This is a genomic window from Paractinoplanes durhamensis, assembly GCF_016862175.1.
GTDB lineage: Bacteria > Actinomycetota > Actinomycetes > Mycobacteriales > Micromonosporaceae > Actinoplanes > Actinoplanes durhamensis.
The window spans coordinates 1-57,671 of record NZ_BOML01000062.1 but is presented as its reverse complement, the minus strand read 5'-3'; the positions used below and the strand labels follow the sequence as shown (position 1 = coordinate 57,671).

At 71.2% G+C, this 57,671-nt stretch carries 48 protein-coding genes (1 of these 48 running past the window's edge); 27 read left to right on the top strand and 21 right to left on the bottom strand.

The genetic code is table 11. The features are described from left to right. The 6 genes from Adu01nite_RS38575 to Adu01nite_RS38550 form a co-directional block, all read left to right on the top strand. On the top strand, positions 1 to 1,527 hold the 3' portion of the coding sequence (locus tag Adu01nite_RS38575; protein ID WP_203734278.1) for an ABC transporter ATP-binding protein. 405 nt of this gene lie to the left of the window's left edge; the window shows 1,527 of its 1,932 coding nt (coding positions 406–1,932); the start codon falls outside the window, past its left edge; its stop codon occupies positions 1,525 to 1,527. A 31-nt stretch (positions 1,528 to 1,558) separates the two neighbouring features. Beyond that, complete coding sequence (locus Adu01nite_RS38570) at positions 1,559 to 1,855, top strand: gamma-glutamyltransferase (RefSeq protein WP_239133029.1); 297 nt, start codon at positions 1,559 to 1,561, stop codon at positions 1,853 to 1,855. Between the two features lie 62 nt (positions 1,856 to 1,917). Beyond that, positions 1,918 to 3,684, top strand: coding sequence for a gamma-glutamyltransferase family protein (locus tag Adu01nite_RS38565; protein ID WP_203734277.1), 1,767 nt, complete (start codon positions 1,918 to 1,920; stop codon positions 3,682 to 3,684). Positions 3,685 to 3,737: 53 nt separating this feature from the next. After that, a complete protein-coding gene (gene ggt / locus Adu01nite_RS38560; RefSeq protein ID WP_203734276.1) occupies positions 3,738 to 5,519 on the top strand; it encodes a gamma-glutamyltransferase in 1,782 nt (593 codons plus the stop codon). 151 nt (positions 5,520 to 5,670) lie between these two features. Beyond that, entirely contained in the window at positions 5,671 to 12,222 is a 6,552-nt protein-coding gene (locus Adu01nite_RS38555; RefSeq protein WP_203734275.1) for an RHS repeat domain-containing protein, read from the top strand. A gap of 32 nt (positions 12,223 to 12,254) precedes the next feature. Continuing rightward, positions 12,255 to 12,764: a DUF1877 family protein gene (locus Adu01nite_RS38550; protein WP_203734274.1), complete on the top strand. Its 510-nt coding sequence runs from the start codon at positions 12,255 to 12,257 to the stop codon at positions 12,762 to 12,764. A gap of 50 nt (positions 12,765 to 12,814) precedes the next feature. On the opposite strand, the gene Adu01nite_RS38545 is transcribed toward Adu01nite_RS38550, so the two are convergent. The 8 genes from Adu01nite_RS38545 to Adu01nite_RS38510 all read right to left on the bottom strand — a co-directional run bounded on the left by Adu01nite_RS38545 (position 12,815) and on the right by Adu01nite_RS38510 (position 21,105). Further along, complete coding sequence (locus tag Adu01nite_RS38545; RefSeq protein WP_203734273.1) at positions 12,815 to 13,393, bottom strand: 3'-5' exonuclease; 579 nt, start codon at positions 13,391 to 13,393, stop codon at positions 12,815 to 12,817. A gap of 59 nt (positions 13,394 to 13,452) precedes the next feature. Beyond that, on the bottom strand, positions 13,453 to 14,934 hold the full coding sequence (locus tag Adu01nite_RS38540) for a family 43 glycosylhydrolase (RefSeq protein ID WP_239133028.1): 1,482 nt from the start codon (positions 14,932 to 14,934) through the stop codon (positions 13,453 to 13,455). 11 nt (positions 14,935 to 14,945) lie between these two features. Continuing rightward, positions 14,946 to 15,929, bottom strand: coding sequence for an arabinan endo-1,5-alpha-L-arabinosidase (locus Adu01nite_RS38535; RefSeq protein ID WP_203734272.1), 984 nt, complete (start codon positions 15,927 to 15,929; stop codon positions 14,946 to 14,948). A 112-nt stretch (positions 15,930 to 16,041) separates the two neighbouring features. Continuing rightward, positions 16,042 to 18,162, bottom strand: a complete 2,121-nt coding sequence (locus Adu01nite_RS38530; protein ID WP_203734271.1) for a sensor histidine kinase — start codon at positions 18,160 to 18,162, stop codon at positions 16,042 to 16,044. 35 nt (positions 18,163 to 18,197) lie between these two features. Further along, on the bottom strand, positions 18,198 to 18,875 hold the full coding sequence (gene trmB, locus Adu01nite_RS38525) for a tRNA (guanosine(46)-N7)-methyltransferase TrmB (protein ID WP_203734270.1): 678 nt from the start codon (positions 18,873 to 18,875) through the stop codon (positions 18,198 to 18,200). 55 nt (positions 18,876 to 18,930) lie between these two features. Continuing rightward, complete coding sequence (locus Adu01nite_RS38520) at positions 18,931 to 19,320, bottom strand: hypothetical protein (protein ID WP_203734269.1); 390 nt, start codon at positions 19,318 to 19,320, stop codon at positions 18,931 to 18,933. Positions 19,321 to 19,404: 84 nt separating this feature from the next. Beyond that, a complete protein-coding gene (locus Adu01nite_RS38515; RefSeq protein WP_239133027.1) occupies positions 19,405 to 20,343 on the bottom strand; it encodes a TolB family protein in 939 nt (312 codons plus the stop codon). A 96-nt stretch (positions 20,344 to 20,439) separates the two neighbouring features. Further along, positions 20,440 to 21,105, bottom strand: a complete 666-nt coding sequence (locus Adu01nite_RS38510) for a MerR family transcriptional regulator (RefSeq protein WP_203734267.1) — start codon at positions 21,103 to 21,105, stop codon at positions 20,440 to 20,442. Between the two features lie 96 nt (positions 21,106 to 21,201). On the opposite strand from Adu01nite_RS38510, the gene Adu01nite_RS38505 reads away from it, so the two are divergent. Further along, positions 21,202 to 21,696 carry a DUF4188 domain-containing protein gene (locus tag Adu01nite_RS38505; RefSeq protein ID WP_203734266.1) on the top strand — a complete coding sequence of 165 codons (495 nt, stop codon included), beginning with the start codon at positions 21,202 to 21,204 and terminating at the stop codon, positions 21,694 to 21,696. Positions 21,697 to 21,762: 66 nt separating this feature from the next. Here the strand turns inward: Adu01nite_RS38505 and Adu01nite_RS38500 are convergent, their stop codons facing one another. Beyond that, positions 21,763 to 22,368, bottom strand: a complete 606-nt coding sequence (locus Adu01nite_RS38500; RefSeq protein WP_203734336.1) for a hypothetical protein — start codon at positions 22,366 to 22,368, stop codon at positions 21,763 to 21,765. Between the two features lie 106 nt (positions 22,369 to 22,474). After that, positions 22,475 to 23,896 carry an MFS transporter gene (locus tag Adu01nite_RS38495; protein WP_203734265.1) on the bottom strand — a complete coding sequence of 474 codons (1,422 nt, stop codon included), beginning with the start codon at positions 23,894 to 23,896 and terminating at the stop codon, positions 22,475 to 22,477. Between the two features lie 85 nt (positions 23,897 to 23,981). On the opposite strand from Adu01nite_RS38495, the gene Adu01nite_RS38490 reads away from it, so the two are divergent. After that, positions 23,982 to 24,938 carry an Lrp/AsnC family transcriptional regulator gene (locus tag Adu01nite_RS38490; protein ID WP_203734264.1) on the top strand — a complete coding sequence of 319 codons (957 nt, stop codon included), beginning with the start codon at positions 23,982 to 23,984 and terminating at the stop codon, positions 24,936 to 24,938. A gap of 5 nt (positions 24,939 to 24,943) precedes the next feature. Here Adu01nite_RS38490 and Adu01nite_RS38485 read toward each other — a convergent pair whose 3' ends face one another. Beyond that, positions 24,944 to 25,822, bottom strand: coding sequence for a fructosamine kinase family protein (locus tag Adu01nite_RS38485; protein WP_203734263.1), 879 nt, complete (start codon positions 25,820 to 25,822; stop codon positions 24,944 to 24,946). Between Adu01nite_RS38485 and Adu01nite_RS38480 the strand changes: the two genes are divergently transcribed. The 4 genes from Adu01nite_RS38480 to Adu01nite_RS38465 all read left to right on the top strand — a co-directional run bounded on the left by Adu01nite_RS38480 (position 25,821) and on the right by Adu01nite_RS38465 (position 28,517). Then, a complete protein-coding gene (locus tag Adu01nite_RS38480; protein ID WP_203734262.1) occupies positions 25,821 to 26,066 on the top strand; it encodes a hypothetical protein in 246 nt (81 codons plus the stop codon). The two genes, Adu01nite_RS38485 and Adu01nite_RS38480, sit on opposite strands and share 2 nt — an antisense overlap. A gap of 50 nt (positions 26,067 to 26,116) precedes the next feature. Continuing rightward, a complete protein-coding gene (locus Adu01nite_RS38475; protein WP_239133026.1) occupies positions 26,117 to 26,728 on the top strand; it encodes an RNA polymerase sigma factor in 612 nt (203 codons plus the stop codon). Between the two features lie 3 nt (positions 26,729 to 26,731). Continuing rightward, a complete protein-coding gene (locus Adu01nite_RS38470; protein ID WP_203734260.1) occupies positions 26,732 to 27,694 on the top strand; it encodes a CU044_5270 family protein in 963 nt (320 codons plus the stop codon). A gap of 76 nt (positions 27,695 to 27,770) precedes the next feature. Continuing rightward, positions 27,771 to 28,517, top strand: coding sequence for an alpha/beta hydrolase (locus Adu01nite_RS38465; RefSeq protein WP_203734259.1), 747 nt, complete (start codon positions 27,771 to 27,773; stop codon positions 28,515 to 28,517). Between the two features lie 3 nt (positions 28,518 to 28,520). Here the strand turns inward: Adu01nite_RS38465 and Adu01nite_RS38460 are convergent, their stop codons facing one another. Further along, entirely contained in the window at positions 28,521 to 29,426 is a 906-nt protein-coding gene (locus Adu01nite_RS38460) for a proteasome assembly chaperone family protein (RefSeq protein WP_203734258.1), read from the bottom strand. Positions 29,427 to 29,645: 219 nt separating this feature from the next. Between Adu01nite_RS38460 and Adu01nite_RS38455 the strand changes: the two genes are divergently transcribed. Beyond that, a complete protein-coding gene (locus Adu01nite_RS38455) occupies positions 29,646 to 30,320 on the top strand; it encodes an EcsC family protein (RefSeq protein WP_239133025.1) in 675 nt (224 codons plus the stop codon). Positions 30,321 to 30,403: 83 nt separating this feature from the next. Further along, positions 30,404 to 30,988: a hypothetical protein gene (locus tag Adu01nite_RS38450; protein ID WP_203734257.1), complete on the top strand. Its 585-nt coding sequence runs from the start codon at positions 30,404 to 30,406 to the stop codon at positions 30,986 to 30,988. A 57-nt stretch (positions 30,989 to 31,045) separates the two neighbouring features. On the opposite strand, the gene Adu01nite_RS38445 is transcribed toward Adu01nite_RS38450, so the two are convergent. From Adu01nite_RS38445 to Adu01nite_RS38425, 5 genes are all read right to left on the bottom strand, one after another. Then, positions 31,046 to 31,885, bottom strand: a complete 840-nt coding sequence (locus Adu01nite_RS38445) for an NAD-dependent epimerase/dehydratase family protein (protein ID WP_203734256.1) — start codon at positions 31,883 to 31,885, stop codon at positions 31,046 to 31,048. Continuing rightward, entirely contained in the window at positions 31,882 to 32,934 is a 1,053-nt protein-coding gene (locus Adu01nite_RS38440; protein ID WP_203734255.1) for a cytochrome P450 family protein, read from the bottom strand. Before Adu01nite_RS38440 ends, Adu01nite_RS38445 begins: the two co-directional genes overlap by 4 nt. A 182-nt stretch (positions 32,935 to 33,116) precedes the next feature. Continuing rightward, positions 33,117 to 34,535, bottom strand: coding sequence for a class I adenylate-forming enzyme family protein (locus Adu01nite_RS38435; protein WP_203734254.1), 1,419 nt, complete (start codon positions 34,533 to 34,535; stop codon positions 33,117 to 33,119). Then, entirely contained in the window at positions 34,535 to 35,257 is a 723-nt protein-coding gene (locus Adu01nite_RS38430; protein WP_203734253.1) for a glycosyltransferase, read from the bottom strand. Before Adu01nite_RS38430 ends, Adu01nite_RS38435 begins: the two co-directional genes overlap by 1 nt. Further along, positions 35,254 to 36,249 (bottom strand): 3-oxoacyl-ACP synthase III family protein, encoded by a 996-nt coding sequence (locus tag Adu01nite_RS38425; RefSeq protein WP_203734252.1) that lies wholly within the window; start codon positions 36,247 to 36,249, stop codon positions 35,254 to 35,256. Before Adu01nite_RS38425 ends, Adu01nite_RS38430 begins: the two co-directional genes overlap by 4 nt. A 107-nt stretch (positions 36,250 to 36,356) precedes the next feature. On the opposite strand from Adu01nite_RS38425, the gene Adu01nite_RS38420 reads away from it, so the two are divergent. After that, positions 36,357 to 37,931, top strand: coding sequence for a Na+/H+ antiporter (locus Adu01nite_RS38420; RefSeq protein WP_203734251.1), 1,575 nt, complete (start codon positions 36,357 to 36,359; stop codon positions 37,929 to 37,931). Continuing rightward, positions 37,928 to 38,191: a UBP-type zinc finger domain-containing protein gene (locus tag Adu01nite_RS38415; protein ID WP_203734250.1), complete on the top strand. Its 264-nt coding sequence runs from the start codon at positions 37,928 to 37,930 to the stop codon at positions 38,189 to 38,191. Before Adu01nite_RS38420 ends, Adu01nite_RS38415 begins: the two co-directional genes overlap by 4 nt. A gap of 57 nt (positions 38,192 to 38,248) precedes the next feature. Here the strand turns inward: Adu01nite_RS38415 and Adu01nite_RS38410 are convergent, their stop codons facing one another. Next, a complete protein-coding gene (locus tag Adu01nite_RS38410; protein WP_203734249.1) occupies positions 38,249 to 38,890 on the bottom strand; it encodes a DUF4360 domain-containing protein in 642 nt (213 codons plus the stop codon). A 422-nt stretch (positions 38,891 to 39,312) separates the two neighbouring features. Between Adu01nite_RS38410 and glgX the strand changes: the two genes are divergently transcribed. The 7 genes from glgX (at position 39,313) to Adu01nite_RS38375 (ending at position 50,883) form a co-directional block, all read left to right on the top strand. Beyond that, on the top strand, positions 39,313 to 41,424 hold the full coding sequence (gene glgX, locus Adu01nite_RS38405; RefSeq protein ID WP_203734248.1) for a glycogen debranching protein GlgX: 2,112 nt from the start codon (positions 39,313 to 39,315) through the stop codon (positions 41,422 to 41,424). Then, the gene (treY, locus tag Adu01nite_RS38400; RefSeq protein WP_203734247.1) at positions 41,424 to 43,739 is read left to right on the top strand and encodes a malto-oligosyltrehalose synthase; all 2,316 of its coding nucleotides are present in this window, start codon (positions 41,424 to 41,426) and stop codon (positions 43,737 to 43,739) included. Before glgX ends, treY begins: the two co-directional genes overlap by 1 nt. Further along, positions 43,736 to 45,469 carry a malto-oligosyltrehalose trehalohydrolase gene (gene treZ / locus Adu01nite_RS38395; protein ID WP_203734246.1) on the top strand — a complete coding sequence of 578 codons (1,734 nt, stop codon included), beginning with the start codon at positions 43,736 to 43,738 and terminating at the stop codon, positions 45,467 to 45,469. The genes treY and treZ overlap by 4 nt, the downstream gene beginning before the upstream one ends. Positions 45,470 to 45,502: 33 nt before the next feature. After that, positions 45,503 to 46,600 carry a transporter substrate-binding domain-containing protein gene (locus Adu01nite_RS38390; RefSeq protein ID WP_203734245.1) on the top strand — a complete coding sequence of 366 codons (1,098 nt, stop codon included), beginning with the start codon at positions 45,503 to 45,505 and terminating at the stop codon, positions 46,598 to 46,600. After that, positions 46,597 to 47,619, top strand: coding sequence for a hypothetical protein (locus Adu01nite_RS38385; RefSeq protein WP_203734244.1), 1,023 nt, complete (start codon positions 46,597 to 46,599; stop codon positions 47,617 to 47,619). The genes Adu01nite_RS38390 and Adu01nite_RS38385 overlap by 4 nt, the downstream gene beginning before the upstream one ends. A gap of 69 nt (positions 47,620 to 47,688) precedes the next feature. After that, entirely contained in the window at positions 47,689 to 48,411 is a 723-nt protein-coding gene (locus Adu01nite_RS38380) for a PP2C family protein-serine/threonine phosphatase (protein ID WP_203734243.1), read from the top strand. A gap of 165 nt (positions 48,412 to 48,576) precedes the next feature. Then, positions 48,577 to 50,883, top strand: a complete 2,307-nt coding sequence (locus Adu01nite_RS38375; RefSeq protein ID WP_203734242.1) for a putative bifunctional diguanylate cyclase/phosphodiesterase — start codon at positions 48,577 to 48,579, stop codon at positions 50,881 to 50,883. On the opposite strand, the gene Adu01nite_RS38370 is transcribed toward Adu01nite_RS38375, so the two are convergent. From Adu01nite_RS38370 to Adu01nite_RS38365, 3 genes are all read right to left on the bottom strand, one after another. Continuing rightward, entirely contained in the window at positions 50,880 to 51,392 is a 513-nt protein-coding gene (locus tag Adu01nite_RS38370; RefSeq protein WP_275414754.1) for an NAD(+)/NADH kinase, read from the bottom strand. The genes Adu01nite_RS38375 and Adu01nite_RS38370 overlap by 4 nt on opposite strands. 29 nt (positions 51,393 to 51,421) lie before the next feature. Further along, on the bottom strand, positions 51,422 to 51,547 hold the full coding sequence (locus tag Adu01nite_RS48655) for a hypothetical protein (protein WP_275414753.1): 126 nt from the start codon (positions 51,545 to 51,547) through the stop codon (positions 51,422 to 51,424). 189 nt (positions 51,548 to 51,736) lie between these two features. Continuing rightward, positions 51,737 to 54,340, bottom strand: coding sequence for an ATP-dependent RNA helicase (locus tag Adu01nite_RS38365; RefSeq protein WP_203734241.1), 2,604 nt, complete (start codon positions 54,338 to 54,340; stop codon positions 51,737 to 51,739). Between the two features lie 149 nt (positions 54,341 to 54,489). Between Adu01nite_RS38365 and uraD the strand changes: the two genes are divergently transcribed. Genes uraD through Adu01nite_RS38345 form a run of 4 tightly spaced genes read left to right on the top strand, consistent with a single transcriptional unit; the run spans position 54,490 to position 57,562 of the window. Then, positions 54,490 to 54,999 (top strand): 2-oxo-4-hydroxy-4-carboxy-5-ureidoimidazoline decarboxylase, encoded by a 510-nt coding sequence (gene uraD / locus Adu01nite_RS38360; protein WP_203734240.1) that lies wholly within the window; start codon positions 54,490 to 54,492, stop codon positions 54,997 to 54,999. Beyond that, positions 54,986 to 55,348: a hydroxyisourate hydrolase gene (uraH, locus tag Adu01nite_RS38355; protein WP_203734239.1), complete on the top strand. Its 363-nt coding sequence runs from the start codon at positions 54,986 to 54,988 to the stop codon at positions 55,346 to 55,348. The genes uraD and uraH overlap by 14 nt, the downstream gene beginning before the upstream one ends. Before the next feature lie 4 nt (positions 55,349 to 55,352). Further along, positions 55,353 to 56,213, top strand: coding sequence for a factor-independent urate hydroxylase (pucL, locus tag Adu01nite_RS38350; protein ID WP_203734238.1), 861 nt, complete (start codon positions 55,353 to 55,355; stop codon positions 56,211 to 56,213). Continuing rightward, positions 56,210 to 57,562, top strand: a complete 1,353-nt coding sequence (locus Adu01nite_RS38345) for an 8-oxoguanine deaminase (RefSeq protein ID WP_203734237.1) — start codon at positions 56,210 to 56,212, stop codon at positions 57,560 to 57,562. Before pucL ends, Adu01nite_RS38345 begins: the two co-directional genes overlap by 4 nt. Positions 57,563 to 57,671: the final 109 nt, after the last annotated feature.

Below are 57,671 nucleotides of genomic sequence, written 5' to 3'. Positions count from 1 at the left end.
GCCACCGCGGTGCGGATGCGCAAGACCGGCGTGCTCGCCGCCTCCGCCACCCGTGACCTGCGGATCCGCATCTTCGCGCACCTGCAGCGGATGTCGCTGGACTACTACACCCGGGAGAAGGCCGGGGTCACCATGACCCGGATGACCTCCGACGTGGAGTCGCTGCAGAGCCTGCTGCAGGACGGCTTCGCCCAGTTCCTCATCCAGGGGCTGACCATGGTGGTGGTCACCGGGGTGCTGTTCCACTACAACCCCGAACTGGCGATCATCACGTTGGTCCTGGTGGTGCCGCCGCTCACGGCCGCGTCGCTGTGGTTCCGGCACGCGGCCGACCGCGGCTACAACCGCCAGCGCGACACCATCGCCGCGATGTTCGCCGACCTCGCCGAGAGCCTCAACGGGGTACGCGTGGTGACCGCGCACAACCGGCAGGAGCGCAACGTGGTCGCGCACCGCTCGGTGGTCGGCGCCTACCGCGACGCCAACGACTGGACCGGGCGGATCAACGCGATCTACGGCCCGGGAACGTCGGTGATCGGGTTGATCGCGATGGCGGTCATGCTGCTGCTCGGCGGCCGGATGGTGCTGCGCGGGACGCTGACGATCGGCGAGCTGACCGCGTTCGTCCTCTACATCAACTCGTTCTTCCAGCCGGTGCAGCAACTGGTCCAGCTCTACACGCAGTACCAGCAGGCCAAGGCGGCAGTCGGGAAGATCCGCGGCCTCCTGTCGACGCCGCCTTCGGTGGGGCAGGCTTTGTCGGCCGTCGAGCTGCCGCCGGTGCACGGGGAGATCGTTTTCGACGACATCAGCTTCGGATATTTGCCCACGCGACCCGTCTTGTCGCATTTATCCCTGCGAATCGCACCGGGTGAGACGGTCGCCTGCGTCGGGCCGACCGGCGCCGGCAAATCGACCCTCGCCAAACTGGTGACCCGTTTCTACGACCCGACCGAGGGCGCCATCCTGATCGATGGCCACGACCTCCGTGACGTCACCTTGGAGTCGCTGCGGCGGCAGATCGGCGTCGTCCCGCAGGAGCCGTTCCTGTTCGCCGGCACCCTGCGCGACAACATCGCCTTCGCCCGGCCGGATGCCACCGATGACGAGGTCTGGGCGGCGGTCGACTCGGTCGGGCTGCGCGAACTGGTCGAACGCTCGCCCGACGGCCTCGACACCGCGTTGCACGAGCGCGGCCAGTCGGTCTCCTCCGGCGAGCGGCAACTGCTGGCGCTGGCCCGGGCGTTCCTGGCCGAGCCGCGGGTGGTCGTGCTCGACGAGGCCACGTCCAGCCTCGACCTGCGCTCCGAGCTGCGGGTGGAGGCGGCCCTGGACGCCCTGCTCGACGGCCGCACCGCCATCCTCGTCGCGCACCGGCTCTCCACCGCGATGCGCGCCGACCGGATCATCGTGGTCGACGACCTCGGCATCGTCGAGTCCGGCTCGCACGACGAGCTCGTGCTGGCCGGGGGTCGCTATGCCGCGATGTTCGAGACGTGGGCGGCCGCCTCTGATAGGCAAGGGTAAAATCTACCCTTTTGCCTACTTCGGAGGTTCAATGCGGATCTTGCCGGTTGTTGTCGTAGCCATCCTGGCCGCGACCCCCGCCGCTGCGGCGGCGATGGCGGCGCCCCGGGCCTCGCAGCGCAACACCGACGGCATCCAGGCCGAGCCGGCCTTCCACACCGCCTACGGCCCGGCCCTGAGCGCCCTGGGCCACACGTTCGGCCCGGACGTTCCCGAGCTGGGCGCGGCCACCGCCGTCGAGGTCAACGGCTACGGCGGCTTCGTCGCCTCGGCCGAACCGACCCGTCGCGGCGGCGGCACCGCCGGAGTCGTCACGGTTAATCGCTGACGCGGGCCGGTCCTTCTGGTAGGCAGGAATCGACAGCTACCTCTGCCCACATTGGAGGATCGATGCGGATCTTTCCGGTCCTAGCAGTAGCTTCTCTCGCCACCACGTTGATCGCGGCTCCCGCCTCCGCCGCGCCCACGCTCGGCCCGACCGCGTATGGGCGCGGCGGTGGGATCGCCACCGTCGACGCGACCGCGACCGCCGCCGGCCTCGACGTGTTGCGCCACGGCGGCAACGCGATCGACGCGGCGGTCGCGGCCGCGGCCACCCTCGGTGTCACCGAACCGTTCGTGGCCGGCCCGGCCAGCGGCGGTTTCCTCGTCTACTACGACGCCAAGCGGCACACGGTGTCCACCATCGACGGCCGGGAGGCCGGGCCCGCCACCATGACGCCGACCTACTTCATCGACCCGGCCGACGGCCTGCCCTACGACTTCCAGGAAGCCCGGGTCAGCGGCCTCTCCACCGGGGTGCCCGGCGCGCTCGCCACCTGGGACACCGCGCTGCGGCAGTGGGGCACCCGCTCGCTGGCCTCGCTGCTGTGGCCGGCCGCCGCGGTGGCCGACCGCGGGTTCCCGGTCGACGCGCAGTTCCGCCAGCAGATCAACGACAACCTCGCGGCGTTCGGCCAGTTCGACTCGACCAAGGCGCTCTACCTGCCCGGCGGTGCCCCGCCCGCGCTCGGCTCGACCCAGCGCAACCCGGACCTGGCCGCCACCTACCGGCAGATCGCCGCGCAGGGGATCGGCGCGTTCTACCGCGGCCCGATCGGCGCCGACCTGGTCAAGACCGTGCAGCACCCGCCGGTGTCGGCGAACCCGGTCGGCACGTGGGCGTACCCCATCCGGCCCGGTGTTCTGACCACCGATGACCTGGCCGCCTATCGGGTGCGCCGGCCCGCGCCGACCGTCGCCGACTTCCGTGGCCTGTCGGTCTACGGCATGTCCACCCCGTCCAGCGGCGGCACCGCGGTCAGCGAGGTGCTCAACATCCTGGAGAAGGCGAACCCGGCCGACGTCACCCAGGTGCTGCACACCTACCTGGAGGCCTCGGCGCTCGCGTTCGCCGACCGCGGCCGCTACGTCGGGGCGTACACCTCGCCGGATGTTCTTCGGAAGCTCGCCTCGGACCGCTGGGCCGCGCAGCGCGCCTGCCAGATCTCGCCGGTCAGGGCCCTGGCGAAGCCGGTCGCTCCCGGCGACATCACCGCCTCCGGCTGCACCCCGGCCGCCGCCACCCTCACCCCGGACAACGGCCTGAGCACGACCAACATCACCGTCTCCGACCGGTGGGGCAACGTGGTCGAGTGGACCTTCACCCTCGAACAGTTCGGCGGCAACGGCATCGTGGTGCCCGGCCGTGGCTTCATGCTCAACAACGAGCTGACCGACTTCAACTTCGCGCCCACCCAGGGCACCGCACCCGACCCGAACCTGCCCGGCCCGGGCAAGCGGCCGCGCAGCTCGATGTCGCCGACCATCGTCCTCAAGGACGGTAAGCCGTTCCTGGCGGCCGGCTCGCCGGGCGGCGCGTCGATCATCACCACCGTCCTGCAGATCCTGATCAACCGCCTGGTCCTGGGCATGCCGCTGCCCGACGCCCTGGCCGCGCCGCGCGGATCGCAGCGCAACACCGCCGGCATCCAGGCCGAACCGGCGTTCCACACCACCTACGGCCCGGCGCTGACCGCCCTGGGCCATACGTTCGGCCCGGACGTGGCCGAGATCGGCGCCGCGACCGCGATGGAGTTCACGCCGCACGGCGGTGTGATCGCCGTGGCCGAACCGACGCGGCGAGGCGGGGGAGCTGCCGCCGTGCTGCGGGAGTGAACATCTGGTAGGCAGAGATTGACAGCTACCTCTGCCTACACCTCGGAGGATCTATGCGGATCTTGCCGGTCCTAGCAGTAGCGTCCCTATCCACCACCTTGATCGCGGCACCCGCCGCGGCCTCGACCACCACCCTCGGGCCGACGGCGTACGGATACGGCGGTGCGGTCGCGACCGTCGACCCCACCGCTACCGCCGTCGGCCTCGACGTGCTGCGCCGCGGCGGCAACGCGGTCGACGCGGCCATCGCCACCGCCGCCACCCTCGGGGTCACCGAGCCGTTCTCGGCCGGCATCGGGGGTGGCGGCTTCTTCGTCTACTACGACGCCAAGCACCGTCGGGTGTCCACCATCGACGGCCGCGAGGCCGGCCCGGCCACCATGACGTCCACCTACTTCATCGACCCGGCCGACGGCCTGCCCTACGACTTCCCGGAAGCCCGGGTCAGCGGCCTCTCGGCCGGCGTGCCCGGCACGGTCGCCACCTGGGAGACCGCCGCCAATTCGTGGGGCACCCAGTCGCTCGCGAAACTGCTCAAGCCGGCCGCCGCGGTCGCCGACCGGGGCTTCGCGGTCGACGCGATCTTCCGCCAGCAGGTCGCCGACAACGCGGCCGCGTTCGGCCAGTTCGACGCGACCAGCGCGATCTACCTGCCCGGCGGGCAGCCGCCCGCGGTCGGCTCGACCCAGCGCAACCCGGATCTGGCCGACACCTACCGGCTGATCGCCCGCACGGGTGCCGACGGCTTCTACCGCGGCGGGGTCGCCGCCGACATCGTCCGGACCGTGCAGCACCCGCCGGTGTCCACCCACCCGATCGGCACCTGGGCCTACCCGATCCGCCCCGGCGCGCTGACGTTGCAGGACCTGGCGCGGTACGAGGCGCCCCGCCGCGCGCCGACCCGCTCCGACTTCCGCGGCCTGTCCATCTACGGCATGTCCACCCCGTCCAGTGGGGGCACCGCGGTCGCCGAGGCGCTGAACATCCTGGAGCAGAGCGGGTTGTCGGCCGCCGACCGGACCAAGGTGCTGCACTACTACCTGGAGGCGTCGGCCCTGTCCTTCGCCGACCGCGGCCGCTATGTCGGCGCGTACACCCCGAAGCCGGTCCTGGAGAAGCTGGCCTCCGACCGGTGGGCGCGGCAGCGCGCCTGCCAGATCTCGCCGTCCGCGGCGCTGACCAAGCCGGTCCCGCCCGGCGACATCAACGCCCAGGGCTGCACGCCGGCCTCGGTCGGCGGACCCACCGAGCAGGGCCAGGCGACGACCAACCTGACCGTCGCCGACAAGTGGGGCAACGTGGTGGAGTACACCTTCACCATCGAACAGATCGGCGGCAACGCCATGGTCGTGCCCGGCCGCGGCTTCCTGCTGAACAACGAGCTCACCGACTTCAACTTCACCAACACCCAGGCGCCCGCCGCCGACCCCAACCTGCCCGGCCCCGGCAAGCGCCCGCGCAGCTCGATGTCCCCGACCATCGTCCTCAAGGACGGCAAGCCGTTCCTCGCCCTCGGCTCGCCGGGCGGCTCGACGATCATCACCACCGTCCTGCAGGTCCTGGTCAACCGCCTGATCCTCGGCCAGTCCCTGCCGGACGCGATGGCCGCGCCGCGCGCCTCCCAGCGCAACAGTGCCGGCATCCAGGCCGAGCCGGCCTTCCACACCACCTACGGCCCGGCGCTGACCGCGCTGGGCCACACCTTCGGCCCGGACGCCGCCGAGCTGGGCGCCGCCACCGCCGTCGAATTCACCGGCCACGGCGGTTTCGTCGCCTCCGCCGAGCCGGTCCGCCGCGGCGGTGGCACGGCCGGCGTGGTCCACCCGAACCGTTGATTCGGCGCCCCGGACGCAGCCGCGTCCGGGGCATCGAAGACGGTCGCGATCGCAGTAATATGTGGCCGCCGGTTCAAGATCGACCGGCTTCATTTCGTGCCTGCGGCGCTCCTCCGCGCCGTCGGCGCGGTTCACGGGGGAGGGCTGCTGCATGCTGTCCAAACACTGGCGACGCGTCGCCGGCGCCGCATTGGCGCTGGTGATAGCGCCGTCCTTGATATCCATGGTGGCGGTCGAACCGGCCGCCGCCGCACCGTCGGTACCCAAACCGACCCAGCCCAAGCGGGTCGCGCTCGGCGCCGCGAAAGCCGCCAAGAAGGCCGCCGCCCGGCCGGCCTACGCCAAGTTCAGCGCTACCGGCCACGAGAAGCTGCCGGGCGCGCAGGACACCACCGTCAGCCTCGCGGCCACCGCCGCGACCCGCACCCGGGCCGGCTCCTCGCCGGTCTCGGTGTCCCGGGCGGCCGCCGGCGCCACCCCCGACCAGGTCAAGGTCAGCACCGTCGACCAGGCGGTCGCGCAGAAGGCCGGCGTCCGCGGAGTGATGTTCACCGTGCGGGCCGCGGCCGGTGCCGGCGCGGTCGGCGTCGACGTCGACCCGTCGACCTTCCGCAACGCGTACGGCGGCGGCTACGCGTCCCGGCTGCGGCTGGTGCAGCTGCCCGCCTGCGCGCTGGACACCCCGGAACTGGCCAAGTGCCAGGTCCAGACCCCGGTGTCGACCGCCCTCGCCACGCCGCTGTCGGCCAAGGTCAGCCTGACCGCGGCGGCCACCGTGCTGGCCGCCACCGCCGACGCGAGCGGCACGTCCGGCGACTACACCGCGACCAGCCTGTCGCCCGGCGGTTCGTGGTCGGTCACCGGCAACACCGGCGCGTTCGGCTACAGCTACCCGATCGCGGTCCCGCCGCCGATCAGCGGCGCGGCGCCGGGCATCACGCTCTCCTACAACTCGGCCAGCCAGGACGCCCGCACCCTCGGCACCAACAACCAGTCCTCGTGGCTGGGCGACGGCTGGTCCTCGGGGGAAAACTTCATCGAGCGCAGCTTCGAGCCGTGCAAGGACGTCAAGGACTCCGGCGCCCCCGAGCACGACGCCGACGTGTGCTGGGGCAGCGGCCAGCGTTTCACGATGTCGCTGAACGGCGCGTCGAGCGCGCTCGTCTACGACGACGACGCCAAGACCCTGCGACCGGCCAACGACGACTCGACCACCAAGATCGAGAAGCTGACCGGTGCGACAAACGGCACCAAGAACGGCGAGTACTTCAAGGTCACCGAGAACGGCGTCCAGTTCTTCTTCGGGCTCAACCACCTGCCCGGCTGGACCACCGGCGCCGAGGAGACCAAGTCGGCGTACACGATGCCGGTCTACCAGGCGCACGCGGGCGTCGCCGACTGCCCGGACGGCGACTTCGCCGACACCGCCTGCACCCTGGGCTACCGGTTCAACCTCGACTACGTCGTCGACCTGCACAACAACGCCACGGCGTACTACTACGCGCCGGAGACGAACTACTACGGCCCCAACATGAAGAACAAGGCGGTTTCGTACGTCCGGGGCGGCACCCTCAAGCGCATCGACTACGGCATGACCGCGTCGACCGTCTACGCCGCCACCGCGCCCGAGCAGATCGTCTTCAACACCGCCGAGCGCTGCGTCAGCGACTGCACGTTCAGCGAGGCGCACCCCGAGTTCTACCCGGACGTGCCGACCGACCTGAGCTGCGACGCGACCGGCGACTGCACCAACCACGCGCCCAGCTTCTGGTCGCGCCGCAAGCTCACCTCGATCGTCACCCAGGTCCAGGTGGCCGGCGCCACCAAGCAGGTCGACCGCTACGACCTCACCCAGACCTTCCCGGACAACGGTGACCACGCGCCGACCCTGTGGCTGGACTCGATCCAGCACACCGGCCTCGACCGGCTCGGCGGTGCCGCCGCCGACAGCCCGACCGCCGCGGTGACGTTCAACCCGGTCCAGCTGGCCAACCGGGTCGGCACCCTGGCCGGCCTGCCGAAGATGTACTACCAGCGGATCCAGAACGTGGTGTCCGAGTCCGGCGCCGAGTCGGTGGTGGAATACAGCACGCCGGACTGCTCGGACGTGCCGGCCGACCCGTCCACCAACACCACCGGCTGCTTCCCGATCTTCTGGACGCCGGAGGCGCAGCCCGCGCCGCTGCTCGACTGGTTCTACACGCACCCGGTCACCAAGGTGACCACGATCGACAAGTACAACAACTACCAGGACGGCTCGCAGCCGTCGCTGGTCACCGAGTACGCCTACAAGGGCAAGCCGGGCTGGCACTACGACGACAACGAGGTCGTCAAGGCGAAGTACCGCACCTGGGGCCAGTTCCGCGGCTACCCGGAGGTGGACGTCACCACCGGCGACACCTCGGTCTTCCACTACACCGACGGCAACGAGGTCCACGACCAGAAGACGCTGTCCAAGACCTACTACTTCCTGGGCATGGAGGGGGACACCCTGCCCGGCGGCAAGACCCGTGACGTGCCCGCGCTGACCAGCCAGGACGGCTCGGTCACGGTGGCCGACAAGGACGTCTACGCCGGCCGGGTCTTCGAGACCGACGTCTACAGCGGCGTCGGCGGCACCATCAAGCAGGCGACCATCACCGTGCCGACCAGCATCGGGCCGACCGCGTCCCGGGCCCGCACCGGGCTGCCGGCGCTGACCGCGCAGATGGTCCGGACCGCCAGGACGATCAACCGGCAGGCCGTCTCCTACGGCTGGCGGCAGACCGAGACCGCCACGTTCTACAACACCACGCTCGGCCAGAGCACCACCGGCATGCCGGTGCAGGTGGCCGACCGCGGTGAGGTGGGCGCCACCGGCAACGTGCCGAAGTGCACCTTCACCCGGTACCTCGACGGCAAGGTCAGCACGATGGTGGTGGCGGCCGAGACGATCGTCACCGCCCAGGACTGCACGGCGGCCGGCGCGACCCCGTCCGGCACGCTGCTGTCCGACACCCGCACCTCGTACGACGGGAACCCGTTCGCCTACAACGGCGACGGCCAGGCCAGTCCGGCCAGGCCGGCGATCGGCAACGCCACCCTGACCCAGAAGGCGAGTGCGTCCTCCGGGGCCACCGCCACCGCGTTCCTCGACGAGCTGGCGCAGACCTTCGACTCGTACGGCCGGATCCTCACCAGCACCCGGACGCCGAGTTCGAAGTCGGCGAGCGGGGTGAGCCTCGCCCAGACGACGTTCAAGAAGATCACCCCGGCCAGTGCTGCGCTGCCCACCAGCATCGTCACCACCACCCAGGTCACGCCGGGCGCGAGCTGCGCCGCGGTGACCGTGTCGAGTGCGGACTGCCAGCGCGAGACCGTGACCATGGACCCGGCCCGGCAGATCGCGATCGAGAAGACCGCCGCGGACGGTGCGCGTAACTCGCTCACCTACGACGGGCTCGGCCGGCTCGTCGCGGTCTGGCTGCCGAACAAGAGCAAGGTGGCCGGGGCCAAGGCGAGCATGACCTACGACTACCAGCTGTCCCGCACCGGGCCGTCGGTGGTCACCACGTCCTCGCTGCTCGACGACGGCACCTACGCGCTCACCAAGGTGCTCAGCGACGCGATGCTGCGGCCGCTGGAGAAGCAGGTGCAGGGCGAGAACGGCAGCATCACGGTCACCGACACCCAGTACGACTCGCACGGCTGGTCGGTCGTCTCCAACAACGCCTACTCCACCGCGGGTGCGCCCCGGAACACGCTGGTCTCCGACCGGCTGTCCCAGGTCTCCATCCCGTCGACCACGATCACCGACCACGACGCGCGCGGGCAGGCCACCCAGGTCACCACCGAGCACAACGGGGTGGCGATCTGGCACAGCCGGACGGCGTACACCGGGGACAAGACCACGGTGGTGCCGCCGGACGGCGGGGTCGCGACGACCACCACGGTCGACGGCCGCGGCCTGACCACCGCGCTGGCGCAGTACACCACCCCGCCGACCATGTCCGGCACGGTCAGCGCCGGCTTCACCGCGACCGGTGGCACCCCGCAGACCATCACCTACGGCTACAACACCGCCGGACAGCAGGCCACCGTCACCGCGCCGGACAAATCGGTGTGGACCTTCGGGTACGACCTGCTCGGCCGGCAGACCTCCCGGGTCGACCCGGACACCGGCAGCAGCCTCACCGCCTACGACGACGCCGGCAACACCGTCACCACCCGGGACGCCCGCGGCATCCAGCTGACCTTCGACTACGACCTGCTCGGCCGCAAACTCACCGCGGTCGACAAGAGCAAGAGCAACTTCAAGTACGCCTCCTGGACGTACGACACCATGCGGATCGGCAAGCTCACGTCGTCCAGCCGCTACGTGTCCGGCGTGACCGGCGCCTACACCACCTCGGTCACCGGCTACTCCACGATGGGCAAGCCGCTCGGGCAGACCATCACCCTGCCCAGCGTCGAGCAGCCGTTGCCGGCCAGCTACACCACCGACATGGCGTACAGCTCGAACCTCGAGTTGCTCCAGCAGCAGCAGGACCCGGCGGTCGGTGGCCTGCCCGGCGAGACGATCAGCTACAGCTACAACTCGCTCGGTGCCGCCACCCGGACCTCGGGCATCGACACCTACATCGGCAGCAGCCTCTACACCGACTTCGGGCAGCCGTCCCGCTTCACCATGGGGGCGTCCTCGACCGAGGCGCAGGTGCTCTACTCCTACGACGAGTTCACCCTCCGGCTCGCCGGCCGGTCGGTCTACCGCTCCCAGGGGCTCGGGCCGCTGGTCGACGAGATGAACTACCAGTACGACGACGCGGGCAACGTGCTGTCGGTGTCCGACACCCAGTCGGAGTCGGGCAACGCGCTCAAGGACACCCAGTGCTACCGCTACGACGGGCTCAACCGGCTCGCCGACGCCTGGACCGCCGCGGCGGCCTGCCCGGCCGCGGCCACCGCCGAGCCGGCCGCGGGCACCCTGGCCACCGGCGCCGGTTCCTACTGGCAGAGCTTCGACTACGACGTCATCGGCAACCGCACGCAGTCGGTCGAGCACTCGACCGGCGGCGGCACCGACGTCACCACCGGCTACCAGAACGGGTGCACGACCGCCTGCAACCGCACCGGCACCCAGCCGCACACCCTGACCGCCACCACCGGCGGGACGGAAGCGGCGAGCCTCGTCTACGACGTCGGCGGCAACCTGCTCACCCGGACCGGTGCGGCCGGTAACGGGCAGGCCCTGAAGTGGGACGACGAGGGCCACCTGGCCGAGGTGACCACCACCGGCACCGGAGCCGGCGTCACCAAGTACCTGTACGACGCCCAGGGCAACCAGCTGATCCGCCGCGAGCCCGGGCGCACCACGCTGTTCGCCGGGGACACCCAGATCGTGGTCAACACCGCGGCCGCCACCCCGGTGGTCCTCGGTGCGGTCCGCACGTACGCCCACGGCGGCACCGGCGCGCCGGTGGCGATGCGTTCCTCGCTGCCCGGTGGCGGCGCGTTCCACCTGTTCAACGACTCGCACGGCACGGCCACGCTGGCCATGGACACCACCACCCAGGAGCTGTCCCGCCAGCAGTACAAGCCGTACGGCGAGACGCGGGCCAGCGCCAACGTGACCGGCTGGCCGGATCAGACCCGCGGCTACCTGGCCGCGCCGAAGAGCCTCGCCACCGGCTACACCGACATGGGGGCCCGTAAGTACGACCCGGCGCTCGGCCGGTTCATCAGCCCCGACCCGGTGCTGGAGTTCACCGACCCGACCCAGCTGGGCGGGTACGCGTACGCCGGCGACAACCCGATCACCGGTTCCGACCCCAGCGGCGAGATGCTGCCGATGGACGAGCGGGGTTCGCCGCCGGCGAGCTCCTACACGCCGCTGACCCAGCCGAGCCCGCACGTCTACGTCGACCAGAACGGCACCCCGCACAAGGAATACACCAGCTCCAACGTCAGCAAGGAACAGGGCACGGTCAGCTACCTGAACAAGCACCTGAAGACGGCCGGCGAGCTGTACGACGCCAGCACCGGCAACGGTTCGCAGTTCTTCCTGCAGGACGAGAACAACCCGATCGTGGGGAAGGGTGTCGTCGATCTCGGCGGCGGCAAGTCGACCGTGCGCGGCACCACCGCCGACGCGATCAAGGTGTCCTGGCTCAACGGCAAGATGGTGAGCGTCGACTCGTACGACATCACCGGTGGTGCCCAGGACCGGAACGATGCACACATCCGGACGGCGGAGAACAAGATGGCCACCGAGGTGGTCGACGGCCGCAAACCGAAGATTCAGACGCAGAACGTCGTCCTCGTCGCCGAGACCGACGCGCAAGCGGTGGACCTGCACGCGCGGGCCAAGAACAATCCGAACATCCGGGTCGTCAACCCGAACACCGGCTGGGACTCCGGCGAGTTGTACAGCGAGACCCACCAGAAGGCGCTCAAGGGGGTGGGCCTGACCTCGGTGAAGCCCCGGACGACGACCGGTGAGGTCGAGGGCGGCAAGGGCGGTGGTGGCAAGGTTGCCCGTGGTGGTGGCGCGGCGCTGGGTGCGCTCAGCGTCGTCGGCGACCTCTACATGGCGTTCAAGTTCGGCAAGGCCCTCTCCTCGGACAACCCGCTGGAGCTGGACCAGTTCATGTGCGACTTCACGTTCGACCCGGTGTCCTGTTTCAACGTCGAGCGCGCGCAGAACCCGAACGCCTTCACCGCGTAGGCCGGGGTTCGGAACGAGAGAAGGAGAAGGCGATGAGCTGGCTCGGTGAGTTCCGCCGGGTGCCGGCGGCCCGGCTCGAGGAGATTCGAGCCAGACCGGCCGACGCCTACGACCGGATCGTCGCGCTCGCCGGCATGCTCGATCTCGATCGGGCATGGCAGCGACTGTCGGCGCTGATGGACCGGGCCGGCTTCCCGGTCAACCCGATCGCGGGCGGCACCCCGTTCCCGGACGCGAGCCACGCGTTCGGGCGCGAGGGCGACTCCCGCGCGCTCTCTGCGGACCAGGTCGCCGCCGCGGCGGCGCACCTGGCCCGGACCCCGTTCGACGAGCTGGCCGTGCACCTGCGCGCACAGCTCGAATCGGAGGAGTGGGTGGCGATCAAGGAGCTGGCCTGGCCGCCGGAGCCGGTCGCCTACCAGGTCGACGAGGAAATGGAGCGAGCGCTCCTGGACACCCTCGCCGAGAGCTACAAGGAGTTGGTGGCCTTCTTCGCCGAGGCCGCCGCCGAACAGGAATGCACGGTCTTCTGGGCCGAGTGAGTGGTGGGGCCCCGCAACGCGGGGCCCCACCTCCGTTCCAGGCGAAGCCGTCAGCCGAGGTCGAAGATCGGCCGGCCCTGGTCGCGCAGGTGGCGCAGGGCTTCCAGGATCGAGTGGCAGTCGGCCAGCGCGTCGTGGGTCGACTCGGCCGGTCCGGGGCGGCCGAGGGCGGCGGCCAGCGCGCCGGACGCCAGCGACGTGGTCTCCGGCAGCATTCGGTTCAGGTACGGCCGGATGTTCAGGAACGGCGGCAGGGGCCGGCCCGGTGGGTGGCCGGGCGGGACCTGCAGGATCAGGTTCTCGCCGAGGATGACCATGTCGTTGCCGTAGGAGACGGCGTAGGCGTCGTCGCAGAACTTCGCGAAGTCGTCCAGCGCATCGGCGAAGCCGACCCCGCGCTCGGCCACCGCCTGCCCGGTGATCCCGGTGAGCTCCTGGAAGAAGTCGGAGAGCCGCGGGTTGTGAACCGGCCGGATCAAGGCCTCGAACTCCCCGTCCACCACCAGCGTCGCGGGGTCGACCCGGATCGCCCCGATCTGCACGACCTCGCGGAACTCGTCCGGCCCGGACCAACCGCGATCCTGCGCGCCGGGCCAGGTGGTGTACTCCAGGTCGAAGATCACGATCACGCGATCATGGTAAGGAAACTTCCGCCCCCGGCGGGACGACCGGGGGCGGAAATTCCTGCTTACGCGGTGATGGTCCACTCCTGACAGGTGTTGCCCAGGGCGGACCACTGGCGGACGGCGACGCCGTCCGCGCTGCCGCAGTCGGTCACGTCGAGGACCAGGCCGTTGCCCCGGTTGGCGATCAGGTAACCGCCGTTGATCGGGGTCAGGCTCCACTCCTGGCAGACGTTCGAGAGACTCGCCCACAGGTCGACCGCGGTGCCGTTGGTGGCGCCGCAGTTCACCGAGTCGAGGACGGTGCCGCTGTTGGCGTTGGTGATCCGGTAGTAGTTGCTGGTCGTCTTCGTGAACGTCCACTGCTGACAGGCGTTGCCCAGCGACGTCCACTGCTGGATCGCGGTGCCGTTGGCGGTGCCGCAGTTCTGCGCGTCGAGGACCTTGCCGCTGCCCTTGCCGATCACCCGATACTTCGTGCCGGCCACCGGGAACGAGACGGTGCCGCCCGGGTCGCCGGCCGGAGCCGTGAGCGACGTCGACAGCTTGTCCGGCGTACCCAAATTGGGGCTTCCGTCGGAATTCCAGGTGACCTTCTTGATCCGGGTGGTCCGTGTCCCGCCGCAGCCCTGGGTGGTGCTCTCGTTGGCGTGGTAGACCAGCCACGTCTCGGTGCCGTCCGGCGAGTTGAAGAAGCCCTGGCCACCGGGTCCGTAGACGGCGTTCGCGTCGCTGCGCTGGAAGATCGCGGTGCTCTTCTTGGTCCACGAGCTCGCGGCCAGCGGATTGCTGCCGGTGAGGGTGAGCATGCCGAGCTTGTAGTCGGGGGTGTTGCACGAGCTGGCCGAGAAGGTCAAATACGTGACCCCGTTATGTTGTACGACGTAGGGTGCCTCCTCGGTGTTGCCGCCGACCATCTCCCACGAGTACGTCGGGTAGGAGATCCGGGTGCCGTAGGCGCTGACCGTCCACGGGTTCGACAGCGGCGCCACGAACAGGCTCTGCAGGTTGCCCACCCACGACGAGTAGAAGTAGTAGTTCGCGCCGTTGATGGTGGCCACGCTGCCGTCGATCGCCCAGCCGTTGCCGGACTGCACGTTCAGCTGCCCCTTGTAGGTGTAGGGGCCCATCGGATCGTTGCCGGAGCTTTCCAGGACGTACGATCGCTGGCCGTCGCAGCAGGCGGTGGTGCCGGCCGTGTAGTAGAGATACCAGCGTGTCCCGTTCGGACCGCTGAGCCGGTGCAGCGACGGCGCCCACATGTTGCAGCAGTTGGCGGTGCCGCTGCCGGTGAAGACGACCGACTCACCGGCGCCGGGGAGCGCGGCCACCGACGTCGCCTTCTTGATCACGATCTGCGAGTTCCAGGTGGTGGCGGCCACGTAGTAGTAGCCGTTGTAGTAGCCCATCCACGGGTCGGCGCCGTAGGGCGCGGCCGCGAGGGGATTGCTGAAGGCGACGGCCGCCTGGCTGGTGTCGGGGCGCAGGACGATCGCCACCGAACCGGTCACGACCAGGAGGAGGGCAAGCAGGATTTTCCGGAGCATGACGTTCCTCCTCAGTAGACGTAGGGCCAGGCGGACGAGTCCCAGCCGAGCAGGTTGATGCCGAGCTTGGCGGCGCCGGAGCTGGTGTAGTAGTGGTAGACCAGCACGTCCTGGGTCCCGTCGGCGATGACCGCCGGGTGCCCGGGGCCGTAGACGGCGTCGTGCGCGGCGAGGATCTGGGTGCCGCCGCCCGCGGTCGTCGCGACGCCGGCCCGGTCCACGTACGGCCCGGTCACCGTCTTCGAGCGGGCCACCATGGTCCGGTAGGTGCTGGACGCGCCCTGGCAGCAGAAGTCGAACGACATGAACAGGTAGTAGTAGCCGCCGTGGTAGTAGATGAACGGCGCCTCGACCGACTTCGAGTTCACGAACCGCTCGGCGATGTTGTACATCGCGCTGTCCGCCCGCTTGCCGCTGCTCGGGTTGATCTTGACCATCTTGATGCCGCTCCAGAAGGAGCCGAACGACAGCCACCATTCACCGGAGGGAGTGACGGTGAGGTTCGGGTCGATCGCGTTCCAGCCGCTGCTGGTGGTGGACTCGATGACCTTGCCGTAGTTGGTCCACGAGCCGGCCGCGCCGGTGGTGCTGCCGGCCAGGAAGATCGCCGACTTGCTGGAGCCGAAGCTGGAGGCGGCGTAGTACATCAGGTACTTGCCGCCCTGATAGGAGATGTCCGGCGCCCACAGGTTGGCGTCGCCGTTGGTGTACGGGTCGGCCCACGAGGTGCCGTTGGGGAACGCCTTACCGGCGTCGGCGAACGCGGTCCGGTCGGACGAGGTCTTCAGCGTGATGCCGGCGCCGGTGGTGGCGAGGAGGTAACCACCGGTGGGTCGCTTCACGATCGTGGGGTCGTGCGCCCCGGTCGAGCCGGTGACCAGCCCCGGATTGGGGTAGGTCGCGGCGTCGGCCGAGGACAGGCCGTAGATGCTGGCCGTCGCCGCCACTAGGGCGGTGACACCGGCCAGCATGGTGGTGCGCAGGCGGAATCGCATGGGGGGTGCCTTCCGAGTCGGTGGACTGCTCGGGGAAGCAGTGGCCGAAGGGGTGCAAAAGGTTGCTCGCACCCCGGTAGATGTTTCGGAAGGCGTCGATACAACAAAAACCTCAGCGGGCATCCATCGGCAGCCGCACCAGGACGGTGGTGCCCGGTCCCTCGTGGTCGACCAGCTCGATGCTGCCGTGGTGCCGGGAGACGACCGCGCGGCTCAGCGTCATGCCGAGGCCGGTGCCCGGGATCGTCTTGTCCCGTCCCCGGCTGGTGCGGTAGAGGCCGGTGAACAGTTTCTCCCGCTCGTCGGCGGTCACCCCCAGCCCGGTGTCGGAGACCGCCAGCTCGGCGGCGCGGCCGGCCGCCCGCAGGGTCACCCCGATGTGGCCGCCGTCCGGGCTGTACTTGACCGCGTTGCCGAGCAGGTTGTCGACGACCTGGCGCAGCCGTTTGCGGTCGCCCGGCAGCACCAGGTTCGCCGGCAGCTCGTCGTCGATGACCAGCGGCGCGTCCTGGACCGCGGCGCGCGCCTTGGCCACCGAGTCGCGGACCACCTCGGCCAGGTCCATCGGCGCCAGCTGCACGTCGGCGTGCCCGGCGTCCAGCGCGGACAGCTCCATCAGCTCGGTGATGATGTGCCGCAGCTGGTTGGTGTTGCGGTCGATCACCTCGAGCAGCCGCGGCCCGTCGGCGACCAGGCTCGCGTCGTCGGCCTCGCGCAGCAGTTCGGTGTAGGCACTGATCGAGGTGAGCGGGGTACGCAGCTCGTGCCCGATCAGCGCCAGGTATTCGTTCTTCGAGCGGTTCAGCTGCAGCTGCAGGTCCTCGACCAGGCGCCGCTCGACGAACTGGCCGATGTGCGCGGCGATCCCGGCCATCAGCGCCAGCAACTCGTCCTCGGAGTCCTCGACGGTGTCGGCGAAGACGGTGAGCACGCCGAGCGTCTCGAACCCCTCCCGGACCGGCACGGCCAGCGCCGCGTGCAGCCGGGACGACGCGGCGACCTCCTTGGAGATCAGACTCTGCGGCTGGCCCACGTCGCGGATCCACAGCGGCTTGCCCACCTGCCAGGCCCGGCCGGCCAGCCCCTGCCCGAACGGCAGGTCGACCGGGACGGCGATCTCGGTGTCCCGACCGGGGGCGCTCCAGTGCGCGGCCGAGCGCACCACCCCCGCGGCCTGGTCGACCAGCCACAGCTCGGCGTGCGCCCATTCGAGGGTGCCGACCACCGCCTCCAGCACCCGCGGGCCGGCCGCCTCGATGCTCGGCGCCTCGGCCAGCGCGGTGGTGACGGCCAGCTCGCAGGTCCGGAACCGCTCCACCCGGCGGCGGCGGGTCACGTCCTGCACGGCCTGCACCGCGCCGACGGTGTGCCCGCCCGGCCCGGTGATCGGGTGCGCGTCGACCAGGTAGTGCCGGGTGCGGCCGTCCGGGCCGTGCAGGATCACCTCGTCGTCGCGTAGGTGATCACCGCGCAGCGCCCGGAACAGGCCCAGGTCGTTCTGGCTCAGCGGCCGGCCGTCGGCGTCGGTGAAACCGTCGGCGGGCAGCGCGTCACCGGGCAGCCCGGCGTCCTCCCACATCTGCCGCATCCGCTCGTTGACGAACACGATGCTGCCGTCGGCGTCGCAGGCGGTGACACCGTCGTGCAGGCTGCCGAGCACCGCGTCCAGGAAGCGGCGCTGCTGGTCGATCTCGTAGCGGGCCAGCTGCTCGGTGATCAGCAGGGTGCACACCTGGGCGGCCTCGGCGACCGCGGCGACCTCGTCGAGGGTCCACTTCCGCGGTTCGGGGTCGGAGGCGCAGCAGACGCCGAGCACGGCACCCTGCTGGTCGCGTACCGAATGACCGAGATACGCGCCGTGCCGCGCGGCACCCAGACCGGCCCCCCGCTCGTCGGCGGCGAGATCGCTGATCACCACCGGGTCGTCGTTGTGCAGCACCAGCCCGGTCAGGGAGTTGTCGATCGGCGTGTCGGCGATCTCGTCCCATGAGCCGGCCACACCCCAGCCGCCGTAGAGCCGCAGCCGCCCGCCCTGCAGGAAGTGGATCAGGCCGACCGGCGCGTGCGCGGCCCTGGCCACCAGCGCCGCCAGCTGATCGGCGGCACCGCTGGTCAGCACGCCACGATGCAGCTCGGCCGAGATGGGCAGCAGGCCTTCCTCGAGTAGGCCTGGCCGCCATCCGGCCGCCGCCCGATTGGTAGGCCATGCCCGTCCGGCGTCTTCCACCACCATGCCCTACCTCCGGCTTTCAGCCTAAAGGTGGTGATTCACGGGCGGCGCTGGAATCGCAGATCCGCGATGGGCCGACCGGCGGTTGTGCCACGGCGCTCGAATTTCGTCTCCGGTCGGCCCGCCCGATCGTCGCCCGCTCGCTCCAGCCCGGGGTCGGCCGCCAGAACCTCGGCCATCGCCTCGGCGTAGTGCGGCCAGTCGGTGGCGCAGTGCAGCACACCGCCCGGGCGCAACCGTTCGCGCAGCAGGGCGACGTTGTCCGGGCGGATCAGCCGGCGCTTGTGATGACGGGCCTTCGGCCAAGGATCCGGAAAAAATACGTGTACGGCGTCGAGCGCGCCCGGCGCGATCCGGTGCACCAGCTCCATCGCGTCGCCGTGCGCGACCCGGACATTGGTCAGACCCTGCTCGCCGACCAGCGCGAGCAGGTTCCCGATGCCCGGGGTGTGCACCTCGACGCCCAGATAGCCGCGGCCCGGGTCGGCGGCCGCCATCGCGGCCGTGGTGTCACCCATCCCGAACCCGATCTCCAGCACCACCAGGTCGTCGTTTCCGAACAGCCGGCCCAGGTCGAGCGGAGTGCGGTCACCGTCCTCGACGGTCAGCCCGAAGCGCGGCCACAACTCGGCGTGCGCGTCATGGTGCCGCGAACTCATCCGCCCCCGGCGGGGGTGGAAGGTGCGGATCGGGCGTTGGCCGGCGCTGTTCGTCATAGCGCCGACAACGATAGGGCCAGGGTCTGCCCTGCCGGTCACGCAGGGCTGACCCCTAGGCCGAGACGTCGATGCGCCGCGGGCCGCTCGCCGCCAGGTAGGTCAGCGCCTTGTCCAGGTACGACCCGAGTGGGCTGGGGGCGCTCGCCCGCTGGTAGCGGTGGTGCAGATCCTTGAGGTAGACCGCGGTGACCGGCTGCCCGGGCGCCAGGTGGCCGGTGGCCCGCTCGGCCGCGAGGGCGGTCGCGAAGCTCGTCGGCTTGTCCTTCTCCGGATCGAAGTCCGGGCCCACCCGCTGCCCGGTGACCTGGAAGATGAGCTCCCGGTCGGACGGGGTCAGGGCCTCGAAGTCGTGGTTCCGGTTCTTCTCCACCTGCGCCCGCCGGGGCGGAGCCGAGAGGGGCGGGTAATGGGTGCGTGTCGTTCCCAGGCCGGAGACGGTCATATGCTGATCCCCACGTGCGTATGCGGGATGGCAACCTGGTTGCCACCGGTCTGAACTTCTGTTCGGCACCTTCCCCGCCACCGCTTAGCGGATGGCGCGGACACTCGGCTGCGAACCTTCCCGGAACGGCGTCCGGGACCCGTCGGCCAGGCCGACCATCATCACCCACGAGTGCCCCCGGTACTGGCCGGTGACCAGGCCGTGCGTGCTGTCGGTGTACGCCATCTCGCGGTCCCCGACCCCGCCGACGGTGCGCTTGACCCGGGTCGCCGGGTCGTACTCGACCAGGTGCACCGGCTCGTTCTGGGCGGCCGTCTCACCCTCCTGGTAGGCGGTCCAGGAGAGCCGCTGCCCGTCCGATCGCCAGCCCGGCACCACCGCGAAGCCCCGGTTCTGCAGGCTGCCCCCGCCGTACGCGGCCACCGCCTGCTCGCCGCCGGTCGCCACCGTGCCCACGCTCAGGCAGGCGTCGTAGACCGACTCGCAGTCCCCGCCCCGGAACGCGATCTTGGCACCGTCCGGCGACCAGGCCACCGCGTCATCGATGCGCAGCCGCTCGGTCAGGGTCGCGGTCTTGCCGCCGACCGCGATCGCCGGCTCGGCCGGCAGTTCCTCGCCGCGGCAGTCGCGCGGGAACAGCACCTCGGGCGTTGCCTTGGCGGTTACCGTGGAGATCCGGTAGACCCCCGGCCCGCCGGCGCAGGACAGCGAGGCGAAGGCGATCCACTTACCGTCCGGCGACCAGGACGGCCCGGCGGCGGCGCGGGTGGTGAGCCGGCGCGCGGTGCCGCCGTCGGCCGTCATGGCCCAGAGCTGACCACCCTTGAGGTACGCGATCTGGCGGCCGTCGGGCGACCACTGCGGGCGGGAGCGGCCGCCGCCGGTGGTCAGCCGGCTCTCCCCGCCGCTCCTGCTGACATAGATGTCGCCGTTGCGGACGTACGCGACCGGGTTGCTGCTGCTCGCGGCCGTGGCCGGCGCCGCCCCGGCGAGCCCGCCGGCGATCGCGCCACTGGTTGCCATGATTGCGGTGATCTTCTTCATGACCTGCATAACGGAACGCCCCCCGACGCGCCTCGCCCCTCGCTTACACCGAGCCCATCGTCCGCAACCATTTCGCTACTGAGGGATTCTCGGATTCTCTTGCGGCGGCTCGATGACACCGAGTTGGCGAGCGCTCTCGTGCTGGTGGGCGAGCAGGCGCAGAGCGCTGAACAGGGCCTCGCCGAACACCGTGCCGAGCACCACCAGCTCCATTTGGGAAGCCGGGTCGGGGCGGGCCAGAACGGTGCCGACCTCGACGGCCGCGATCGAGGCGGCCGAGTCGGCATAGCTGTCGAGGTTGGCGAGCAGCTCCTCGACGCCGAGCGAGCCGCCGGTCGTGAGGGTGTCGGCCACCAGGTCGATCTCGGGGGAGTCGGGGTGGACGAGCCAGCCGCGCTCGACGATCAGGGCCAGCACCCGCTTGCGGGCGGCCTGCCAGTCGGGCGTCTCCCGGTCGGGCCGGTGCCGCGGCGCGATCGCCGACTGGGCCGTCCCGAGCAGCTCGAGCGGATCGCCGGCGTGCGCGCCGAGCGCCGCGACCACATCGCGCGCGCCCGCGACCGACACGCCGCCGACGTCGATCAGCGCCCGCACGAGCAGCAGTCGCCGCAGGTGCTCGTCACCGTAATCGGCCTGGTTGGCGGCCGTGGCGGCGCCCGGCGGCAGCAGTCCCTCCCGCAGGTAGTACTTGATCGTCGGGATCGGCACCCCGCTCCGCCTGCTCAGTTCTCCCACGCGCACCTTGCGATCATCCCCTTCCGAGTGGATAGTCTAACTATCGGAAGCGGATAGTGCTGATATCTAAAACTCAGCTATCTGATCTTTACGGAGGCGATGATGGCGAAGGTTGTTCCCGGCTGGATGACCGCGGAGGTCGACGGAGACTTCGTGGTCTTCCTGATCGGCATGCGCATCAACAAGTGGTGGAAGCTCCACAAGTGGCTGCCGATCGCGGCCACGATGGGCCCGATGATGCGCGAGCTGATCCGCCGTAAGGAGCTCGGCCTGCTGCACTTCACGTCTTGGGCCGGCCCGCGCGGCACGCTGATGGTCCAATATTGGCGCAGCGTCGAACACCTCGAGGACTTCGCGAAGGACGCCCGCCTGCCGCACCACCCGGCCTGGAAGCGCTGGAACAAATTGGTCGGCAGCAGCGGCGACGTCGGCGTCTGGCACGAGACCTACGTCGTCCAGAACGGCACGTTCGAAGTCCTCTACGGCAACATGCCGCCCTTCGGCCTCGCCGAGGCCGGCCGCGCGGTGCCGCTCACCCGTGCCACCCGCGGCGCAGCGGGCCGCCGCGCCAACAACGCCGACCAGGCCGCCGCCTGACCGCGCGCCGAGCGGAGGGGGTGGGTGGCCGCCGCCGCCCGGGCGGCGGCGGCCACGACTGGCCGGTCAGGCGACGGTTGTCGACCACATGGCGGTGAAGGCGGCAGCCTCGCCGGCCAGCCAAGTCTCGATGTCGGCCGGCTTGACGCCCGGGTCGATGCGGTGGGTGACGCCGCGGCGCAGGTCGACCAGGACCGGCTCGGCGTTGGGCAGGATCTGGTCCATGTGCCGGGCCATCAGATGCAGCGCGGCGGTGACCGCCTCGGGCGTCGGCGGCGCCTCGTCGAAGTGCAGCCGCACCGCTTGCCGTGTCCCGTCCTCGTAGCGGAGGCCGAAGTGCGGGTTGATCTTCACGGCCAGCGGCCCGACCAGGGTGAGAGCGTCCCGCGTCTGCGCGAGCCCGACCTGCTCCGGGTCGCCGAGCGAGGCCAGGTAGGCCAGCGCGCCGGTGCTGACCGCCTCATAGAGCGGCTTCCATCGGTCTTTCACCAGATCGGTGACGCCGGAGAGATAGCTGCCGCCGGTGCGGAAGGCGATGTCGGCCTTGAGCGCCTTGACCAACTGGCCGTGCGGGTTGAAGCCGGACCGCCGCTCCCGGGCCTTGCGCAGCCCGCCCACGAAGGTCGCCTTGGCGGGCCCGGTGCGGGTCACGTAGCGAGTGAAGCCGAGCATCGTCGCGTACGGCGGGATCGTCGGGGTGGAAACTGGCACAGTGGACAAAACAGGCGCGGTCACGTTGATCTCCTCGCAGGTCACGGCCCCTTTTAGTACACACATTCTAATCGACGGGTACGACATTCCCCAACCCCGCCGAGGTGCCCGCGGGTAGGTCTGCGGCGGCGGGCCTGCGGACCAGGACGAGCACCAGGATCCCGGCGGTCAGGGCGGTTCCGGAGGCGACCAGGAGGGTCGCGTTCAGGCCGTCGGCGAACCCGGCCGGCGAGCCGTGCCCGGCCGCGATCCGATCGGTGAAGACGGTCCCGAAGATGGCGACGCCGAACGCGAGCCCGAGCTGACGGAACGTGTTGAGCGCCCCGCCGGCCATCCCGCTGCGCTCGCGCGGCACCTCGGCCAGCACCGCCGAAGCGTTCGTGGGCAGCACGCAGCCGACGCCGAGACCGACCACGATCAGTCCGGGGATCAGCACCGCGCCGCTGCTGTCCGGGCCGATCCTGGCCTGCAGCAGGTTGCCGGCGGCGATCAGGAGCAGGCCGAGGCCGACGGTCCAGCGCGGGGCGATCCGCTGCAGGAGTCGGCCGGCGGACGCGCCGACGACCAGGGCGGCGGCGGCCATCGGGAGGGCGCCGTACAGGCCGGCGTCGACCGGGCCGTTGCCGAGCACCTGCTGCAACCAGACCATGCTGAACGGCAGGTAGCCGAACGCGGCGGCCTGGGTGAGGAACGCGGCGACGATCAGCACGGCGAACGGCGCCCGGCGGAACAGGGTCAGGTCGAGCATCGGGTGGTCCGAGCGGGCTTCGGTGCGAAGGAACAGGACCAGGGCGACCAGGCCGGCGGCGAACGCGGCCAGGGCTACGCCGTCGGTCCAGCCGGCGTCACCGGCGCGGATCAGGCCGTACGTCACGGCCGCCGCTGCCACCGTGAAGCTGATCGTGCCGGGCAGGTCGAAGCGGCCACCCCGCGGCGCCCGGGACTCGCTCACCCCGCGCACCGTGAACCAGATCGCGACCAGGCAGATCGGAAGGTTGACCAGGAACACCCAGCGCCAGCCGAGGTGCTCGGTGAGCAGGCCACCGGCGAGCGGGCCGGCCGCGGCGGCGACGCCGTTGACCGCGCCCCAGACGCCGAACGCGACGCCCCGGTCGCGGCCCTGGTAGGTGAAGTTGAGCAGGGCGGCGGTGCACGCGAACATGGCCGCGCCGCCGAAACCCTGGAGGATCCGGGCGGCGATCAGGGCCTGTTCGTTCGGGGCGACCGCGCAGAGCAGCGAGGAGATCGCGAAGATGCCGATCCCGATCAGGTAGGTGCGGCGGCGGCCGAACCGGTCGGCGAGCGAGCCGGCGCCGAGCACGAGGGCGGCCAGCGACAGGGCGTACCCGTCGATGACCCACTGGAGGTCGGTGTAGTCCGCCGTGAAGTCGTCGGAGATCGCCGGCAGGGCGACGACGACGATGAGGACGTCCACCAGTAGTAGGAAGGTGCCGAGGCAGACCGCGATGAGTGGTGACCATTTACGCATGCATTGCAGGATCCGGGTCTCCGCATCAATATCCCCAGCTAGATTCGTCATTCCTGCGGATCTCGACATTCGCTAGGCTGATGCGGTGGAAATCGATGACCTGGACCGGCAGGTGACGCACGCGCTGCGGATCAACGGCCGGGCCGGGTATAGAGAGATCGGCACGGTGCTCGGCGTCTCCGACCAGACGGTCGCCCGGCGTTATCACCGGTTGCGCGCCGAGGCGGGCGTGCGGGTGGTCGGCCTCCCCAACCCCATCGAGCTGGGGTATGAGACCTGGCTGCTCCGCGTGCGCGCCGCCCCCGACGCGGCGGTGCAGATCGCCGGCGCACTGGCCCGCCGTGCGGACACCGGCTGGGTGTCGATCACCTCGGGCGGCACCGAGATCGCCTGCAACGTACGGGTGCCGGCCTCGGCCGACCGGGAGACCCTGCTGCTGCAGAAGCTGCCCCGGACCCCGCGGGTGATCTCGGTCAGCGCGCACTGCGTGGTCCACCAGTTCGTCGGCGGAGCGGTCGGCCCGGACCTGCACGACGACGCGCTGACCGCCGAGCAGATCGCCGCGCTGACCATCGAAAAGGGCGACAACCGGTCGGCGGCGCGCCTCACCACCGCGGACGCGCCGCTGCTGGCGGCGCTCGCCTGGGACGGGCGGCTCAGCTACGCGGAGCTGGCGGCCACCACCGGCTGGCCGGAGTCGACCACCCGCCGCCGGGTGCAGGAGCTGTTCGAGTCCGGGTCGCTCTACACCGACGTGGAGACCAAGTCCGAGCTGTACGGGTTCCGTGCCCCCGTCCTGCTCTGGTTGACGGTGAGCCCGTCCCGGCTGGCGGCGGTCGGTGCGGCGCTCCGCGAGCACGAGGAGGTCGTCTTCGCGGCGGCCACCACCGGGCCGACGAACGTGCTGGCCCTCGCCAACTGCCGGGACATGCCGGCGTTCTACCGATACCTGACCGAGAAGCTGGGCTCGCTGGACGGTGTGGAGCGGATCGAGTCGGAGCCGCTGCTACGCAACGTCAAGCAGCTCGGCACCGTTCGTTGACCTGATCACGCCGACGTCCGGAACGGGGCGAGGGTGCTGCGGATGATCTCGGCCGCGCCCCAGTCCGGGTCGAACTGGGCCACCACGGCGAGGTGCTGTCGCAACTGGACGATCGGCATCCGGGCCCGCCAGTCGCGGTCGAGGGCGGTCAGCTCCGCGTAGACCGCGAAGAACCGGTCCGCCTCCGGTGGGGGTGCGGTGGACCAGACGTGCGCGAGGTCGACCTCGGCCCACATGTAGGACACCGCCGGGTCGATCACCGCGGGCCGGCCGTCCGGGGTGGCCATCAGGTTCTGGGTCCACAGGTCGCCGTGCGTCAGGCAGGCCGGCCGTTCCGGGAGCAGCTCGGGCAGCCGATCACACAGCCGTACCAGCGCGGCCCGGTCGCCGGCGTCGAGCGCGGCCTCGACGCGCGGCTCGCCGAGCCATCGGAGCAGCCGGTGCTCGGCGAAGAACGCGAAGCCGTCGTCGTGCCAGGTGTTGATCTGCCGCCGACGGCCCAGCCAGTTGTCCCGGTGCCAGCCGAAGCGCGGGTGGACCGTACCCACATGCAGGTGGGCAAGGGCGTGGGCGAACTCCTCCCAGAACGCCGCGCCGCCGGGCTTCGGTCGTAGTGCGGACAGCACGAGCAGCTCCCGGTTCGCCAGGATCACGTCGGGGGTCGCCAGGCCGCCGAGCTCGCGCAGGGCGGCCAGCCCTTCGGCCTCGGCGCCGAACACGTCGTCGTCCGGTGGGTCGGCGAAGGCCTTGACGAACACCGGCGGTGCGTCCCGGCGGGTCGCGATGCCGGCGAGCGCCGCGAGCCCACCCGTCGCCGGCTCGACCGCGACGACATCGCCCATCCCGGCCCGGTGCAGGCAGTCGAGCAGAAACGTCGAGCGCATGGTGGAGCTCCTTGGGCAGAATGCGGCGGTGACCGAGACGACGCTGCCCAGCCGGCTTCCCGACCTCGACGGCACGGTCGCCGGCGGTGATCCGCTGCGCGACCGGGGCCGGTCCGAAGTCTGGCGGATCCGCCTGGACGGTGTCACCCCGAAATCGGTGATCGCCAAGCGGGGTCTCGGCGAGCCGGCCGCCGACCCGGCCCGTGACTGGATCGACGAGTTGGTCACCGAGCTGCGCCGGTAACTTTTCGGCGGCGGGCGGGAACTCGCGCCGTGCTGAGGACAGGTATGGACGTGGATCTACCTACTCGAACCCAGCTCCGGGCCGGCGACCGGGTCGCCTTCGGCGTGCTGTTCGACGCCTTCGCGGGCGCCGTGCACCGGTACGCGATGCGCTGGACCGGCGACCGCTCGGCCGCCGAGGACGTGGTGTCCCTGACGTTCCTCGAAGCGTGGCGGCTGCACGAGAAGCTGCTGCCCGAGGGCGGCAGTGTGCTGCCGTGGCTGCTCGGCATCGCCACCAACGTGCTGCGCAACACCGGCCGGTCGGCGCGGCGGCACCGCGAGGCCCTGCTGCGCATGCCGGTGCCGCCGCCCGAGCCGGATTTCGCGGACGAGCTGGTCGACCGGGTGCACGACGCGGCCCGCCTCGCCGCGGCGCAGCGTGCGGTCGGGCGGCTGCGCCGGGCGGAGCGCGAGGTGGTCCTGCTCTGCGTGTGGAGCGGCCTCGACTACGCCGGCGCGGCCGAAGCGCTCGGCGTGCCGGTCGGCACCGTGCGGTCCCGGCTGTCCCGGGCCCGCGAGAAGCTCCGCAAACTCGTCGCCGCGGATCCGGAACTCATACCGAGCCGGCAGACAGCAACAGGTGGCCGCGCGTTCGCGGCCCGGTCGATCGAGAAGGGCTAGCCGATGGACAAGGACATCGAGGAACTGCGCGGGCTGCTGCCGGCGCCGGTGTCGGCGGACCTCACGGCCGACCGCCACCGGTTGTTGAAGGAGCACCTGATGCAGGAGATCACCGAGCCCGCCGTTGCGCGTCGGCAACGCCGCCGACTGGCGGTGGCGCTCGTCGCCGCGGCCGCGGTCGCGGGACTGGCCACGGTCGGCGCCGTGATGGGGCTGCGCGACGAGCCGGCCAGGGCGCCCGTCGTGGCGCTGCCGAGCGCGACCGCGACCACCACGAAGCCCGGCCTTCCGGACACCCCGCTCGGGCAGTTCGCCACCCAGGTGGCGCTGGTCGCGAGCCAGTCCGACCTCACCGTCGGCAAGGACCAGTACCTGTACGTGAAGAGCCGGGTCGCCTTCCGCAACGGCGAGGGGCGCGACAAGGATCTCGGGCTCGACCCGCTGCACGACCGCGAGATCTGGCTGCCGGGCGACGCCAAGAAGAAAGCCCTGGTGAAGGAGAACGGCCACACCGAGGAGTTCAGCGTCGGCCAGACCAACGAGCAGCGTTTCGCGGGCCTGCCGACCGACCCGCACCGGCTGCTGGAAAAGATCTACAAGGACACGGCGGGGACCGGCCATGGCCGCGAGGAAGCGGCCTTCGACCAGATCCACTACTACCTCGTCGAGGCGCTGCCGCCCAGCCCGGAGCTGCTCGCCGCGCTCTACCAGGCGGCCGCCCTCATCCCGGGGGTGGAGAAGGTCGACGCGGTCGACGCGATCGGCCGGCACGGCGTGGCGCTCGCCCTGCACGACAAGTTCGACGGATCCCGCAGCGAGTGGATCTTCAACCCGAAGACCTTCGCCTACCTGGGGGAGCGCAGCGTCCAGGTGGAATCGAAGGACGGTCGCAAGGCCGGCGGGATCAACAGCACCACCGCCGTACTCGAGGTCGCGGTGGTCGACAAGGCCGGCCAGAGCAAGTAGCTGACGTACGCGGCGGCGCGGGCTCTTGGGTCCGCGCCGCCACGCCCGTCGGGCCGTCTGCGCAAGACTGGTGCCCATGGCTGTGATCCGATGCGACTTCTTTGCCGAGACCCTCGAACTCAGCACCTCGATGACCGTGGTGCTGCCGCAGGAGGGTGCCACGCCGCCGCCGGTGCTCTATCTCCTGCACGGGCTCACCGACGACCACACCGCGTGGACCAGGTTCACCTCGATCGAGCGGTATGCGGCCGACAAAGGGCTGGCCGTGGTCATGCCGCAGGTGCATCGCAGCTTCTACGCCAACGAAGCGGTCGGCATGCGCTTCTGGGATTTCCTGAGCGAGGAGCTGCCGGCCACCGTCGACCGGTTCTTCAAGGTCTCCGGCCGGCGCGAGGACACGTACGTGGCCGGGCTGTCGATGGGTGGCTACGGAGCCCTCAAGTGGGCGCTGCGCGACCCGGCGCGCTTCGCGGCCGCGGCCAGTCTCTCCGGTGCGCTGGACCTCGCGTACATCCAGGAATTTGATTTGCGGCCGCACATCCGTGGCCTGATGCCGCGGGTTTTCGCGGACCGGCAGGTGCGCGACGGTGACGAGGACCTGATGCACCTGGTCCGGACCGCCGATCCGGCGGCGCTGCCGCGGCTGTTCCTGCGTTGCGGCACCGAGGACGTGCTGCTCAAGCAGAACGAGCGCTTCGTGGCCGCGGCGCAGGCGGCCGGGGTGGCGCTGGACGCCGGCTTCGGGCCCGGTGAGCACGTCTGGCAGTACTGGGACGACCAGATCCGCATAGTGCTCGACTGGATGCTGCCGAAGCCGGCGTGAGCGCTACTCCCCGTCGCGGGCCTGCTCGGCCAGGAACCGTTCCAGCTCGGCGCCCAGCTCCTCGGCGGTCGGCAGCGGGGTGTCGCTGTCGGCCAGCAGGTTGGCCTCCCGGCCGCGCAGGAACGCGTCGTACTGCGCTTCGAGGGAGGTGACCAGGCGGCCGGCCTGCTCGTCGTCGGCGATCTGCTTGTCGACGTCGGCGCGGACAAGCTCGGCGGCCTTGCGCAGCTGGCTGGTCGGCAGGGCCAGCCCGGTGCTGGACGAGACCGAGTCGGCGAGCAGCTCGGCGGCGGCCGGATAGCTGGTCTGGGCCAGGTAGTGCGGGACGTGCGCGGCGTAGCCCATGGCGTCCCGGCCGGCCTGGCCGAGCCGGAACTCGAGCAGGTTGCCGACGCTGGCCGGCACCTGCACCCGCTGCAGCCACGACTCCCGGTCGCCGAGCAGGCGCTGGTCGGTGGCGTGCGCGGTGATGCTGACCGGGCGAGTGTGCGGCACCGCCATCGGAATCGCGTTGAGGCCGACGGTGAGCTCGACGCCGAAGCGGTCGATGAGCCCGGTCACGGCCGCGATGAACCGCTCCCACTGCAGGTCGGGCTCGGGGCCGGCGAGCAGCAGGAACTGCGTGCCGAGCTGGTCGCGGACCAGGTGCAGGGCGAGGCTGGGCTGATCGTAGGACTCCCAGTGGTCCTCGACGAAGATCATCGAAGGGCGGCGGGAGCGGTAGTCCAGCAGTTGGTCGAGGTCGAACGTCGCCACGACCTGGGTGTCGAGGGTGTCCAGCAGATTTTCGCGGAACAGCTGAATCGCGCTGCCCGCGTCGACGAACCCGGTGAGCGCCTGGACCAGTATCGGCTTGTCCAGGGCCGGCAGGTCGTCGGCCAACTCGTAGAGCTCGTTGGGGTCGAGCACGTCGACGACCTCCTGTGCTTGAAAAGCGGGGTAACGATGAGAAACAACGACCGGTAGCCGTTCATTCCGGTCATCACCCGATCTTGCCAAAGGTGCGGTAGATCTCAGCCTGGGCACAACCGATCTTCAACCCTCGCGTGCACGTGCATTCGCACGGCACAATGGATCGAGATCTCTCTCCCCCCAAAGAGAGCTCAGTTCCCCTCGGAGCGTGATCTGGTGGACCTGCCCGCCGTGAAAGAGCCCCTGCCCGAGACCGAGGCCCCGCCCGGCACGCTGTGGTCGCGCATGAAGGCCGACCCGCAGTATGCGCCGGAACACCTCGCTCTCGAAGCCGTGCGCCGCCTCGGCCCCGAAGCTGCCCAGTGGGCCGAACGAGCCCGCCTCGACCACCCCGGCATCACCCCCGACGAACTAGCCGACTTGGCCGTCAAGCGTTTCACCACCCTCGCCCGCATCTCCGGCGCCGTCTCCGGGGCCACCGGCCTGCCCGGCGCGGTGCTCGACGTGGGCGTGCTGGCCTGGACCCAGTCCCGGATGACGCTGCACATCGCCGCGGCCTACGGCTTGGAGCCCGCCGCCCACGAACGCGCCACCGACCTGCTGGTCCTGCAGCGGGTGCACAAGGCGGCCGAGGCCGCCCGGCTCGCGCTGGGGGTGGCCTCCGGCCGGGAGCGGGCCAGCCGCTTCTTCTCCGACGTGGCCGGCGGCCCGATCACCCGGGTGATGCTGAAGCTGAGCGTCCGGCTCGCCCACATGGCCGGCGTCCGCGCGGGCCGCCGGGTCTTCGCCAAGATCATCCCCGGCGCGGCGGTCCTCCTCGGCACCTGGGTCAATTCGGCCGCGACGAAGGATCTGGCCGGCCGGGCCCGCGAGCTCTACAGCCGGGCCTAAGCAACTCCTCTCTCCGGACGATTTGACCCCTGAGCGGGCCGGATCTGTTACGGGGGAGGCGAGCAGTGCGCCGTCGGTGGCTGATGCTGGGGGGAAGTGTCGCGCTGCTGCTCCTGAGCGGCTGCAGCACGTCGAGCACAGGCACCACGGCGACCGGGACCCCGATCCCGTCGGCGAGCGGTCCGGCCTGGGTGGTCACCACGCAGGGCAGCGCCACCCCGTCGGCGACCGTCGGCGGCGGCGCGACGGTGACCCGGAGCCCGTTCCCGTCCGGCTTCCTGCCGCTGCCGTCGTACGCCGCGACCACGCCACCGACGCCGACGGGTTCCTGCACCCCGAACAACGGTGCCGGCACCATCTCCGGCGCCACGGTCGTGCCCGGCCGGACCACCGCAACCGTCACGTTCTTCAACCCGGGCGGCGCCCTGCTCCAGCAGTACCGGATCACCGCCATCGACCAGGACCTCGTGGTCGGCGCCCAGCGCGACGTCGGCTGGACGGTGGTCACTCCCGGCACCGCCTGCGCTTTCCAGACGGTGACGATCACCGGCTTGGACCCGAAGACCCACTACATCTTCTCGGTGGACGCTGTCTGGTCCCAGGTCGGCGGCAGGGACGGCACCAACGCCGCCACGGTCGCCCGCTCCGGCGTGGTCAGCACGACATAGCCGCCGGCCCGCGTGACGTGCCGGCCCGCGAGTTGGGTCGGCCTGCGAAGTCTGCCGTTAGGTGAGTGTTCGTTCGGGGCGCCAGCCGTGGTCGAGCGCCTTGCCGATGTCCAGCACCATGCCGTCGGTGACCTGGTCGATGCTGTAGCGGGTCAGCGCCGGCCCCGCGACCAGCGACAACGCGCGAGCGGCGGCGATCGGCACATGCCGGACCGGCACGCCCAGCACCGCCTCGATCGCGGCATCCCGCCGATAGACGCGGTCGTCCGCGATGTTGTAGGCACCGCCCGGCCAGCTGAGTGCCGCGAGGCAGGCGGAGGCGAGGTTCTCCACGGCGGTCAGGCTGAGCGGCACGTCCGGCCCGGGAAGCCAGGCCCGGCCGCCGCGCACGATCCGCCGCAGCCGCGGCATCAGGTGCGGATCACCGTCGCCGTAGACGGCCCGAGGCCGCAGAACAACCGCTCCGGCCCCGAGCGCAAGCTTTTCACCAGCCGATTTGGTACGCCCATAAGCGGTCCGCTGCCCCTCGACCGGATGATCCTCCCGAACCGGCACGGCATACGGCCCGGGCCGATACACGCTGGCGCTGCTGACCCACACCACCGGCCGCCCGCCCGCCGCCGCGAGAAGCCGCCGGGTCCCCTCGACGTTGACGGCCCGGAAGGCGGCCTCGGTCCGCCGCCCCGCCCGCGGATCCCCGACCGCCGCCGCGAGATGCAGCACCGCGTCCGCGCCGGACAAATCAGGAATGTCCGAAGAGGTGGCGTCCCAGAACAGATGCCGCCCCACCGGCCCGGGCCGCCGCCCGACACAGACCACCTCGGCCCCCGACGCAGCCGCCAGCCGAGCCACGACCCCACCGCAGAACCCACTGGCCCCGGTCACCGCGATCCTCATGCGGCGCGGACGATCAGGGAGCGCCAGCTTGGCAGGGCCGAACGGCGGTCGGCGCGGGCGCGGACCACCGCCGGCTCGTGTGGGGCGAGGGCGGCCATGAAGTCGCTGAGCTGCTGCCGGGCCAGCCGGGCGCCCGGGCAGGCGTGCGGGCCGACGCCGAAGACGAGCTGCGCGGTGCGGGCCGGCGCCGGGTCGGCCGGGTCGGGGTCGCGGCGGTGGGCGTCGGCGGCGTGCCGGGCGATCAGCAGCATCCGGTCGCCCGCGTGCACCGGGCAGCCGCCGAGTTCACCGCCGCCGGCGGCCACGCGCGGCAGGAGCGGCGTGGGTGCGGTGACGCGGAGGAGTTCATCGGCGAGAGCGGCTTCCCCGGCGTACGCCCAAAGCGCCCTGTCGCCGCACGCCCAAGCCGCCGCCCGGGGCAGTGCCGCGACCGTGGTGTTCACGGCAGCCACCGCAAGCGTGGCCGCGAGCCCGCCCCCGACCAGCGCGATGAGCCGCTCCGCGGCCTGTTCGGCGTCCCGCTCGGCCCGCCGCCGCCCGATCCCCGGCAGATGCGCCCGCGCCGCCGTGGCGCCGACGTCCTGCGCGGCCGCCGCCAGCGCAACCGGATCGACTTCCAGATCCAGCAGCGCGGCCGCGGTGGTTCCGGCGATCTCGGCGGCGAGCGGCACGAGATCCACGGTCCCACCGGTGCCGAGCGGGGTCAGGCGTTCGTCGATCAGCTTGATCCAGACCGGCCGAAGCCGCTCCACCCCGGCCGCCCCGAGCTGCTCGGCGACGTCCCGCCGAGCGCGCCGATGCTCCGCGCCGTGCTGGTCGAAGAGCCCACCCGCCCCGGCGAGCCGATCAACAGCTCCGCCGGTGGTGCCGGCCGCCGTCCGATCGAGCGGAATCCGGGTGAGCGCAGCGAGATAGGCCTCCCGATCGTGCACGAGCACGGTCCGCCCGATCCGCAGCACCGGCCACCGGCGGGTGGCCGCAAGCAGCGCGAACATCACCGGATGGCTGCGCAGATAGACCCACCGATCATGCCCCCGAGAGCTGATCACTTTTCCCCGATCGAGCCCGCACCTCCGCGATCTTGTGGAGTTCGCGCCGGATGCGGCACCAAATTCTCCAAGATCGGCGGGAGGGGGTGGCGCGCGGTGGCTGCCCCGCGGGATCTTGTGAAGTTCGGGGTGCGGGCGGCACGGAACTCGCCAAGATCGGGGGAGCAGCGGGCGGGTGTGGGTCATGCGGCTGCGGCCAACCGGGACGTGGCGGCTCGGTCGGGCTTTCGGGAGCGGCCGGACAGCGGGATCCGGGCGAACATGATCGCGTCGGGGCGAGCCGTGCCCATCCGGGACAGCGGGTCGCGCAACGCCGATCGGATGGCGCTCTCCGTGCCGCCCGTGGCGGGCTGGATCACGGCTACCACCCGTTCGTCGCCGTCGCCGGCCGGGACGCCCACCAGCAGGGCCAACTCCACGCCGGGGACGTGCAGCGAAGGCTCGTACAGGCCGGGGTAGATGTTCTCGGCCCCGCGCAAGATCATGTCTTTCAGGCGGCCGCCCAGGATCACCCGGCCGTCCGCGATCCGGCCCAGGTCGCCGGTCGCCACCTGGGTGAACGGCTCCTCGCCCAGGTAGCGGTCGGCGGCGGTCGGGCCGGACAGCAACAGTTCGGCGCCGTCGCCGACGACCGCCGTCACGCCCGGCAGCAGCGAGCCGACCAGGTCGCCGTCGCCGGTCCAGGCCGATTTGTCGGTCGACTCGATCGCGGCGGCCGGGAACACCTCGGTCAGTGCGTACACACCCCAGGCCTCGGCGGCGCCGGCGGCGCGCACCGCGCGCAGCAGGGCCGCGCTCACCGGGGCCGAGCCGCTGTAGACCCGGCCGGTGAAGCGCACCCGGGCCGCCAGCGCCGCCCGGAGCTGCGGCGGCGTCAGATAGATCGCCTGCGGGCGCAGCGACCGGATCTGCCGCCCGAGGTTCCACCGGGCCGGCAGCGCCACCGCCGCCCCGCCGGCCAGCGACGGCAGCAGCACGAAGAACGTCCCGCCGAGCACCGGCACGTCCGGCACCGGCCGGACCAGGTCGTGCACCGCCGTCATCCCGGCCGACAGCGACCGCCGGGTGTGCACGACCGCGCGCGGCCGGCTCGTCGTCCCGGAGGTGAAGACGATGACCGCGTCCCCGTCGCCGTCGAAACCGGCCGGCGGCGGGCCGGCCAGCGGGCGCAGCGGCGGCGGTGCGCCGGGCAGGCGGCGCCCGATGGTGCGGACCGGCGCCAGCGCGCCGAGTTCGGGCAGGGCGAGGTGCGCGCGCCGGGCGAGCGGCGCCAGCCGGCCCGCCACCGCCTGCGCGGTCGCGTCGGCCAGGATCAGCCGCGGCGCGGCCAGGGCGAGCCGGGCCTTCAGGACGTCCGGGCCGGCGGTCGGGTCGAGCACGGCGATCCGCAGCCCCAGGTGGTACGCCGCGAGCATGGTGGCCAGCGAGCGCGCTCCGGGGCGTACGGCCAATCCGATGGTGTCCCCGGCACTCAGCCCCTGTTCGCGCAGCGCCACGGCGTAGCCGTGGGTGAGGGTGGCCAATTCACCCCGCGTGACCCGGCCGGCCAGCGCTTGCCGATCGTCACCTTCCCGGAGGCTGCCGATGAGGTCGGTGAGCATCAGCGGGGGTCCACGTTCAGCCGGCCGCTGCCGCGGTCGAGGTACCACTTCGCGGTGCCGATCACCCCGTAGGCCTTGATCCGGCGGGTGGAGTTGGCGACCACCATGCGACGGCTGTGGACGATCGCCGGGGTGGTGCGGCGGACCCGGTTGAGGAAGGTGCGGTCGGTGGGGGAGGGACGCCGGGGCATGCCGCCGCAGGCCTGGTAGAGGTCGGCGGTGATGGCCATGTTGTTGCCGGCGTGCATGCGGTAGGGGGCCTTGAACTCGGGGCCTCGGTGTTCGGGGCGGAACCGGCCGAACCACGCGGCCAGCGACACGAGCAGGCGGAACCAGGTGCGGCCGAGCGGGCCGTGCTCGTCGGGGCGGGCCACGATGCGGCCGCAGGCCAGGCCGCCCGAGGAGGTCAGGGCGTGCCGGGCGGCGGCGACCCAGCCGGGGGCGGGCAGGCAGTCGGCGTCGGTGCGGGCCAGGTGGACGGCGCCGTGCGCGATCGCGTGCCGGAAGCCGGTGTCGACCGCGCAGCCGACGCCCTTCTCCGGCTCGATCAGCACCTGGGCGCCCAGCGACCGGGCCAGCGAAGCGGTGTCGTCGGTCGAGCCGTTGTCGATGACCAGCAGGGTGAAATCGGTGTCGGTCTGGGCGGCCAGGGCGCGCAGGGTGTCGCCGATCCGGGCGGCCTCGTTGTAGGCCGGCACCACCACCCACAGCGGCGCGGTCACGACACCTCCCAGACCATGGTCATCAGGCTGACACCGCCGCCGAGGCCGACCAGCAGGACGCGGTCGCCGGTCTCCAGCTGGGGGCGGACCCGGGCCAGCTGCACGCCGAGGGTGGCCGACGCGAGGTTGCCGAGATCGCTCACCGTCACCTCGAGCTTTTCCGGGGGGACGCCGGTGACCTGCACGAAGCGGTCCAGGTAGGGGAGCGTGACCTGGTGGACCAGCACCTTGGTGTAGTCGTCCCAGCCGTACCCGGTGCGCCGCGCGACCCGTTCGATCAGGCCGGCCCCGATCGTCTCGAAGATCCGGCGCAGCCGGTGCCCGTCGCCGGTGAAGTAGGTGTGCTCGTCGCCGCGCGGATGCCGGGAGCCGCCGCCGAAGATGCCGCCGGCCGCCCAGTGCTCGGAGTGGGTGTCGCTGTCGATGTCGACGATGCCGCCGGTGGCGACCTGTTCGATCAGCACGGCCGCGCCGGCGTCGCCGAAGGTGTAGCCGGCGAACGCGCTGCGGGCCTGGGCCAGGCCGTCGACCTTCGGGCGCATCGCCCGGGTGGGCGTCTCGCCGGTCACCACCAGGGCGCGGGTGGCCCGGCCGGCCAGGATCATCGACCGGGCCAGGTCGATGCCGTTGAGGAAGCTGTTGCAGGCGTTGGTGACGTCGAGGGCGTGCGCCCGGCTGCCCAGCGCGGCCTGCACGACGTGCGCGGTGGCCGGCTCGGCCATGTCCCGGGTGGCGCTCGCGAACAGCAGCAGGTCGATGTCGAGCGGGTCGCGGCCGGTCTCGGCGAGGACCTTGGTGGCGGCGTCGATCGCCAGGTCGGAGGCGTACTCGTCGTCGGCCGCGATGCGCCGCCGCCGGATGCCGGTGGCCTGCTCGAACATCCGCGGCGGCAGCATCAGGCCGCTGGCCACGGCGACCCGGCGCTGCAGCTCGGCTGTCGGCACCTCACGGGCGGGCAGGGCGTACGCGATCCCGGTGATCCCTACGTTCATGCGCGACAGCCTTTCTCATCCGCGCATCCCGGGGCCTGAGTAGGAGGGCTCATCTGGGTGATGCTCCGCACGCGCCGTCGCTTTCAGCATTCAATAAGCTTCACGCCATGAGCAGCATCGTCGACGTGGTCGTACTGGTGGCCATCTCGGTGATCGGGGCGGCCCTGGCCCGCCGTCTCGGGTTCGTGGCCCCCCTGGTCCTGCTGGTGGCGGGGCTGGGCCTGTCGTATGTTCCGGGTTTCCCGGAGGCCGAGCTCGAGCCGGAGCTGGTGCTGATCGGCATCCTGCCGCCGCTGCTCTACGTGGCCGCGCTGCAGACGTCGGTGCCCGCGTTCCGCCGGGCGTTACGCCCGATCCTGCTGCTCGCGGTCGGGTTGGTGCTGGTCACCGCGTTCCTGGTGGGCACGGTGGTGCACCTGTTGCTGCCGGACATTCCGTACGCGGCGTGTGTCGCCCTGGGCGCGGTGGTGGCGCCGCCGGACGCGGTGTCGGCGACCGCGATCGCCCGCCGGGTCGGGCTGCCCCGCCGGGTGGTGACGATCCTCGAGGGCGAGAGCCTGCTCAACGACGCGACCGCCCTGGTCATGGTCCGGATCGCGGTGGCCGCGATCGGCGGCACGGTGGCCGGGTTCTGGCCGATCGTGGGCGAGGTGGCGCTGAAGGCCGGCGGCGGTGTGCTGATCGGCCTGCTCGGCGCGTTCCTCGCGGCCAAGCTGCACCGCAAGATCGTCGACCCGCTGCTGGACGACGCGGTCTCGCTGCTCACCCCGTTCGTGGTGGTGATCGTGGCCGAGCGGCTGCACAGCTCCAGCGTGGTGGCCGTGGTGATCGCCGGGCTCTATCTGGGCCACCGCATCCCGTTCCTGCTGTCGGCGACCTCCCGGCTGCAGATGGACGCGGTCTGGAAGCTCATCACGTTCCTGCTCGAAGGGGTGGTGTTCCTGCTGGTCGGGCTGCAGTTGCGGCACATCGGCGAGGGCATCGAGACGGACGTCGGCACCACCGTCTCGGTCACCGCCGCGGTGTTCGTGACCCTGGTCGTGGTGCGGTTCGCCTGGATGTACCCGGCCACCTACCTGGTGCGGCTGGTGCCGAAGATCCGGCAGCGCGAGGAACGGCCGCCGCCCGCGGTGCCGACCGTGCTGGCCTGGGCCGGCATGCGCGGCGTGGTGACCCTGGCGGCCGCCCAGACCCTGCCCGAGCAGGGCGACAAGGTGCCGGAGTACCACCGGGACCTGTTCATCTTCGTGGCGTTCGCGGTGATCGTGCTGACCCTGCTGATCCAGGGCACCTCGCTGCCGTGGCTGGCGGTCAAGCTCGGCGTGCGCCAGGACACCAGCACCGAGGACGCCCTGGCCGAGGCCGGGGTGCAGCATCAGGCCGGCCGGGCCGCGCTGGAGGCGCTCGAGGACAAGGCGGGCGACGCGCCCACCGAGGTGGTCGAGCGACTGCGGTCCCTGGTCGGCAGCCGCTCCAACAACGCGTGGGAACGGCTCGGCAATCAGCAGGCGGAGACCCCCTCGGCGGCGTACGGTCGGCTGCGTCGCGAGATGATCAGTGCCGAGCGGCACGTCTTCAAGATCGCCCGGAACGAGGGGCGGATCCCCGAGGAAGTGCTGACCCGCGCCCAGCGCGAGCTCGATTTGGAAGAGTCCCAGTTGCAACGGAGTGCAGAAGATTGAGTTGCCAGCACCTGGCGGAAGCCGGCGATCCGGAACCGCAGTCGGCCTACGAGGACGGGTGCCCGCAGTGCGTGGCCGCGGGCTTCACCGGCTGGGTGCACCTGCGCACGTGCCTGACCTGCGGCGTGGTCGCCTGCTGCGACTCGTCGCCGCGCCGGCACATGTCCGCCCATCACGCCGAGAGCGGTCATTCGGTGATGCGATCGTACGAACCGGGGGAGAAGTGGCGCTGGTGCTTCGAGGATGAGCTCCTGGGCTGAGTCCGGGGTGCCGCGGAGGCGATGGCGATCACCTCCGCGGCCGGGCCTAGCGCTGGATCAGCACCTCTTCCAGGCCAGGTGGTAGATGGTGCCGATGGCGGTGTCGGTGGAGTCCATCGTGATCAGGTTGAGGGTCTGGCCGTTCGACGAGCCGGTGCCGACCCGCAGCTCGGTGTTGATGTTCAGGTAGCGCTTCTCGCCGCACGGCGCCCACGAGTAGGACTCGAGGCCGACCAGGTCGGTGGTCTGCCAGTCGCCGTTGTTCCCGCTGTTGAAGTTGTGCCGGGCCCGGGCCGTCTGCGAGTAGCCCTGGAAGTAGTAGTTCGCCTGCTGGAGCGCCCACGCGCCGGGCGCCAGGTTCAGGTACCCGCGGTAGTCGGTCTTCGCGATCGCGTACGTGTACCCGGACGGCACCTGCACGTTGAGCGCGATCTGGCAGTTGCGCCGGAACTCGTCGGGCGCCGCGCCCTTGCCGGCCTGCGCGGTGTACTCGCTGTAGAGCACCGTGAACGCGGTGTTGTCCTGGGCGGTGAGCACCGAGGCGGTGCCCGGCGCGCATCCACTGCCGTTGAGGCCCACCAGGGCGATGGTCATCTTGTCCGACGGCGGCGGGGTCGCCTTGGCCGGCGAGGCCGGCGACGAGGCGGGCGACGCGAGGGACGACAGGAACAGAACTCCGGCGGTCAGTGCCTGCAACATTTTATTTCCTCCTGCGAATAGCCGAAAAAGACTTACATAATGGCTTCGGTAAGCCCGCAAGTAACGTACTTTTCGCAGGTGGGGGTGGTTTTGAAATGGAAATAATTGGGCTGATCGAAAGAATCGACGGGCCAATCGTCCGGACATTGTTCGGGCGGTCGGTCAAGATTTTGTGAATGATGCCGCGCAACCGGGGCACGGGGTGCTAGGTCCGAAAACGATCGGCCGATCGGGCCACCCCGGCCGAGCGGTTCTGCGGGTAACCGGACAGTCGCGCGAAAGTTGCCGGGCCCATCGAGGAGAATGACCGCTGACGAGGCCGCACAGGATTACACCGGCCGACCGGCGGGCACTGATGCGTTCGCCTCGGTGCGGCGGCGTGCGGCCGAAGTGCACCGACGGTCGAGGGGTGGGAGCACGACATGCAAGTTTGGCCTGGTCACCGGTACCCGTTGGGGGCCACGTACGACGGCACGGGCACGAACTTCGCGATTTTCTCCGAGGGAGCCGAGGCGGTCGAGCTGTGCCTGTTCGATCCGTCCGGAAACGAACGCAAGGTTCAGCTGCACGAGCAGGACGCGTTCGTGTGGCACGCCTACCTGCCGGGGGTCGAGCCGGGTCAGCGCTACGGCTACCGGGTCTACGGCCCGTACGAGCCGGGGCGCGGGTTGCGCTACAACCCGCACAAGCTGCTCCTCGACCCGTATGCGCGGGCGGTCGACGCGGACATCGAGTGGCACCCGTCACTGTACGCGTACGAGCTCGGTAACCCCGATCAGATGTCCGACCTCGACTCCGCGCCGTACATGGCCAAGGGCGTGGTGGTGAATCCGTACTTCGACTGGGGGAACGACCGCCGCCCGGACATCCCCTATCACCACTCGGTCATCTACGAGACGCACGTCAAAGGGCTCACCGAGCGGCACCCCGAGGTGCCCAAGGACATGCGCGGCAGCTATTCGGCGCTCGGCCACCCGGCGATCATCGAGCACCTGAAGGGCCTCGGCGTGACCGCGGTCGAGCTGATGCCGGTGCACCAGTTCGTGCACGACAACCGCCTGTACGACCTGGGCCTGCGCAACTACTGGGGCTACAACACGCTCGGCTTCTTCGCGCCCTACCAGGGCTACTCGTCGACCGGCACGCTGGGCCAGCAGACCCAGGAGTTCCGCGGGATGGTCAAGGCCCTGCACAAGGCGGGCATGGAGGTCATCCTCGACGTCGTCTACAACCACACCGCCGAGGGCAACCACCTGGGCCCGACGCTGTCGCTGAAGGGCATCGACAACCGGACCTATTACCGCCTGGTGGACGATCAGCCGCAGTTCTACATGGACTACACCGGCACGGGTAACAGCCTCAACGTGCGCAGCCCGCAGAGCCTCCAGCTGATCATGGACTCACTGCGCTACTGGGTGACCGAGATGCACGTCGACGGCTTCCGGTTCGACCTCGCCTCCACCCTGGCCCGCGAGTTCTACGACGTCGACCGGCTCTCCACGTTCTTCGAGGTGGTGCAGCAGGACCCGGTGGTCGGCCAGGTGAAGCTGATCGCCGAGCCGTGGGACGTCGGCCCGGGCGGCTACCAGGTCGGTAACTTCCCGCCCAACTGGACCGAGTGGAACGGAAAATACCGCGACACGGTCCGCGACTTCTGGCGCGGTGAGCCGGCCACCCTGGCCGAGTTCGCCTCCCGGATCACCGGCTCGGCCGACCTCTACCAGGACGACGGCCGCAAGCCCTTCCACTCGATCAACTTCGTGACCGCGCACGACGGGTTCACCCTCCACGACCTGGTCGGCTACAACGACAAGCACAACGAGGCCAACGGGGAGGAAAACCGGGACGGCGAGAGCCACAACCGGTCCTGGAACTGTGGCATCGAGGGCCCGACCACCGACGCGAAGGTGCTCGAGCTGCGGGGCAAGCAGCGGCGCAACTTCCTGGCCACGCTGATGCTGTCGCAGGGCGTGCCGATGATCTCGCACGGCGACGAGCTGGGCCGCACCCAGCAGGGCAACAACAACGCCTACTGCCAGGACAACGAGCTGGCCTGGATCGACTGGGGCGACGCCGACGAGCAACTGCTCGATTTCACCCGCAAGCTCACCGCGTTCCGCCACCGCCACCAGGTGTTCCAGCGGCGCCGGTTCTTCACCGGCCTGCCGGTCACCGCGCGCGGCGGCGGCGACCCGCTGCCCGACCTGGAGTGGTTCACCCCGGACGGCCGGCAGATGGCCGGCGACGACTGGGGCAACGACTTCGGCCGGGCGGTCGCGCTGTTCGTCAACGGCGAGGGCATCCGCGAGCGCGGCCAGTACGGCCAGCGCCACGTGGACTCGTCGTTCCTGCTGTTCTTCAACGCGCACGACGCACCCATCGAGTTCGCCACGCCTCCCGCCGAATACGGCGAGAAGTGGGAAAAGGTCATCGAAACAGCCGAGTCGTCGCCGGATCGCCCGTCGGTCGTGGAGGCCGGCAGCAAGATCTGGGTGCCCGACCGGTCACTAATCGTGCTGGACAGGACGGTCTGATGCCCCCTTCCGACCACCCCACCGCCGCCCTTGACCGGACTGAAGGCGTGCCGTCGGCAACCTACCGAGTTCAGGTCCGCCCCGACTTCCCGCTCTCCGCAGCCGCCGAACTCGTCGACTACCTGGCCGATCTCGGGGTGTCGCACCTCTACACGGCTCCGCTGCTGACCTCGACGCCCGGCTCCCAGCACGGCTACGACGTCGTCGATCACCGGTCGGTCAATCCAGCGCTCGGCGGTCCTGACGGTTTGCGTGATTTGTCCAATGTGTTGAAGGCGGCCGGCCTCGGCCTCATCGTCGACATCGTGCCCAATCACGCCGGAGTCGGTGTTCCGCACGAAAACCCCACGTGGTGGGACGTCCTGAAGAACGGTCAAAAATCGGAATTCTCCGATTTCTACGACATCGATTGGGCGCGCGGGCGCATTCTCCTTCCGGTTTTGGGGAGTACGCCGGACGAGCTCGACAAACTCCGCATCGAGGACGGGGAGCTGCGCTACTACGACAAGCGCTTCCCGATCGCCGACGGCACCGGCGACGGCAGCCCGCGCGAGGTCCACGACCGGCAGCACTACGAGCTGGCCGACTGGACCCGCGGCGACGCCGAGCTCAACTACCGCCGCTTCTTCACCATCACCGACCTGGCCGGCCTGCGGGTCGAGGACCCGGCGGTGTTCGAGGCGACACACGCCGAGATCCTCCGCTGGTACACCGAGGGCATCGCCGACGGCATCCGGATCGACCACCCCGACGGCCTGCGCGACCCCGGCGAATACTTCACCCGGCTGCGCGACGCCGCCCCGGACGCCTGGCTGGTCGTCGAGAAGATCCTCGAACCGGGCGAGGAGATGCCGCCCTGGCCGATCGCCGGCACCACCGGCTACGACGCGCTCGCCGAGGTCTGCGGCGTCTTCGTCGACCCGTCCACCGAGGCGTTCTTCAACACCCTCCAGCACCACCTGACCGGCGGCGAGACGTCCTGGCAGGACCAGGTGCACGAGGCCAAGCTCGCGGTCGCGACCACCACCCTGGCCGCCGAGCTCGGCCGGATGGCCCGCCTCGTACCGGAAATCGACGCCGCACCCCGCGCCCTGGCCGAGTTGGCCGCGTGTTTCCCGGTCTACCGCTCCTACCTGCCGTTCGGCTCCCGGCACCTGGCCAGGGCCCGCTCCGAAGCCGGCCGGCGCCGGCCGCAGCTGATCGGTGTGCTCGACCAGCTCACCGCCCGGCTGCGCAACCCGGCCGACGAGTTGGCCATGCGGTTCCAGCAGTTCACCGGCGCGGTGATGGCCAAGGGCGTCGAGGACGCCTCGTTCTATCGCTGGACCAGGTTCACCGCCCGTAACGAGGTCGGCAACGACCCGGCCAAGTTCGGGGTCAGCCCGGACGAGTTCCACGACGTCACCGAGCAGCGGCGCCGGGCCTGGCCGGACTCGATGACCAGCCTCTCCACCCATGACACCAAGCGCAGCGAGGACGTCCGGGCCCGGCTCGCGGTTCTCGCCGAGGTGCCGGGGGACTGGACCGAGGTGGTGCGCCGGTGGGTCCGGATCGCTCCGCTCCCGGATCCGGCGCTGGCCCATCTGATCTGGCAGGCCGCGGTGGGTGCATGGCCGATCTCCCGAGAGCGACTGCAGGCGTACGCCGTGAAGAGCGCCCGCGAAGCCGCGACCGTGACCACCTGGTACCACCCGGACGAGCGCTTCGAGACGGCGCTGCGGGAGATGGTCGACCGGATCTACGACGACCCGGCGCTGCAGCGTGAGGTGGCCGGCTTCGCCGCGTCGATCACGCCGCCCGGCTGGTCCAACTCGCTCGGCCAGAAGGTCGTGCAGCTCACCATGCCCGGCGTGCCCGACGTCTACCAGGGCAGCGAGCTGTGGGACCTGTCGCTGGTCGACCCGGACAACCGGCGGCCGGTCGACTTCGCCGCCCGCCGCGAGCTGCTCGCCCGCCTCGACGACGGGTGGCAGCCCGAGGTCGACGAGAGTGGCGCCGCCAAGCTGCTGGTCACCAGCCGGGCCCTGCGGCTGCGCCGGCAACGGCCGGAGCTGTTCACCGGCTATCGCCCGGTGTGGGGCGAGGGCCGCTGCGGCGAGCACGCGCTGGCCTTCGACGTCGGCGGCGCGGTGACCGTGGCCACCCGGCTGCCGGTCGGATTGTCACGGCACGGCGGCTGGGGCGACACCAGCCTGACACTCGACGGCCACAGCTGGACGGAAGTGTTCACGAACACGAGCTACGGCGGGAACCGCTTGTCGGTGGCCGAACTGTTGCGTACGTACCCCGTCGCTCTGCTGGTGAAAGAACAATGACAAGCTTCGAAGTGTGGGTCCCGGAGAAGACGGTCAAGCTCCGGCTGGCCGGGGAGGACCGCGAGATGGAACGCGGCGACGACGGGTGGTGGCGGCTCGACGTGCCGTCGGCCGGCCCGGGCAGTGACTACGCCTACGTCCTGCCGGACATCGAGGCGCCGCTGCCCGATCCGCGCTCGCCGTGGCAGCCGGACGGGGTGCACGGCCCCAGCCGGGTCTACGACCAGTCCGCCTTCGAGTGGAGCGATCAGTCCTGGACCGGCCGGCAGCTGCCCGGCGCCGTCCTCTACGAGCTGCACATCGGCACGTTCACGCCGGCCGGCACGTTCGACGCGGCCATCGACCGGCTCGACCACCTGGTCGACCTCGGCGTGGACCTGGTCGAGCTGCTGCCGGTCAACGCGTTCAACGGCGAATACAACTGGGGCTACGACGGCGTCTGCTGGTATGCGCCGCACGAGGCCTACGGCGGCCCGGACGGGCTCAAGCGATTCGTCGACGCGTGCCACACGCGCGGGCTCGGCGTCGTCCTCGACGTGGTCTACAACCACTTCGGGCCGAGCGGCGCGTACGCCCCGATGTTCGCCCCCTACCTGTCCACGCACGGCTCCAACCCGTGGGGCGACTCGATCAACCTGGACGGGCCGCTCGCCGGCGAGGTCCGCCGCTACATCACCGACAACGTGCTGATGTGGCTGCGCGACTACCACGTCGACGGCCTGCGGCTCGACGCCGTGCACGCGCTCGTCGACCACTCCGCGATCAACCTGCTCGAACAGCTCGCCGTCGAGGTCGAGTCGCTGTCCACGCACCTGGGCCGGCCGCTCTCGCTGATCGCCGAGTCCGACCTCAACGACCCCAGGCTGATCACCCCGCGCGAGGCCGGTGGCTTCGGCTTGCAGGCCCAGTGGGACGACGACGTGCACCACGCCCTGCACACCCTGCTCACCGGGGAACGGCAGGGCTACTACGGCGACTTCGGCTCGCTCGACTGCCTGCAGACCGTCCTCGAGGGCGCGTTCTTCCACGCCGGCACGTGGTCCAGCTTCCGGCAGCGGACCCACGGCCGGCCGGTCAACCGGCAGCTCACCCCGGGCCACCGGTTCGTCGCCTTCCTGCAAAATCACGACCAGATCGGCAACCGGGCGGTCGGCGACCGGCTCTCCGCGCTGCTCTCGCCCGGCCTGCTCAAGGTCGGCGCCACCCTGCTGCTGACCGGGCCGTTCACCCCGATGCTGTTCATGGGCGAGGAGTGGGCGGCCAGCAGCCCCTGGCAGTTCTTCACCAGCCACCCCGAGCCGGAGCTGGCCGCGGCGGTGCGCAACGGCCGGCGCCGCGAGTTCGCCGCGCACGGCTGGGCCGAGGCCGAGGTGCCCGACCCGCAGGACCCGGCCACCTTCGAGCGCTCCAAACTCGACTGGGACGAGCTCGGCAAGCCCGGCCACACCGAGATCCTCGACCTCTACCGGCGGCTGATCGCGCTGCGGCGCAGCCGGGCCGAGCTGTCCGACCCGTGGCTGTCCAAGGTCGAGGTCTGGCACGGCGACCAGTACATCGTGATCAAGCGCGGCAACTGCGTGGTCGCCGCCAACCTCGCGCCGGTCGCGCAGACCGTCAGCGTGCGGGCGGTGCCCACCAAGGTGCTGCTCGCCACCGAGCCGGGCGTCGTCCTGCAACGCGACCGGGTGGAGTTGCCACCCGAGAGTGCCGTGGTGCTCGCTGCCCGCTAGTCCGCGCTTTCCCCGGTGCGGCACGATGGGCCCATGACCGAGCGCTTCGCGTGGCCGTTGCGACGGCGCATGCCCGGGCCCGACGGCACCGCGGAGGACATCGCGGTGCAGGACATCGCCGAGCGGGAGGCGGCCGACCGCCGGCTGCCCCCGCCCGACCCGGAGCCGCTCGCCGACCCGCCGCCGCGGTTCAACCTGGCCGCGTTCCGGCTGGCCGCGCTCGGCCTCGCGCTGGTGCTGGTGCTTGGCCTGGCGATGGTGAACCTGTTCGTCGGCGGGCCGCCGTCGGTGGCCCAGCTGCGCGCCCAGTCCGGTGTGGACGGCTGGAAGGAGCTCATTGTCGGGGTCAAGGACGACCAGCCCGGGGTCGCCTACTACGACAAGGGCAAGAAGATCTGGAGCGGCTTCGACGTCGACCTCGCCTACATGATCGCCGAGGACCTCGGGTTCCGGCGCTCGGAGGTCAAGTTCTACGGCATCCAGAGCGAGGACCGGGCCCGCATGCAGGCCTACGACACCGACGGCAACCGGGTGCCGGTCAAGATGGTGATCGCCAGTTACAGCATCACTCCGAAGCGCGAGGAGATGACGGGCGTGACCTTCTCCGCGCCGTATCTCTACACCGAGCAGTCCGTGCTCACGCTCAAGAGTCACTCCGCGGTCAGCCGGCTCAAGGACCTGGCCGGCAAGCAGGCGTGCTCGCTTTCCGCCTCGACCAGCCTCTCGGCGCCGGAGCTCGAAGGCGTGATCGTCCGCAGCAAGAATGTGGTCAGCGAGTGCATAGCCGATCTGCGGGCCGGCAAGGTCGAGGCGGTCACCACGGACGCGGCGATCCTGGCCGGTTACAAGGACCGCTACCCGGATGAGTTCGACCACTGGGATCTCGGCCTCGACGCCACCGAGGCCTGGGGGGTGAACGTGGGCGAGAATCCGGCCCTGAAGAAGCTCGTCGACCTCACCCTGTACCGCTCGCTGAAGGACCCCAAGGACGACCGCTGGGAGAACGCGTTCCAGACCAACCTCCAGACCGAGGTCGAGAACAACGGGCGTACGCCCATCGCGGTTGGTCTTCAACCCAATGTCGACAAGCCGGATATCCGGGACCTGCCGTGGGAGGACGTCCTCCCATGACCGACATCTTCGTCAAGGGCGGGCCGATCCCGCCCCGGCGCCGGCGCGCCCAGCTCAACTGGCTGCTCACCGTGCTGCCCGCGTTCCCGCTGGTCCTGCTCGTGCTGCGGCTGTGGTATCTGAGCCGGCAGGACCTGCCGACGATGCTGCTGCTGGTGCAGTACATCAGCCCGCTCGGCATGATCAGCGCGCTGTTCATCACGCTGATCTGGACCGTGCCCGCGGCCATCCTGGTGCTCCGGATCCTCGGCGGCATCCTGCTGGTCAGCGCGCCCGGCGACGCCGGTCGCTCGCTGCTCGCCGTCACCGCGCTGCGGATGCCGGACTGGGTGGTGCTGCTCGCCACCATGCTGGCCGCCTTCACCTGGCAGCTGCGCCTGCTCCCGACGCTGATCATGATGATCGTGTCGATCCTCGGGGTCACCGCGACCCTGCGCTTCCGCACCGAACGCTGGCTCATGCGGTGGATCACGGTGGGCGTGCCGGTGCTCACCGGCCTGCTCGTGCTGGTCTTCGTGTGGCCGGGCATCGTGCTCGCCCTGCGCGGCGGCGAGATCACCACCGCGCTGCTGCTGGGCGTGCCGCCGCTGCTCGGGCCGCTGCTCACCGGCCCGGTGCCGGCCTGGTCGGCCCGGCTCGTCACGCACTGGCCGGCCGTCGCCGCCGCCCTGGTCGCCCCGCTCGCGATCGGCGTCATCTTTCTGCGTGCCCCCGTCCTGCCGGACAGCGCCGTCGAGGTCGGCCCGGCCACCGGGGCCGCCGCCGTGGTCCGCGGGCAGTTGATCTCGGTCGACGACACCTCCACCACCATGCTGCAGGGCGACGGTGCGGTCCTTTTCATCCCGAACGACCAGGTACGTTCCAAGACACTGTGCTCGCAGGCGGTGCGCCCGCCGGACACCGTCGTCGTGGTCCGCGGCTGGGCGGCCGGCCGGTCGGCGCTGTCCTGGATCGCCCCCACCCATCGCGACAATGCGGTCGATCCGCGCTGCCTGGGGCGCCCGTTGAACCCCGGTTAGGCGCATTTCTGACGACGCGCCGCCGCCCGCGTGCAGACAGGGTTGCGGGGATCTGGGAAGCTGCTCGCCATGACCTTGCACCTCCGGTGGTCGGCTGTCACCGACCAAGGACATGTCCGCAGCAACAACGAGGACTGTTACTACGCCGGTGACCACCTGCTCGTCGTTGCCGACGGCATGGGCGGGATGGCCGCGGGCGACCTCGCCAGCCGCCTCGCGATCGAAGCCGTCAGTGGGCTCGACGTGCCCATCGACAACGACCACCAGATGGACGCGCTGCACAAGGCGCTCGAGGCCGCGAACGTGCGGATCGCCGAGCAGGTCGTCGCCGACCCCGAGCTGCAGGGGATGGGCACCACGCTCACCGCCGTCATCTTCTCCGGCACCCGCGCCGCGATGGCGCACGTCGGGGACTCCCGGGCCTACCTGGTGCGCGACGGCCGGCTCAACCAGCTCACCAAGGACGACACGTACGTCCAGATGCTGGTCGACCAGGGCCTGATCAAGCCGGAGGAGGCGGCCGGGCACCCGCGCCGCTCGGTCGTCACCCGGGTCCTGCAGGGCGAGCCGGTCAGCCCCGCCTACGTGATCGTCGAGCCGGAGCCCGGCGACCGCTGGCTGCTGTGCAGCGACGGCCTCACCGCGGTGGTCAGCAACGACACCATCGAGCAGGAGATGCTCGCCGCCACCGACCCGAAGTCCTGCGCCGAACGGCTCATCGACCTCGCCCTGCGCGGCGGCGGCCCGGACAACATCACGGTGATTGTCGCCGATCTGACTCCGGTCGAATGAGGCTTGTTCGCGACCTACCGTAAGCAGCGATTCGCGTAACTCACGCGCATTGTCTCCACCGTCGCGAACAAGGCTCACCAAGTGCCGGTCGTGCACCCGCGCAGGCTGCGGTAGGTTACTCCGGTCGTGGATCAGGGGGCCCGCGGCTCTATCGGGTGGTGATGGATGACAGCGCGACTATTCGTCACGCTGACACTCGTACTGGGTTCGGTTGCCATCGGCGAACTCGTCGGGCCGCAGGGGTCGCGGCTCTACGACGGCACCGTGCAGGCGGCGGCGGGGGTAGCTGCCGCGTGCATCTGCTTCGCGGCGGCCGGCCGGCGTACGGGTGTGCAGCGACGATGGCGCCTGCTCGCCGGCCTCGGGCTGGCCTGCTGGGCGCTGATGCGCCTCTACTGGGTGGCGCTCGACGTGATCGACGCCGGTCGGCCGGTCGACGCGATCGCCGACATCGGCTTCCTGGTGCTGCCCGCCTTCCTGCTGTTCGGCCTGCTCAACGTGCCGTACAGCCGGCTGCGCCCGGTGCCCACCTCGGCGCGCCGCGACCAGATCGCCCTGCTCCTCGACAGCGTGCTGATCAGCGGGTCGCTGGTGGCGCTGGCCTGGTCGGCGGTTCCGGATCAAGTGGTGAGCTGGGCCGGCCAGACGCCCGGGGCGATCGGCATGGCCGCGGCGTACGCCATCAGTGATCTTCTTCTTCTCACCATGGTGGTGCTGCTTCTCGCCACCCGGCCGGGCTCGCGCTCCGGGCGCCAGCCGTTGCTGCTCGCGGGCGTGGCGATCACCGGTTTCGGGGTCAGCGACACCCTGCGCCTGATCAATCTCGGCGAGGGCCCGCTCACCCCGCTGCAGTCCGCCGGATACCTGGTGGGCTGCGGTTTCGTGGCCCTGGCGGCGGTCTCCCGGCCGGCCGCAATCGACGAACCCGTCCCGGCCGGCGCGGAACGCGACTGGCTGCACCTGCTGCTGCCCTACGTGCCGGTCACCGCGACCGGCGTCGTCATCGCGATCAGCACCGGCGCCGGCAACCCGCTGTCGCCGTTCCAGGCCTACCTCGGCTGGCTCGGCCTCGGCCTGGTGGTGGCCCGGCAGATGTTCACCATCGTCGACAACACGGTGCTGCTCGACCGGGTCTCCGAGGGCCAGCAGCGGCTGCACCATCAGGCCTACCACGACCCGCTGACCGGCCTGGCCAACCGCGCCCTGTTCCGGGAACGCCTGGTCCTCGCCCTGGACGCGCACCGGCACCGCGGTAAACCCCTGGCCGTGCTCTTCGCCGACCTGGACGACTTCAAGCTGATCAACGACAGCTTCGGGCACGCGATGGGCGACCGGGTCCTGCACGCCATCGCCGACCGCATGCAGGGCTGCGTCAACGACGAGGACCTGGTGGCCCGCCTCGGCGGCGACGAGTTCGCGGTGGTCCTCGACCATCGCCCGGCCGACGCCGAACCGACCGGCCACCGCATCCTCGCCGCGCTGCGCGAGCCGTTCCTCATCGACGGCCATCGGATCGGCGTCGGCGCCAGCATCGGCCTCGTCGTGCCCGACCCCGGCGAACCGCTGACCGCGGACACCCTGCTGCGCCGGGCCGACGCCGCGATGTACTCCAGCAAGCGGCGCGGCAAGGGCGCCCTGGCCCGGTACGCCGGAACCGCCGACGGTGCCCCCAACGCCGACCTGCCGCACCTGCTGGCCCAGGCCCTGGTGGCCGGCGGGCGCCCGGCCGCTGCCGGCTTCGAGGTCTACTACCAGCCGATCGTCAGCCTCGACGACGGCGCCACGGTCGCGGTCGAGGCCCTGGCCCGCTGGACCCTGCCGGCCGCCGGCGGCGCCGTGCACCCCGACGTCTTCGTCACCGTCGCCGAGCGCACCGGCCAGGTCGCCGCGATCGACGACTTCGTGCTCGACCAGGCCTGCGCCGACGCCGCCACGCTGGCCGCGATCTACGGCCGGCCGATCGACGTGCACGTCAACGTGTCCGCGGGCCGCCTCGGCCAGGCTGGCCTGGAGGAGGCCGTCCGGGCGGCGCTGGCCCGGCACCCGCTGCCGCCGTCCCGGCTGATCATCGAGATCACCGAGACCCACCGCATCCAGGATCTGCCCGCCGCCGCGGCCGCCGCCACCCGGCTGCGGGCGCTCGGCCCGCGGATCGCCCTCGACGACTTCGGCAGCGGCTTCAACGCCCTCGCCCAGCTGCACTCGCTGCCGGTCGACATCGTGAAACTGGACTCGATGCTGACCGATGTGGACGTCGACCCGGAGCGGGCCGGCGCGCTGTGCCGCTCGGTGCTGGCCATCTGCGACGAGCTGAACATCGTGGTGGTGGCCGAGGGCATCGAGACCACCAGCCGGGCGGCGGGGCTGGCCGCGCTGGGCTGCCCGCTCGGCCAGGGTTACCTGTTCGGCCAGCCGGCCCCGGTGCACCGCCTCGCGCCGCCGGCCATCCCGACCCAGCGCCAGCTTTCCTAGGTACCCAGGCCTTCCCGGCGCAGGCGCTCCAGGCCCTCCTCGCGGAGGTGCGCGGGCACCAGTTCGAGCAGTTGGTCGCGGCGCAACGGCACGTCCAGCAGGCTCAGCTTCACCCGGCTGCGGCTCGCGTGCTCGCCGGCCGCCAGGCGGACCACCTGACCGGCGCCGGCCCGCAGCTGGGCCCGGAGCACGTCGCCCGCGCCCAGCTGGCCGGCCACCGTGCCGTCCACGTCGATCGCGACCGGGGCACTCTCCGGGGCCACGGTCAGCGTGATCCGGTCGTCGCGGCCGAGGACCACCGAGCGGCCGATCCCGGCCATCGGGGCGACCGGCGTGATCACGACCGCCTCGGCCGAGGGGGAGACCACCGGGCCGCCGGCCGCGTAGTTGTACGCGGTGGAGCCGTGCGGGGTGGAGACGACCACGGCGTCGCACTTGTAGTAGCCGTACGTCTGATCGTCGATGGTGAGGTCGACCGAGACCGCGCCCTTGCGGCCGAGCCGGGCCAGGACGACGTCGTTGAAGCCGGCCGCGACGGTCAGCTCCGGGCGAGCAGCCGCCCGGAATGCCCGGCCACCCAGTCGGCGATGGTGGCCACCGACTCACCGACCGGGTTCGACGGGTGCATGACCAGACCGATGGTGCCCGTCGCGCGCTCGCTCACCCGATCAACTCTAGGGCGCATCTGACGGATCACCCAGGGCTGCGGCGTGGTCCAGAGCGCGCCTGACGGCGCCCGCGACGCGCCCACATACAACCCCGGTATGAGGGCGCGTCGCGGGCGACGCCAGCCACACTCTGGACCTCGCCTCGCACTTGGGTGATCCGTCAGATGCGCCCTAGTAACACGTCGTCAGCGGGAGCGGGGATTCGTGCGCTTCGTCGGCGCCGCGGTCGTCGGGTCCTCCGGCCACGGGTGACGGGGGTAGCGGCCGCGCAGCTCCGCCCGGACCTGCGGGTAGCCCTGCTGCCAGAACGACGCGAGATCGCGGGTCACCGCGACCGGGCGGCCGGCCGGGGAGAGCAGGTGCAGCAGCACCGGGATCCGGCCGTCGGCCAGCCGCGGCGCGTCCGTCCAGCCGAACGCCTCCTGCACCTTCACCGCCAGCACCGGCGCCTCGGCGTCCGAATAGTCCACTCGGACCCGGGAGCCGCTCGGCACCGGCAATCGCTCGGGGGCCACCTCGTCCAGGCGGCCCGCCACCGACCAGGGCAGGAGCTTGCGCAGGCCGTTCGCCACGTCGATCCGCGCCAGGTCGGACCGGCGGCGGGCCGAGCCCAGCGACAGCCAGTCCTCGGCCCGCTCGGCCAGCGCCTCGTCGGACACGTCCGGCCACGGCTCGCCGAGAGCGGCGTGCGCGAACGCCAGCCGTTCGCGCAGCTCCACCGCGGCCCGCGACCAGGTCAGCAGGGACAGCCCTTCGCGGCGCAGGCCCTCCGCCAGCGCCGCCCGGACCAGCGCCGGGTCGGGGTCGGTGATGCGTCGCTCGACCAGGGTGATCGCGCCGAGCCGCTGCACCCTGCGGGCCACCACGTCGCCGTTCACCCAGCCGATCTCGGTGGTTTCGGCCAGCAGGGTCGCGGCGGCCTCCATGGCGGTCGCTTCGTCGAGCGGGGCGGCCGCCCGGATCCGCGCGGTCCGGGCGCCGGCCGTGCGGTCGGCCGAGGCCACCGCCAGCCAGGTCACCCCGCCGAGGCCGCTGCCCGGGCCCAGCTCGCCGGCCGTGCCGCCGGCCATCAGGTAGTCGCGGCCACCGGCCTCGCGAACCCTTGCCACCCGCTCCGGGTAGGCCAGGCCGACGACCAGGCCGGCGGCCAGATCATCCGGCATTGTTTTGCGGCTTTCGCCGCCTTTCTTGCTGGCCTGCGCTGTCGTCCAGGCCGCTGCGTCCGCCTCCGGCTCCGTTGCCGCAGCCGCAGCCGCAGCCGCAGCCGCAGCCGCAGCCGCAGCCGCAGCCGTCACCTCCGGGACCGCGATGTCGTCGTTCGGCGTACGGTCCAGTGCCGCCGTCAGCCGCCGCACCTCCGACCGCCACGCCTGGTCGTTGCCGGACCGCGCCCGCCGCCACGCCGCGACCAGGTCGTCGCCGGCCGCCCGGTCGTCGTCCAGCAGGGCGATGATCTCGGCGGCCCGGCGGGCGCCGACCAGGGGAGCGCCGTCGTGCAGCGCGCGGGCCAGGCGCGGGTGCAGGCCGGCGTCGGCCAGGGCCCGGCCGCGCGTGGTGATCCGGCCCTCGTCGTCGATCGCGCCCAGGTCGTGCAGCGTGGCGGTGGCGGTCTGCATCGCGCCGGCCGGTGGTGGATCGGGCAGGGCCAGGCCGGTGCCGCCGGGGTGCCCCCACAGCGCCAGGTCGAGCGCGAAGCCGGTCAGGTCGGCCGCGGCGATCTCCGGCTCGGGCTGGGCCGGCAGCCGATCATGTTGAGCCGGCGACCAGCACCGGTAGACCCGGCCCGGTGCCTCGCGACCGGCCCGGCCGGCCCGCTGGGTGGCGGACGCCCGGGACACCGGCACGGTCACCAGCGCACCCAGGCCGCGCGCGTGGTCCATCCGCGGCACCCGGCTCAGGCCGGCGTCGACCACCGCCCGGACCCCGGGCACGGTCAGGCTGCTCTCCGCCACCGCGGTGGCCAGCACGACCCGGCGGCGGGTGGCCGGGCGCAGCGCGGCGTCCTGAATGGAGCCGGGCTGGCGGCCGTGCAGCGCGATCACGTCGGCGTCGATGCCGCCGAGCCGGCCGGCCACCGTGTCGATCTCGCGGGCGCCGGGCAGGAAGACCAGGACGTCGCCGTCACCGTCGGCCAGGGCGCGGCGGACCGTCGCGGCCACGTGGTCGAGCAGGCGGGGGTCGACGCGCAGGCCCAGCGGCGGGGAGATCGGGCCGGTCGGCGGCGCCCAGTGCACGTCGACCGGGAACAGGCGGGACTCGGCGGCGACCGTGGGCGCTCCGCCCAGCACCTCGGCGAGCCGTTCCGCGTCGGCGGTGGCCGAGGTGGCCAGCAGTCGCAGGTCGGGGCGCAGGGCGGCGCGCACCTCGATGAGGAAGGCGAGGGCCAGGTCGGTGTCGAGGTGCCGTTCGTGGCACTCGTCGAGGATCACCACCGCGGTGCCGGCCAGCTCCGGATCGCGTTGCAGCCGGCGGACCAGGACACCGGTGGTGACGACCTCGACCATGGTCTGGCGGGAGACGCGACGCTCACCGCGTACCGAAAAACCGACCCGGTCGCCGACCGACTGGCCCAGCAGCGAGGCCATGCGGCGCGCAGCGGCTCGCGCAGCGAGACGACGCGGCTCGGCGACCACCACCTTCCCGTCGAGGGCGAGCGGGACCAGCGTCGTCTTGCCGGTGCCGGGCGGCGCGACCAGGACCGATGCGCCGGTGCCGGTCAGCGATTCGCGAATTTGCGGCAGAAGCGCCCGGATCGGCAGATCAGGCAAGGCGTCGTCGGGTAGGAGCACCGGACCATCGTGACTCAGCCGCCGGAAACTGTCGGACCCGCATGGCAGGGTGTGTTGCAGGCAAGGACACGTTTGTGAATTCCCGCGCAAAGATCTGCACGGGCACGACGCGGCCTGCTTGACTGTCGAAACCAGGAGGAGGGTGCCGGATGGATGCGGTCGACGCTTTCAACGCGCTTCCGGCCGTTCGCCTCGAGAATGACCTGCTCGCCTGCTGCGCGGCGCCCGCGTGGGGAGCCGCGATCGTCGCGAAACGCCCCTATCGCGAGATCCTGGAGATCATCACGGCCGGCGACGCGGCCGCCCGGCACCTGTCGTGGCCCGAGGTGCTGGTGGGGCTGTCGGCCCATCCGCGGATCGGCGAGCGCGCGGGCGGCGACTCGAAAGAGGCGGCCTGGTCGCGGCGCGAGCAGTCGACCGCCGCGCAGGGCGCCGACGAGCTGACCAAGGCCGCGCTGATCGACGCCAACCGGGCGTATGAGGACCGGTTCGGCCACGTGTTCCTGATCTTCGCGAGCGGCCGCACGCAGGAGGAGATCCTGGCGGTGGCGCGCGATCGCCTGTCCAACGACGAGGAAACCGAGCGGGTCATCGTGCAGGACGAGTTACGCAAGATCGCGTTGCTACGACTGGAACGGGTGCTCGATGCCCTCGGATGACGGCACCGAGCCGGAGTTCCACGCGAAGATCTCCACCCACATCCTCGACACGGTCACCGGCGACCCGGCCCGCGACGTCTACGTGCGGCTGGAGCGGCGCGACTCCGAGGGCTGGCGCATGATCGCCGAGGGCCGCACCGACAGCGACGGCCGCCTGCGCTATCGGGTGCCGCTGCACGAGTGGCAGGCCGGCGGTTACCGCCTGTTCTTCTACGTGGAGCCCTACCTGGGCGACGAGGGCTTCTTCCCCGAGGTCACGATCGCCTTCCACGTCCGCGACCCGGAGCGGCACTACCACGTTCCGCTGCTGCTCAGCCACTACGGCTACACCACCTACCGAGGGAGCTGACGCCGTGGCGATCGTGCTCGGACCAAACCGTTACGGCAAGGCGGAGACGCGACTGGTGCGCGTGATCCGCGACGGCGACACCCGCTCGCTGGCCGACTACAACGTGAGCGTCGCGCTCTCCGGCGACCTGGCCGCCACCCACCTGACCGGCGACAACTCGGGTGTGCTGCCGACCGACACGATGAAGAACACGGTGTATGCGTTCGCCAAGAAGCACGGCGTCGGCGAGCCGGAGGAGTTCGCCCTGCTGCTGGCCCGGCACTTCGTGACGACGCAGGAGCAGGTCGAGACGGCCCGGGTGAGCATCGAGTCGTTCGGCTGGGAGCGGCTCGGCCCGCACTCGTTCCAGCGTAAGGGCGATTACACCCGGGTGGCGTCGGTGGTGGTGACCGCCGAGTTCGAGCAGGTCGTCTCCGGCATCACCGGCCTCGTGCTGCTCAACTCGACCGCGTCGGAGTTCCGCGGCTTCCCGCGCGACGAATACACGACGCTGCCCGAGACCACCGACCGCATCCTGGCCACCGCGGTCGACGCCCGCTGGCGGCACGTGTCGGCCGGCGGCGACTTCGCCAAGTCCTACGCGGGTGCGATCGAGGCGATGACGGCCGCGTTCGTCAACACCTACAGCGCCTCGCTGCAGCAGACCCTGTTCTCGATGGGCAGCCACGTGCTCGAGAAGCGGCCCGAGGTCGCCGAGATCCGGCTGGCCCTGCCCAACAAGCACCACTACCTGGTTGATCTGTCCCCGTTCGACCTGGCCAACGACAACGAGGTGTTCATCGCCGGCGACCGTCCCTACGGCCTGATCGAGGGCACGGTCACCCGCGACGACGCACCCCCGGCCCCCGCGGGGTGGTATTTGTGATCATCATCGAGAACGTCGCGGTCGCCACCGTCGACGCCAATGACACCTACCACCCCGACGGCCACGTGGTGGTCGGCGACGACGGCCGGATCGTCGCGGTCGGCGCCGGTCACGCCGGCCGGTTCAACCGCTCGGTGCGCCGGGTCGACGGCGCCGGCTGCCTGGTCACGCCCGGCCTGATCAACACCCATCACCACCTCTACCAGTGGGTGACCCGCGGCCTGGCCCTCGACGAGACGCTGTTCGGCTGGCTCACCACGCTCTACCCGATCTGGGGCCGGCTCGACGCCGAGATCGTCGGCGCCGCCGCGGGCGCCGGCCTGGGCTGGCTCGCCCTGTCCGGCTGCACCACCAGCATGGATCACCACTACGTCTTCCCGCGCGACGGCGGCGACGTCCTCGAGGCCGAGATCGAGGCGGCCCGGCAGATCGGGGTCCGCTTCCACCCGACCCGCGGTTCGATGGACCTGAGCCAGAAGGACGGCGGCCTCCCGCCCGACAACGTGGTCGAGGAAACGGATGAGGCCCTCGCCGCCACCGAGGCCGCGATCGACCGCTGGCACGACCCGTCACCCGACGCGATGCTGCAGATCGCGGTCGCCCCCTGCTCGCCGTTCTCGGTGACCCAGAAACTGATGACCGAGGCCGCCGACCTGGCCCGCCGCAAGGGCGTCCGGCTGCACACCCACCTGGCCGAGACCGACGACGAGGAGGAGTTCTGCCTCCAGCGGTTCGGCTGCACCCCGGTCGACTACGCGGAACAGGTCGGCTGGCTCGGCAACGACGTCTGGCTGGCCCACGGCGTCCACTTCGACGACTCGGCGATCACCAAGCTCGGCGCGACCGGCACCGGCGTGGCCCACTGCCCGAGCTCCAACGCCCGGCTCGGCGCCGGCCAGGCCCGCGTCCGCGAGCTGCTCGACCACCGCGTCCCGGTCGGCCTCGGCGTCGACGGCGCGGCCTCGCAGGAGGTCTCGCACCTGGGCGCCGAGCTGCGGCAGGCGCTCTACACGGCCCGGCAGCGCGGCGGCCCCGGTGCGATGACCGCGAGCGAGGCGCTGCGCCTGGGCACCATCGGCGGCGCCCGCTGCCTGGGCCGCGACAACGACCTGGGCTCCCTGGAGCCCGGCAAGCTGGCCGACCTGGTGATATGGCGCCTGGACGGCCTGGGCCACGACGGCATCGACGACAAGCGCGCGGCCCTGGTCTTCGGCCCACCGGCCCCGATCGAGCTTTCCCTGGTAGGCGGAGCCCCCATCGTCGAACGAAACGAGCTGGTCCGAGCCGACGCCGAAACCTTGACCCGCCAGGCCCGCCGAGCCCACCGCCGCCTCCTGAAAGACCGATAGGCCGCCCTGCCGCCCTGCCGCCCTGCCGGGCTGCCGCCCTGCCGCCCTGCCGGGCTGCCGGGCTGCCGCCCTGCCGGGCTGCCGCCCTGCCGCCCTGCCGGGCTGCCGG

Coding starts and splice junctions, on each gene's coding strand:
- Adu01nite_RS38570 (WP_239133029.1), top strand. CDS start 1,559: ATGCGGATCTTGCCGGTTGTTGTCGTAGCCATCCTGGCCGCGACCCCC.
- Adu01nite_RS38565 (WP_203734277.1), top strand. CDS start 1,918: ATGCGGATCTTTCCGGTCCTAGCAGTAGCTTCTCTCGCCACCACGTTG.
- ggt (WP_203734276.1), top strand. CDS start 3,738: ATGCGGATCTTGCCGGTCCTAGCAGTAGCGTCCCTATCCACCACCTTG.
- Adu01nite_RS38555 (WP_203734275.1), top strand. CDS start 5,671: ATGCTGTCCAAACACTGGCGACGCGTCGCCGGCGCCGCATTGGCGCTG.
- Adu01nite_RS38550 (WP_203734274.1), top strand. CDS start 12,255: ATGAGCTGGCTCGGTGAGTTCCGCCGGGTGCCGGCGGCCCGGCTCGAG.
- Adu01nite_RS38540 (WP_239133028.1), bottom strand. CDS start 14,934: ATGCTCCGGAAAATCCTGCTTGCCCTCCTCCTGGTCGTGACCGGTTCG.
- Adu01nite_RS38535 (WP_203734272.1), bottom strand. CDS start 15,929: ATGCGATTCCGCCTGCGCACCACCATGCTGGCCGGTGTCACCGCCCTA.
- Adu01nite_RS38530 (WP_203734271.1), bottom strand. CDS start 18,162: ATGGTGGTGGAAGACGCCGGACGGGCATGGCCTACCAATCGGGCGGCG.
- trmB (WP_203734270.1), bottom strand. CDS start 18,875: ATGACGAACAGCGCCGGCCAACGCCCGATCCGCACCTTCCACCCCCGC.
- Adu01nite_RS38520 (WP_203734269.1), bottom strand. CDS start 19,320: ATGACCGTCTCCGGCCTGGGAACGACACGCACCCATTACCCGCCCCTC.
- Adu01nite_RS38515 (WP_239133027.1), bottom strand. CDS start 20,343: ATGGCAACCAGTGGCGCGATCGCCGGCGGGCTCGCCGGGGCGGCGCCG.
- Adu01nite_RS38505 (WP_203734266.1), top strand. CDS start 21,202: ATGGCGAAGGTTGTTCCCGGCTGGATGACCGCGGAGGTCGACGGAGAC.
- Adu01nite_RS38500 (WP_203734336.1), bottom strand. CDS start 22,368: ATGCTCGGCTTCACTCGCTACGTGACCCGCACCGGGCCCGCCAAGGCG.
- Adu01nite_RS38495 (WP_203734265.1), bottom strand. CDS start 23,896: ATGCGTAAATGGTCACCACTCATCGCGGTCTGCCTCGGCACCTTCCTA.
- Adu01nite_RS38480 (WP_203734262.1), top strand. CDS start 25,821: ATGGTGGAGCTCCTTGGGCAGAATGCGGCGGTGACCGAGACGACGCTG.
- Adu01nite_RS38485 (WP_203734263.1), bottom strand. CDS start 25,822: ATGCGCTCGACGTTTCTGCTCGACTGCCTGCACCGGGCCGGGATGGGC.
- Adu01nite_RS38470 (WP_203734260.1), top strand. CDS start 26,732: ATGGACAAGGACATCGAGGAACTGCGCGGGCTGCTGCCGGCGCCGGTG.
- Adu01nite_RS38465 (WP_203734259.1), top strand. CDS start 27,771: ATGGCTGTGATCCGATGCGACTTCTTTGCCGAGACCCTCGAACTCAGC.
- Adu01nite_RS38450 (WP_203734257.1), top strand. CDS start 30,404: ATGCTGGGGGGAAGTGTCGCGCTGCTGCTCCTGAGCGGCTGCAGCACG.
- Adu01nite_RS38445 (WP_203734256.1), bottom strand. CDS start 31,885: ATGAGGATCGCGGTGACCGGGGCCAGTGGGTTCTGCGGTGGGGTCGTG.
- Adu01nite_RS38435 (WP_203734254.1), bottom strand. CDS start 34,535: ATGCTCACCGACCTCATCGGCAGCCTCCGGGAAGGTGACGATCGGCAA.
- Adu01nite_RS38425 (WP_203734252.1), bottom strand. CDS start 36,249: ATGAACGTAGGGATCACCGGGATCGCGTACGCCCTGCCCGCCCGTGAG.
- Adu01nite_RS38420 (WP_203734251.1), top strand. CDS start 36,357: ATGAGCAGCATCGTCGACGTGGTCGTACTGGTGGCCATCTCGGTGATC.
- Adu01nite_RS38410 (WP_203734249.1), bottom strand. CDS start 38,890: ATGTTGCAGGCACTGACCGCCGGAGTTCTGTTCCTGTCGTCCCTCGCG.
- glgX (WP_203734248.1), top strand. CDS start 39,313: ATGCAAGTTTGGCCTGGTCACCGGTACCCGTTGGGGGCCACGTACGAC.
- treY (WP_203734247.1), top strand. CDS start 41,424: ATGCCCCCTTCCGACCACCCCACCGCCGCCCTTGACCGGACTGAAGGC.
- treZ (WP_203734246.1), top strand. CDS start 43,736: ATGACAAGCTTCGAAGTGTGGGTCCCGGAGAAGACGGTCAAGCTCCGG.
- Adu01nite_RS38390 (WP_203734245.1), top strand. CDS start 45,503: ATGACCGAGCGCTTCGCGTGGCCGTTGCGACGGCGCATGCCCGGGCCC.
- Adu01nite_RS38385 (WP_203734244.1), top strand. CDS start 46,597: ATGACCGACATCTTCGTCAAGGGCGGGCCGATCCCGCCCCGGCGCCGG.
- Adu01nite_RS38380 (WP_203734243.1), top strand. CDS start 47,689: ATGACCTTGCACCTCCGGTGGTCGGCTGTCACCGACCAAGGACATGTC.
- Adu01nite_RS38375 (WP_203734242.1), top strand. CDS start 48,577: ATGACAGCGCGACTATTCGTCACGCTGACACTCGTACTGGGTTCGGTT.
- uraD (WP_203734240.1), top strand. CDS start 54,490: ATGGATGCGGTCGACGCTTTCAACGCGCTTCCGGCCGTTCGCCTCGAG.
- uraH (WP_203734239.1), top strand. CDS start 54,986: ATGCCCTCGGATGACGGCACCGAGCCGGAGTTCCACGCGAAGATCTCC.